Origin of the sequence: Citrobacter youngae, assembly GCF_003818115.1 — a bacterium.
Classification (GTDB): domain Bacteria; phylum Pseudomonadota; class Gammaproteobacteria; order Enterobacterales; family Enterobacteriaceae; genus Citrobacter; species Citrobacter youngae.
Genome location: NZ_RPOI01000006.1, coordinates 57,672 through 115,342, shown reverse-complemented (window position 1 = coordinate 115,342; position 57,671 = coordinate 57,672). Strand labels below are relative to the sequence as shown.

Genomic DNA, 57,671 nt, shown 5'->3' with positions numbered 1-57,671 from the left:
TTCCCCTACCTGGACAGGTACCGACTGGTTTGATGCCGGAATACAGGATGCCATTTCAGGCCATGTCGTTAAAGATAACGAGACACTTGCCGACAACTACAATGACCCGGAGGTCGATCGTGCCCAATATCTTAAGGGGTACGCCGAAGGACAAAGGAAAACCTGTCAGCAGGACTTTGTTTACGCGAGAGGATTGACCGGCAAAACCTTCCCCGCCAGTTGCGACACGGTAGACAATGTCAGCCGATTACATGAAGCATGGCAAAAAGGAGCAAACGAAGGAGCAGCCTCAACAAGGTTAAATTAAACAAGAGCTTAAATTTTATAAATTAATGAGATTTAGCTTAAATACTCAATGCACTCATTCCAGGAATAATGACGCCCTGGGAAAATAATGTTATTTTGTTGCAAACAATCTTGAATGTATATCGACGCAATACGGCAAACGCTGGTAGGTACCTATTCATGAGCTTTTCTTACCGACTCATACTTCTACTGGCACTGCTTCTGACCGGATTACCTCTGTACGCTCACAGCGTCACGGAAGAGGCAAAATCTGTGCGCTCTATGGTTTCCGGTATCGTCAGTTATACACGCTGGCCAGCACTTTCAGGGCCACCAAAACTGTGTATATTCTCTTCTTCGCGCTTTTCCAGCGTGCTGGAAGATACCCGAGCAGGAGCACTACCCTATCTTCCTGTCATCATTCATACGGAACAAGAAGTCTTAGTTGCGCAGTGTGATGGTTTTTATTTTGGAAAAGAAAGTCCTACATATCAGGCGGAACTAAAGAATAAATATCCTACTAAAGCATTGTTATTAATTGCCGAACAGAATCCCGAATGCGTTATTGGCAGCGCTTTTTGCCTCATAATTAAAGATGAAGACGTGAGATTTTCCGTAAATATGGATTCCCTGTCACGCAGCGGTGTAAGGGTAAGTCCAGACGTATTGATGCTTGCGCGGAATAAAAAGCATGAATAAGGGTCCTTCTCCCATAAAACGCCCAACGTTTAAGCGGACGCTGCGGCGTATCAGCATCGTCAGCGTACTGGTAACCATGACGCTGATTTGGCTGCTGCTTAGCATTTCGTCTGTGCTGGCTCTGAAGCAATACGCACAAAAGAATCTGGATCTCACGGCAGCAACCATGACCCGCACGCTCGAAGCAGCATTAGTCTTTTCGGATAGCGTCGCAGCGTCGGAAACGCTGGCGGCACTGGGACAGCAAGGGCAATTTTCAGTTGCAGAAGTCCGCAATCAAAAGCAGAAAGTGATCGCCACCTGGCGCTATGACGCGCAGGATACTACTGACAAAATCAGCAGTATCATCAGCCACTGGTTGTTCCCGCAACCAGTAACTCAACCCATTTTGCACAATGGCGACGTTATTGGTGAGGTGCGCCTGATTGCTCGCGACAGCGTTATTAGTCATTTCATTTATTTGTCGCTGGCGGTTCTTACCGGATGCATTTTACTGGCATCGGGTATTGCATTAATGCTTACTCGTTATTTACATAATGGTGTCGTGGACGCCCTGCAAAATATTACTGAGGTGGTACATGATGTTCGTACCAATCGTAATTTCTCACGGCGCGTATCTGAAGAACGGATTGAAGAATTTCATCTGTTTGCGCAGGACTTTAATAGCCTGCTGGATGAAATGGAAGAGTGGCAACTACGTCTCCAGGCAAAGAATGCCCAACTGTTGCGTACCGCGCTACATGACCCTTTGACTGGTCTTGCGAACCGTGCCGCATTTCGCAGCAGTATTAACGCACTGATGAACGACGACGCGGCCCACAGCAGCTCTGCGTTGTTATTCCTTGATGGCGATAATTTTAAATTTATTAATGATACCTGGGGACACGCTGCGGGCGATCGGGTCCTGATTGAAGTCGCAAAAAGGCTGGCCGAATTTGGTGGTAATCGGCATCACCCATACCGACTTGGCGGCGATGAATTTGCCATGGTGCTTTACAGCGTCCATTCTGAATACGAAGTTCAACGTATCTGCGCGGCGTTGTCGCAAGAGTTTAATCGACCTTTTGACCTGCATAACGGTCATCTGGCAAGCATGACACTCAGTATTGGTTTTGCGCTGACGTGGGAACATGCCTCTGCCGAGAAATTACAAGAACTTGCCGATCATAATATGTATCAGGCTAAAAATTTGCGCGCTGAGCGCATTATTAAAAAATAAGGAATTACACACATGCTAAGACGTTTATTATCCCCGTTTATTCTCATCATGCTGATTCTGGCAGGCTGTCAGGCACCTCAGGGGAAATTTACCCCAGAGCAAATTGCAGCTATGAAATCGTACGGATTTACTGAAGCTTCAGGAGACTGGTCTCTGGGTTTGTCTGACACCATCCTGTTTGACAAAAACGACTATAAACTCCGCCCTGAAAGTGAAAAACAAATCCAGGAAATGGCATCCAAACTGGCTGCTACCGGGTTAAACCATGCTCGTCTGGATGGTCACACCGATAACTATGGCGAGGACAGCTACAACGAAGCTCTGTCGCTCAAACGAGCCAATGTGGTTGCAGACGCCTGGGCTCGGGGTGCCAATATTCCACGAACTAACCTGACAACCCAAGGGCTCGGGAAGAAATACCCGCTTGCCAGCAACCAGACGTCAAAAGGCCGTGCCGAAAACCGCCGCGTTGCAGTCGTGATCTCGACACCGTAATCAATATCCAACTGGCTGCGCGTCGCGCAGTCATCTAACAAAAAATAAAGGTCGGAGTAAAAAAAGGGCCAGCCTTTCGGCCAGCCCTTTTCTAACAGGATGTCGCTTGCGCGAATCTTAGTTAAGACGCTCTTTGATACGAGCAGACTTACCAGTGCGCTCACGCAGGTAGTACAGTTTAGCTTTACGAACAGCACCACGACGTTTAACAGCAATGCTGTCAACTACCGGAGAGTGAGTCTGGAAGACACGCTCAACGCCTTCGCCGTTGGAAATTTTACGAACAGTGAATGCAGAGTGCAGACCGCGGTTACGAATAGCGATAACCACGCCCTCGAATGCCTGCAGACGTTTTTTGGAACCTTCAACAACCCATACTTTCACTTCCACGGTATCACCCGGACGGAAGGAAGGTACGTCCTGCTTCATCTGTTCTTGTTCAAGTTGCTTAATAATGTTGCTCATAATTTAATCTCTTATCCTGGGTAAACTGATATTGGGGGCTTACGCCTGCCCATCATGTTTATGTTGCTGTTGTGCGTGTTCCTTTTTGAACTCCGCCAGCAACCTTGCTTGCTCTTCAGTCAGAGCCAGGTTTTCCAGAAGTTCAGGTCTTCTAAGCCAGGTCCGGCCCAGCGACTGCTTCAAACGCCAGCGACGTATCTCAGCGTGGTTCCCCGACAGTAATACCGCCGGTACTTCCATCTGCTCTAACACTTCAGGTCGGGTATAGTGTGGACAGTCCAGCAACCCGTCAGCAAACGAATCTTCGATTGCCGAAGCCTCATGACCCAGAACCCCCGGAATAAACCGGGAAACGGAGTCGATCAGCGTCATTGCCGGTAACTCACCACCGCTGAGAACGTAATCGCCGATTGACCATTCTTCGTCAATTTCGGTTTGAATCACGCGCTCATCTATTCCTTCATAGCGACCGCACACCAGAATCAACTTTTGATTCGTTGCCAGTTCGCAAACGCCCGCTTGATCAAGCTTGCGTCCCTGAGGTGACAGATAAATCACCTTTGCGCCTTCACCAGCCGCAGCTTTTGCTGCATGAATGGCGTCCCGTAAAGGTTGCACCATCATTAACATCCCCGGTCCGCCGCCGTAAGGACGATCGTCCACGGTACGGTGCCGGTCATGAGTAAAGTCACGAGGACTCCAACTCTGGATGTTCAGCAGGCCATTTTTTACTGCCCGGCCAGTTACCCCGTAATCGGTAATTGCGCGGAACATTTCTGGAAACAGGCTAACGATACCTATAAACACAAGCCAATCCCCATAACGCCGACTTTTACCGTTTATCCGGTGGTTTAAAAACCAGGATCCCAATCTACTTCGATAGTACGAGTAGCGAGATCGACTTTCTTGATAACCTGCCCATCGAGGAACGGCACAAGACGTTCCTTGATACCAAACGCATCTTTCAGGTTTGCCTTGATGACGATGACGTCATTAGAACCGGTTTCCATCATATCGACGACTTTACCGAGATCGTAGCCTTCAGTGGTCACTACCTGGCAGCCCATAAGGTCTTTCCAGTAGTAGGAACCATCTTCCAGCGCTGGCAACTGCGAGGAATCCACGACAATTTCGCAATTAGTCAGTAGATTCGCCGAATCACGATCGTCAACGCCTTTCAGCTTGATGATCAGATCCTGATTGTGGTGCTTCCAGCTTTCCAGCTGTACTTGCTGCCACTGACCCGCCTTCTGGATAAACCAGGGCTGATAGTCAAAAATGCTTTCGGCGTCTTCAGTGGAAGAAAACACTCTGAGCCAACCACGGATACCGTAAGAAGACCCCATTTTCCCCAAAACGATGGGTTCTACAGGAGCCTGTGCGGCGAGTTGCTTGCTCATCATGACCACCGTGACAGATTAAGCTGCTTTGTTTGCTGCTTTGATCAGCGTAGCTACGCGATCAGAAATAGTCGCGCCCTGGCCAACCCAGTGAGCGATGCGATCCAGATCCAGGCGAGTGCCTTCTTCTTTTTCGCTAGCGATTGGGTTAAAGAAGCCAACGCGCTCGATGAAGCGACCGTTGCGTGCATTACGGCTGTCGGTAACAACAACCTGGTAGAACGGACGCTTTTTAGCGCCGTGACGAGCTAAACGAATAGTAACCATAACATCCTCTTGTGTGAATAAAACACCCAGGCCCCATCGAGGAACGGAGCCCGGGTGTCATATTAAAAGCCCGAAAATTTTACTGATTTCTGGGGAAAATGCAATCAGCAGTTGATAACTCTGCTATAAAAGGCCGTCGGCGGTGCCGTCAGTTCGGTGCCGGCGTGCGCGCAGCCACCGGAGCGTACACGCAGTACGTGAGGATGGCGAGCACACCCCGGTGCCGAAATGGCAAACAAGCCAGGCCGATTAGCGACCAGGGAATCCTGGGGGCATCATCCCTTTCATATTCCGCATCATCTTCGCCATTCCGCCCTTCTTCATTTTCTTCATCATGCGCTGCATGTCGTCGAACTGTTTCAGAAGACGGTTAACGTCCTGTACCTGCATCCCGCAGCCCAGTGCGATACGGCGTTTGCGGGAGCCTTTGATGATTTCCGGCTTAGCGCGTTCTTTCATCGTCATCGAGTTGATGATGGCTTCCATACGCACCAGCACTTTATCGTCCATCTGCGATTTCACGTTGTCAGGGATCTGCCCCATGCCCGGCAGCTTGCCCATCAGGCTGGCCATGCCGCCCATGTTTTTCATCTGCTTAAGCTGTTCAAGGAAATCGTTCAGATCGAAGCCGTCGCCTTTTTTCAGCTTGCTTGCTAATTTCTCTGCCTGTGCACGGTCAACTTTGCTTTCGATATCTTCGATCAGCGACAGCACGTCGCCCATGCCGAGAATACGTGAGGCAATTCTGTCCGGATGGAACGGCTCCAGCGCTTCCGTTTTCTCACCAACGCCGAGGAATTTAATCGGCTTACCAGTGATATGACGAATAGACAATGCCGCACCGCCACGGGCGTCACCATCGACTTTAGTCAGTACCACACCGGTCAGCGGCAGTGCTTCGTTAAACGCTTTCGCAGTATTCGCAGCATCCTGACCGGTCATGGCATCGACAACAAACAGCGTTTCTACCGGTTTGATAGAAGCGTGGACCTGTTTGATTTCGTCCATCATCGCTTCATCAACATGCAGACGACCGGCGGTATCCACCAGTAGCACGTCGTAGAATTTGAGCTTAGCTTCTTTCAGCGCGGCATTAACAATATCAATCGGCTTCTGGCCGACATCCGACGGGAAGAAGTCCACGCCGACCTGTTCGGCCAACGTTTCCAGCTGTTTGATCGCCGCCGGGCGATAGACGTCGGCAGAGACCACCAGCACTTTCTTCTTGTGCTTCTCGCGCAGGAATTTACCCAGCTTACCGACGCTGGTGGTTTTACCCGCACCCTGCAGGCCCGCCATCAGCACCACGGCCGGTGGCTGTGCCGCCAGGTTTAGCGTCTGGTTCTCTTCGCCCATCGCCGAAACCAGTTCGCTACGAACGATTTTAACGAACTCCTGACCCGGGGTCAGGCTCTTGTTAACTTCGTGACCAACCGCTTTCTCTTTTACGCGATTGATAAACTCACGCACTACCGGCAGCGCAACGTCAGCCTCCAGTAGCGCCATGCGCACTTCGCGCAGCGTCTCTTTAACGTTGTCTTCAGTAAGGCGTCCACGGCCACTGATATTGCGCAGCGTGCGCGACAAACGATCGGTTAAATTATCAAACATTGTCTCTCGCCTGGGGTGGAAACGGTCGGTCGCGACAGCGACACATCAACAGAAATTTGTCGCAGTATAACATGAAGCCGCCTTTGTTGTTATGCAACGGTTGGAGCAGCGGTCACGTAACGCTATACTGCTTTTCTTTATCCTTGGCCAACTGTCGACACCCATATGCCCGTTTTTGCTCTGTTAGCCCTTGTCGCCTATTCCGTCAGCCTTGCGCTGATCGTTCCCGCCCTGCTGCAAAAAAACAGCGGCTGGCGGCGTATGGCTATTCTTTCTGCGGTTATCGCGCTGGTCTGTCACGCGTTTGCCCTGGAAGCACGTATTCTGCCAGGTGGTGAAAGCGGACAAAACCTGAGCCTGCTGAACGTCGGTTCTCTGGTTAGCCTGATGATCTGTACTGTCATGACCATTGTGGCCTCGCGCAACCGCGGCTGGCTATTGCTACCGATCGTCTATGCGTTTGCATTAATCAATCTGGCATGCGCTACGTTTATGCCCAACGAATACATCACCCATCTCGAAGCAACTCCAGGCATGATGATTCACATCGGGTTATCGCTGTTCGCTTACGCCACGCTGATTATCGCCGCGCTCTATGCGCTGCAACTGGCATGGATTGACTACCAGTTGAAAAACAAAAAACTGGCCTTCAGCAATGAAATGCCACCGCTGATGAGCATTGAGCGGAAGATGTTTCATATCACCCAGATAGGCGTGGTTCTGCTGACGCTGACGCTGTGTACTGGCCTGTTTTATATGCACAACCTGTTCAGCACAGAAAATATTGATAAAGCCGTTCTGTCTATCGTGGCATGGTTTGTCTATATCGTTCTGCTGTGGGGACATTACCATGAAGGCTGGCGCGGACGTCGTGTCGTCTGGTTTAACGTCGCAGGCGCAGGTATTCTGACGCTGGCCTATTTCGGCAGCCGCATCCTGCAGCAGTTCGTGAGTTAAATCTTTAAGGAACCCTACGTGGAACACATCTCCACCACCACGCTTATTGTCACGCTTCTCATTATGGTGGTCATTTCCGCCTATTTTTCCGGTTCCGAAACCGGAATGATGACCCTGAACCGCTACCGTCTGCGACACCGGGCAAAACAGGGAAATCGTCAGGCAAAACGCGTTGAGAAATTACTTCGTAAGCCCGACCGTCTGATAAGCCTGGTCCTCATTGGCAACAACCTGGTGAATATTTTGGCCTCCGCACTCGGTACCATTGTCGGTATGCGTCTGTATGGCGATGCGGGCGTGGCAATCGCCACCGGGGTCCTGACCTTTGTGGTACTGGTATTTGCTGAAGTATTGCCCAAAACCATTGCCGCGCTGTATCCAGAAAAAGTGGCCTATCCCAGCAGCGTGTTGTTAGCGCCACTGCAAGTACTGATGATGCCGCTTGTCTGGTTACTGAATACCATCACGCGTCTGCTGATGCGGATGATGGGCATCAAAACGGATATCGTGGTGAGCGGTTCGCTGAGTAAAGATGAACTACGCACGCTGGTGAATGAATCGCGCTCGCAAATCTCTCGTCGTAACCAGGATATGCTGCTGTCCGTGCTGGACCTGGAAAAAGTCAGCGTCGATGACATTATGATCCCGCGTAACGAAATCATCGGTATCGATATTAACGATGACTGGAAGTCTATCGTCCGCCAACTTTCTCACTCCCCGCACGGGCGTATTGTGCTGTACCGCGACTCGCTGGACGATGCCATTAGCATGTTGCGCGTGCGTGAAGCGTGGCGACTCATGGCCGAGAAAAAGGAGTTCACCAAAGAGACCATGCTACGCGCCGCCGACGAGATCTACTTTGTCCCGGAAGGCACCCCGCTCAGCACTCAGTTGATCAAATTTCAGCGTAATAAGAAGAAGGTCGGCCTGGTGGTCAACGAATATGGCGATATTCAGGGGTTGGTCACCGTTGAAGATATTCTGGAGGAGATTGTCGGTGACTTCACCACTTCAATGTCACCAACGCTTGCCGAAGAAGTCACGCCGCAGAATGACGGTTCAGTAATTATTGATGGCAGCGCCAACGTTCGTGAAATCAATAAGGCATTTAACTGGCATTTGCCGGAAGATGATGCGCGAACGGTAAACGGTATTATCCTTGAAGCACTGGAAGAGATCCCCGTTGCCGGCACGCGAGTGCGTATTGGGCAGTACGATATCGATATTCTCGACGTGCAGGACAATATGATTAAGCAGGTGCAGGTATTGCCGGTCAAACCGCTACGAGAAAGCGTATCTGACCAATGAGGATAATCCAGACCGGGTAACGCATCAGCACTACCCGGTCTGAGGCTGATTAGCTTTTTGCTTTCGCCACAGACACCATTGCCGCGCGAATGGTACGTCCATTAAGGGTATAGCCTTTCTGCATGACCATCAGCACGTTACCGGCAGCAACTTCATCAGACTCAACCATTGCAATAGCCTGGTGTACGTTCGGGTCCATCGGCACATCGATATCCGCAACCACCTGCACGCCAAACTTCGCCACAACATCCAGCATCGACTTGCGGGTCAGTTCAATACCTTCAACCATCGCCGCCATCGCGTCATTATCTTTGTTCGCCACTTCCAGCGCGCGATCCAGGCTATCCAGCACCGGCAGCAGTTCGTTGACGAATTTTTCCAACGCAAATTTATGCGCTTTTTCTACGTCCAGTTCGGTACGACGACGCAGGTTTTCCATTTCCGCTTTGATACGCAACACGCTGTCACGCTCGCGCGTTTCAGCTTCTGCAAGCTGAGCCTCCAGATTCGCAATCTTTTCATCGCGCGGATCCACCTGCTCAGCAGAAGCGTCTGATTCTACCGCCTCAACTTCTTCGTGCTGATCCATGATAATTTCTTCCGGGGCTTGCCCCTCAGGCGTTTTCTGTTCTTTACTACTCATGAATTTCTCCGCGTTTTTTTCGCATTCATCTCGCTAACCTGGATTATTATGGGGATAAGATTCAGGGTTTCAAGGGAAGTACTCACATTGTCACTAATCTTCGTTACAAGGACCTCGAGAAAATGAACAAACATTTCAAGTGTATTGGCATTGTGGGGCATCCACGTCACCCCACTGCACTGACCACACATGAAATGCTCTACCGCTGGCTGTGCGTCAAAGGTTATGAGGTTATCGTTGAGCAACAAATCGCCCACGAGCTGCAGTTGAAAAATGTGAAAACCGGTACGCTCGCAGAAATTGGTCAGCAAGCAGACCTCGCCGTAGTCGTCGGTGGCGACGGCAATATGCTGGGGGCCGCACGCACCCTGGCACGTTATGACATCAAAGTTATCGGGATTAACCGCGGCAATCTCGGTTTTCTGACCGACCTTGACCCAGACAATGCACAACAACAGTTAGCTGACGTACTGGAAGGCCACTACATCAGCGAAAAGCGCTTTTTACTCGAAGCCCAGGTGTGCCAGCAGGATTGCCAGAAGCGTATTAGCACGGCCATCAATGAAGTTGTGCTGCACCCCGGTAAAGTGGCGCACATGATTGAATTTGAAGTCTATATCGATGAAATCTTTGCCTTCTCCCAGCGTTCAGACGGGCTAATTATCTCCACCCCGACCGGCTCTACCGCCTATTCGCTCTCTGCCGGAGGTCCCATCCTCACCCCTTCCCTGGATGCTATTACGCTGGTGCCGATGTTCCCGCATACGCTTTCCGCGCGACCGCTGGTAATCAACAGTAGCAGTACCATTCGCCTGCGCTTTTCTCATCGCCGCAACGATCTTGAGATCAGCTGTGACAGCCAGATCGCCCTGCCTATCCAGGAAGGTGAAGACGTATTGATTCGCCGCTGTGATTATCATCTGAACCTGATACACCCAAAAGATTACAGTTATTTCAATACATTAAGCACTAAATTAGGCTGGTCAAAAAAATTATTCTAATTTAACGTCAACCTCTTTACTGTATAAAAAACCAGTTTATACTGTATGTAATCACAGTTATGGTTTTTCATACAGGAAAACAACTATGTTGGCACAACTGACCATCAGCAATTTTGCTATCGTTCGTGAACTGGAGATCGATTTCCAAAGCGGAATGACCGTCATCACCGGCGAGACCGGTGCGGGTAAATCCATTGCCATTGATGCTCTCGGGTTGTGTCTGGGCGGGCGGGCAGAGGCCGACATGGTGCGTACAGATGCCACACGCGCCGATCTGTGCGCGCGCTTCTCTTTAAAAGATACCCCTGCGGCGCTACGCTGGCTGGAAGAGAACCAGCTTGAAGAAGGTCGTGAGTGTTTGTTACGCCGCGTAATCAGCAGCGACGGACGCTCCCGCGGATTTATCAATGGCACTGCCGTTCCCCTGTCACAGCTCCGTGAACTGGGCCAGTTGCTTATTCAAATCCATGGCCAGCATGCACATCAACTCCTGACAAAATCGGAACACCAAAAGTCCCTGCTTGATGGTTACGCTAATGAAGCATCCCTGATTCAGGAAATGTCCGCGCGCTACCAGCTTTGGCACCAAAGCTGCCGCGACCTAGCGCATCATCAGCAACAAAGCCAGGAGCGCGCTGCCCGGGCGGAACTGTTGCAATATCAGTTAAAAGAGCTGAACGAATTCAACCCCCAGGCAGGCGAGTTTGAGCAAATTGATGAAGAGTACAAGCGTCTGGCTAACAGCGGGCAGTTGCTCACCACCAGCCAGCAAGCGCTGGCGATCATGGCAGACGGCGAAGACGTTAATCTGCAAAGCCAGCTGTACACGGCAAAACAGTTGGTTAGTGAACTGGCAGGAATGGACGGTAAGCTCTCCGGTATTCTGGACATGCTGGAAGAGGCGACAATCCAGCTCAGCGAAGCCAGCGATGAGTTGCGCCACTATTGCGATCGTCTGGATTTAGACCCTAACCGTTTGTTCGAACTTGAGCAGCGTATTTCCAGACAAATTTCATTGGCGCGAAAGCATCATGTTGCCCCTGAAGCGCTGCCACAGTTCTATCAGTCATTGCTGGATGAACAACAGCAGCTTGACGATCAGGCTGACTCGCTCGAAACCTTAACCCTGGCGGTAAACACGCACCACCAGCAGGCGCTGGAAACGGCAAAAATGCTGCACCAACAGCGCCAGCATTATGCTCAGGAATTGGGGAAACTCATCACAGAAAGCATGCATGCTCTCTCGATGCCGCACGGTGTCTTTTGCATTGATGTGAAATTTGAGGAACACCATCTGAGCGCAGACGGTGCCGATCGTGTGGAATTCAAAGTTACCACTAACCCGGGTCAGCCGTTACAGCCGATTGCGAAAGTCGCTTCCGGTGGTGAGTTGTCGCGCATTGCGCTGGCTATTCAGGTGATTACCGCGCGTAAAATGGAAACTCCTGCGCTGATTTTCGATGAAGTCGACGTTGGTATCAGTGGTCCGACGGCAGCGGTTGTGGGTAAGCTACTGCGTCAATTGGGTGAATCAACCCAGGTGATGTGTGTGACTCACCTGCCGCAGGTTGCTGGCTGCGGTCATCAACATTTCTATGTCAGCAAAGAAACTGACGGCGCAATGACCGAAACACACATGCAGCCGCTGGATAAACGCGCTCGCCTGCAGGAATTAGCCCGCCTGCTTGGCGGTAGCGAAGTGACGCGTAATACCCTCGCAAATGCAAAAGAACTGCTGGCGGCATAAACTTTTTTACCTTGTGACGGTCTGAGTTCAACATAAAATCGCCGACCGACCCGACAGCAAAAGGTTTTAAAGTGGTGAAAGGTCTATTATCATCGGCATATTACATATGAGCCGCGTACTGCTCGGGCCCGAAAAGGAATCAAATCACTATGCGCTGTAAAACGCTGACTGCTGCTGCAGCAGTACTACTGATGTTGACTGCAGGCTGTTCCACTCTGGAGCGAGTGGTTTACCGCCCTGACATCAACCAGGGAAATTATCTGACACCTACCGATGTCGCCAAAGTGCGTACAGGTATGACGCAACAGCAAGTTGCTTATGCACTGGGTACACCAATGATGTCCGATCCTTTTGGTACTAACACCTGGTTTTATGTGTTCCGTCAGCAGCCAGGGCATGAAGGCGTTACTCAGCAAACGCTGACGCTGACCTTTAACAGCAGCGGCGTATTAACCAACATTGATAACAAACCTGCTCTGACCGACAACAAGTAGGTTTGAGAGATCAAAAAAAGGTGCTCAATGAGCACCTTTTTTATTGTCTGTTATTTTTTAGCGGATTTCTCTGCCCGCTGCCTGCGCAGTTCTTTCGGATCAGCAATCAATGGCCGATAAATTTCCACCCGATCGCCGTCATGCAAAACATCAGCAAGCTTTACCGGACGGCTGTAGATGCCCACCTTATTTTTGCTGAGATCGATATCAGTACGTAGCTCCAGCAATCCCGAAGCGCGAATCGCCTCTTCGACGGTTGCGCCCTGCTGCAACGTCACGCGCTGTAGATACTGTTTCTCGGGCAGCGCGTACGCTACTTCAACGACAATTTTAGCCGACGCTGACACTGTAAACCTCTTTCGCGCGAACCGTGAAGGCCTGCACCATATTAGAAGCCAGCTCTTTAAAGATGCGGCCAAACGCCAGTTCGATTAACTTATTGGTGAACTCAAAATCGAGATGAAACTCAATACGACACGCTTCATGACTTAGTGGCGTAAACTTCCAGCCGCCAATCAGTTTCTTGAACGGTCCATCGACCAGATGCATCAGGATGCTCTGGTTACTGGTCAGTTGATTACGCGTGGTGAACGTTTTGCTGATCCCTGCTTTCGAGACATCCACAGCGGCCGTCATTTGCCCCGGAGTCGACTCCAGGACGCGGCTTCCGGTGCAACCCGGTAAAAACTGAGGATAGGATTTAACATCATTCACTAACTGATACATCTGTTCCGCACTGTAAGGTACTAAAGCGGTCCGGCTAATCTGAGGCATAACAATTTCCATCAATATCAATCGTGCAAATAATACCATTTATCATCCGCTAAAAAAAACGCTATAGCCCAACTCGTGCTAAGATAGCGCCTTGCGCCCCGCTGGATGAAATGGGGTGTTTTTCAATTCCAGATTACCTATACTGAGCGGCATTATGACGAAGAAAAAAGCACACAAACCTGGCTCAGCCACAATCGCGCTCAACAAGCGCGCACGACACGAATACTTTATTGAAGAAGAGTTCGAAGCTGGACTCGCACTGCAAGGCTGGGAAGTCAAATCCCTGCGCGCAGGAAAGGCCAATATTGGCGATAGCTATGTCATTCTCAAAGACGGCGAAGCGTTCCTGTTTGGCGCCAACTTCACGCCGATGGCCGTTGCCTCAACGCACGTCGTGTGTGACCCTACTCGCACCCGTAAGCTTCTGTTAAACCAACGCGAACTTGACTCCTTATATGGACGCATGAATCGTGACGGTTACACCGTCGTGGCACTTTCGCTGTACTGGAAGAATGCCTGGTGCAAAGTCAAAATTGGCGTCGCAAAAGGGAAGAAACAGCACGACAAGCGTTCCGATGTAAAAGAACGTGAGTGGCAGTTGGACAAAGCTCGTATTATGAAAAATGCAGGTCGATAAATCCCCTCTCAGCGGCCAGTCTCTCATCATGAGGCTGGCTCTTATTGTTTAGTTATTGAAACCCACCCATTATATTCACCAAAATTATAGTTTTTACACCGCTGAATCGTTCAAACCTAAAATAGTCTTTTCATTATTTTATCGGGTCCATAGCTTAATAAAATAAAACTTCAAGAGCGTATCGTTTATATTTTACGCCTCACCAATAACACTATTATTACTGGTGTTTATTAGATTTGTAAAAAACCACAAAGAAGAAAAAACAACTTTATATACAGCAAGTTAGATTTCAACAACAACCAAAACACGTACTGGAAAGTATCCTTTTCAATTACCTCAATGTATTTTTAATATAGATAATTTGCGTAATACATCCTTTCTGACTATATCATCTAATACGAAAGAACTATTCAGACTCAGGGGCCCTGACGTATTCGAAAAACAAACTGATACTTGCGTGACCTAATCAATGAAACCACATGTGCAAACTCATCTATACGATGAACGGGCACCTGTCAGCTCATTCTCCCAACACGCTATTGTGGATTAATACTCTCGGCCTGCCATCAGGAGTGAATATATGCGTCTACTCGCCGTTGTATCAAAATTGACTGGTGTTTCCACAAATATTGAAGCTTCAGAAGTCACGCTCAATTCACCTTCCATCGTGAAGCTGTCTGTTTCTCGTGAAGAAATCAGTCAGCTTACCCGCGTAAATCAGGATCTGATTGTCACACTCCGCTCTGGTGAAACTATCACAATTAAAAACTTTTACGTTGGCAAAGGTGATGAACAAAGCCAGCTCGTACTTGAAGATAGCAACGGCGCACTATGGTGGGTTCAGGATACGGATGGCGCATTCCACTATCAGCATCTGGACGATCTCACCCCATTGATGGCGAGCGAAGGCAGTCATGAAGGAGGCGCAGTTTGGCCCTGGGTTCTTGGCGGGATCGCGGTCGCTGGCGGAGTTGGCCTCGCTGCAGGTGGCGGCGGTGGCGGTGGCGGTGGCGGTGGCGGTGGCGGTGGCGGTGGCGGTGGGGGGAGCGATAACAACGCCGGAAACGATAATGGTGGGAACGGCAATAGCAATGGCAACGGCAATGGCAACGGCGATGGCAACGGCGATGGTGGCGATCCGCCGACAACAACCCCTAACATGCCAGACGTGCCCGTTATTACCAGCGTGATCGATAATCAGGAGCTGATTACAGGCCCTGTCAATCAGCAGGAATCCACCAACGATAATACGCCTACTCTTCAGGGCACTGGCCCCGCAAATGCCACCTTACATATTTTTGATAACGGTGTCGAAATAGGACAGGTCACTATCGATGCCAACGGCAACTGGACGTTTACTCCATCTTCCCCGCTCGCGGAAGGCGCTCACCAGTTTACGGTCAGCGCATCAAACAATGCGGGCAGCAGCGCAATCTCAGACAGTTGGGTCATTACCGTCGATACCACCCCACCTGCCGCCGCAGTAATTTCTTCAGTGAACCTGGAAGGCACCATGGTGACGGGTAGTGCAGAGCCCGGAAGCACTGTCACCATCATTGGCAGTAACAACCAGGTTCTGGGTTCAGCAATCGTCGGTTCAGGCGGCACCTTCACTATTGGCATATCACCCTCGCAAACACATGGTGAAACGCTGACAGCAAAGATTCAGGATGAAGCAGGCAATATAGGGCCAGATACCTCATTCAGTGCCTCAAATTCCGGTTATCCAGGCGTCCCCGTGATTGTCAGCGTTATGGATGATGTCGCGCCCTCCGTTGGGTCATTGACCAACAATCAGTCCACTAATGATGCGACCCCAACGCTTTCCGGGACAGCTGACGCCAACAGTACGGTTAAAATTTACAATAACGGGGCATATATCGACAGCGTCGTCGCCGACAGCAACGGTAGTTGGGACTGGACCTCCAGCACAAACTTGCGGGACGGCTCATACGCCTTCACCGCTACGGCAACCAACCACCTGGGTACGGGGGGAATATCGACGGCATTCAATATCAATATCGATACTCAGCCGCCGTTATCACCAGACAATCTGAACGTATCTGCCGATGGTGCTGTCGTCACTGGTACGGCTGAACCCGGCAGTACCGTGACTATAACCGACAATAATAATCATTTAATCGGCAGTGGCGTTACCGGGCCAGATGGCTCGTTTACTATCACCATAAACCCACCACAAACCAATGGCGAAACCATAGCCGCTATCGCTACCGATCCAGCAGGAAACCCGAGTTTGCCAGAAACAGCACTCGCTCCCGATATCACCGCCCCGCTACCGCCCGCAAACCTGACAATCAATAACGCGGGCGATGAGGTTTCCGGCACGGCAGAGCCCAACAGTACCGTACATATTCTCAATCCTGGTGGCACTATCATTGGCACGACCACCGCTGATGCTGACGGAGATTTCACCGCCACACTGGTTCCGCCACAAACGAACGGCGAACATCTTGTCGCCAATGCAACGGATGCAGCAGGTAATACCAGTGATAACACAGCAGTCACCGCACCAGACAGCACCGCCCCTGACGCACCGACAGGGGTAATTGTCGCCGGGGATGGTGGTTCAGTCAGTGGACATGCTGAAATCGGCAGCACTATCACCGTAAAAGACAGCAACGGGAATACGATTGGCGTGGGTCAGGCAGACAGCGGCGGTCACTTTGCCGTGTCGATCACCCCGTCACAAAACAATGGTGAAACGGTAAAAGTGACCGCAACGGACAGCGCAGGCAACGAAAGTCTGCCCGCTTCCGCGCTGGCTCCGGATATTACCGCGCCAGACCAACCGATTATTATTGCCGTCTTAGATGATGTTCCCGACGTCATCGGAAAAATTGATAACAACACGCTGACAAACGACGATAAACCGGAAATTAAGGGCACCGCCGAAGCGGGCTCGCAGGTAAAAATTTATGATAATGGCACCCTGCTAACCACCGTTACCGCCGATATCAATGGTAACTGGGACTACACGCCGACCACCGCGCTGAGCCAGGGCGCACACGTGTTTACGGTTACGGCAACTGATGCCGCCAACAACACCAGTAGCGCCGCCAGTTGGAAAATCATTGTCGATAGCGTCGCGCCGACCGTCCCGGTTATTACTCTGATTAGCGATGACGTCGGAACCATCACCGGTAACATCGCGAATAACAACTGGGTAACCAACGACAACACGCCGACCCTCTCCGGGACCGGCGAGCCAGGCTCGCTGGTGAACCTGTATGATAATGGTTTGCTGATGACGGTGATGCTCATCGACAAGTCAGGTACCTGGAGCTATACCGTCCCGGACAACAAGCAGCTTGCCGATCGCGACCATCATTTTACAGTATCAGCAACAGATGCCGCCGGTAACGTCGTCACCTCCCCCGTCACTGTCACCATTACCGTTGACACCCAGCCTCCTGGGGCTCCGGTTATTTCAGCCGCCACGGATGACGTCGGGAATGCGCCAACCGATCTGCCCTCCGGTAGCCGTTCAAACGATACCCTGCCGTCACTGAAGGGGACCGGAGAAGTTGGCTCCACCATCACTATCTACGATGGTGCCACACCGATTGGAACGACCACCGTTGTGGCCGGAGGAAGCTGGAGTTTCCCGGTCACCCAGCCACTTAGTGAAGGCTCGCACACATTGTCAGCTATCGCGACAGATGCGGCGGGTAACGCCAGTACCGCCGGAAGTTTCATGCTGACTGTCGATACAACACCACCCGCGGCCCCGATCATCACCTCAGCGGAAGGGCTTATTGGCATTGAAACTAAAGCACTGAGTAATGGCGGCAGCACGAAAAGCGACAACCCTAAACTGTCCGGAACAGGTGAGCCGGGTGCGACAATTACGATTTATGAGAATGGCGGCCTCGCCGGCATCACTACCGTACAGCCAGACGGCACCTGGACATTTACCCCGACCTCACTTGCCGATGGGCCGCATAAATTCACCGCCACGGCGACCGACGCGGCGGGCAACACAGGGATCCCATCGGCGGGCTTTACGCTGACGGTGGATAATCTGCCGCCAACGCAACCGCTCCCGCCCACCATTACGGACGACGTCAATCCGATAACCGGGGTCGTGACAAACGGCATAACTAACGACACCACGCCAACGTTCAGCGGCACGGGGAGTGTCGGCGATCTCATTACCCTCTATCTTAATGGCAACTCTTCGTCGCAGGGTACCGCAACGGTTGGGGCAGACGGTAGCTGGAGCTTTACACCATCAGTGCCACTTCCCCAGGATGTTTATCAGGTGACCATTACGGCGACCGATCCGGCTGGCAACGTCAGCCCGCCATCAGATGCCATCCTCCTGGAGATCGATACAACGCCCTCTGCCTCCCCTGTTATTCTTGCCGTCAATGATAATGTCGGTGGTTTCCAGGGCGATCTTGCACCTGGCGCAATAACAGATGATACGACGCCAACTATTCGCGGAACCGGCACTGACGGCGACACGATCACGCTGTACAACGGCAGTACGATTATCGGTACCACAACGGTGGTTGGCACCACCTGGAGTATTACTCCTGGGACGGCACTGGCAAACGGGAGTTATACGCTAACGGCCATTGCAACCGATGCGGCGGGGAACGCCAGTACCCCATCAAACAGCGTAGCGTTTACGGTTAGCAGCACCGTGCTGACCCTACCGCAGGTTACAGATATTGAAGATGACGCTGGCGTCATTATCGGTTCATTGACCAACGGTAGCGTCACGGATGATACCACCCCAACAATCAGCGGGACCGGTGCGCCGGGCAGTACGGTAGTCATTTTCGATGGCGGCAATCCCATTGCCGAAACCCTCGTTGCGGCGAATGGTAGCTGGAGTATTGAGATTACGCTGACGGGCGATGGCCCGCACACGCTGACGTTCGGCGCCAGGGATCCCGCGGGTAATTCCCTGGCGGCAGGAAACCCTGTGATGTTGATACTCGATACGCAGCCTCCTGCCGAGCCAATCGTCACCTATGTTGACCCGAACGGCACGCTGGTGAGCGGGACAGCCGAGCCGGGCAGTACCGTCATCATCAGAAATGGTACCACGGTACTGGGTCAGGGCATTGCGAACAGCGTTACAGGTGTCTACACCGTCACGATATCACCCGCACAAACTACGGGGCAGAATCTGAATGCAATCACCCAGGATCAGGCGGGCAATAGCAGCGACCCTACGCCGTTTAACGCGGCCACTTCCAGTATTCCGCATCCGCCAACTCTCGAAATCATTGATGATGTCTCTCCCGTTACAGGAGTGATTGGCAACGGTAAATCCACCAATGACACCTCACCGCTGTTACAAGGAACCGCCACGGCAGGAGCAACGGTTACAATTTATCAGGATGGGAATGTAATCGCTACGGTCACCGCCGATGCCGTTTCCGGCGCATGGCGCTATCCATTATCCACTCCACTGACAAACGGCACGACCTACAATTTCACCGTATCGCAAACTGTAAACTCAGAACCCAGTGGGTTGTCGCCCAATTACGCCATCACTATCGATACTGCCGCCCCACAAGCACCCGCGATCACCAGTGTGATTGACGACGTGTTACCAGGTACAGGATCGTTAGATACCGGACAAATTACCAACGATGCACGCCCGACCTTCAATGGAACCGGCGAAGCGGGTGCGACTATCACCCTTTACGATAAAGGTATCGCGATTGGCACAACCACCGTGAGTGGCAGCGGATACTGGAGCTATACTCCGACAAATGGGTTGGGAGAAGGCGAGCATATCTTTACCGCACGCGCAACGGATGCGGCAGGCAACCAGGGCGATCTATCCAACAGCTTCCGAATTATTGTCGATACGTTAATCCCAAGCGCGCCCTCTATTGTGACGGTAACGGACGACGTCGGTACCCCGCAATCCCTTACATCCGGACAGCTAACCAACGACAACACCCCAACGCTTGCTGGCGTCACCGAGGCCGATTCAGTGGTTACCATTCGCGATAATGGCGCGGTAATTGGCACAACCACCAGCGATGAAAACGGCAACTGGAGCTTTACACCGGCTCCAGCACTTAGTGAAGGCAATCATTCGTTAACCGCAACCGTCACGGATGGCGCTGGCAATATCAGCCCGGCAAGCCCACCTTTCGTTCTGGTAGTTGATACGCTGCCGCCCGCGGCGCCGAACATTACCTCGGTGATTGACGATCAACCCGGCAACACATCGCTGACTAACGGACAATTGACTAACGATGCACAACCCACGCTGAACGGCAAAGGAGAGATCGGCGCATCTATCACCATCCGCGATAAAGGCGTTGATATTGGTACAACCCAGGTTGATGAATCCGGCAACTGGAGCTTCACGCCGGATGCCCCACTGACTCAGGGGCAACACATCTTTACCGCCGTTGCCACCGACCAGGCGGGCAATATGGGTGGGGTATCTTCGTCCTTTACCCTCGAACTGGATTCTATCGCCCCACAGCCCCCCATCATTAGCACGGTGCTGGACAATACAGCGCCCACAACAGGCGCGATAACCAATGGGCAGACGACAAACGAAACACGTCCGGCACTGAGCGGCACGGGCGAAGTGGGAGCGACCATTACCGTTCTGAGCGATGGTCAACCCATTGGCACTACCACCGTGGGTGCGGGAGGTATCTGGAACTTTACCCCAACGGATGCTCTGAGCAACGGACCACATACATTGACCGTCACCGCGACCGACAGTGCAGGTAACACCAGCCTTGCGTCGAACGGCTTTGGGCTCATCGTCGATACCATATCGCCGGGTATACCCGTCATTTCTCAGGTCGCAGATGATGTCGGCCCGCTGACGGGCAATCTGAACAACGGCCAGGCCACAAATGATGCGCAACCCACGCTCAGTGGTACGGCAGAAGCCAATTCCACGATCAAAATTTATGACAATGGCACCTATCTCGGTACCGCTCCGGTAGACGCCAATGGAGCCTGGAACTTCACGCCAACAGCCGGACTTGGAAATGGTAACCATGCGCTCACGGTGACCGCCACGGATGCAGCCGGAAACGTCAGTCAGTCATCCGCCGCATTTAACATCATTGTGGATACCGTTGCCCCGCTTGCCCCCACCATTATCCAGGCCGTCGATGATGTACAGCCCGGCACCGGGACTCTGTCCAGTGGAGCCTGGACCAATGACACCCGTCCGCTGCTCAGTGGCTCAACGGAAGCGAATGCCCGGGTCGCGATTTACGATAACGGCACGCTGCTGGGGACGGTAACAGCCACAATAGATGGGACGTGGGAATATCTGCCATCCACACTGAGCAACGGCCAACATACATTCACTGCTATCGCCACCGACGCCGCAGGCAATATCGGTGCCACCTCAAGCGGATTTATTATTAATATCGATACGACCCCACCGCCAATCCCACAACTGATCTCGGTCATAGATGACATCGCAGGGGGAGTTTTCAATACAGCGCTGAACAATGGGCAGCTAACCAACGATGCCCGCCCAACGCTCAACGGTACCGCCGAAGCCGGTAGCACTGTCAGCATCTATGACGGGAACACTCTGCTTGGTACTGCGCTGGTGCAAAGCAATAATAGCTGGACATTTACTCCGACCACGCCGCTCGCGACCGGGTCCCATACCTTCACTGTGACCGCTACCGATGCGGCAGGTAATACCAGCGGCGCAACAGCAGGTTTTACCGTGGTGGTGGACACCACAGCCCCGGCACAGCCTTCAATAAGTAGCATTATTGATGATGTTGGCCCCAACACCGGTGCGATTGGCAGCAACCAGCCCACCAATGACTCACGCCCAACCCTGAACGGATCCACAGAGGCCAACGCGCGAGTCGATATTTATGATAATGGCAGTTTTGTTATCAGCGTAACGGCTGACAGCACCGGCAACTGGAGTTACACGCCGTCCACTGCTCTGGCTCAAGGGGCTCATTCTTTTACCATCACGGCGACAGATGCGGCGGGGAATACCAGTGGATTATCGTCTGCGGCAGCCATTGTGGTCGATACCATCGCACCCGGTGTTCCAACCGGGCTGGCGGTCAACGCCAATGGTACGGCGTTAACCGGCGTGGCCGAAGCGAACAGTACGGTCATTATCACCTCTGGTAGCGGAACGGTACTCGGCACCACGACAGCGAATGCTTCCGGTAACTTCACCTTTACCCTGAATCCACCGCAAATTAGTGGACAAACGCTGCTGGTTAGCGCACAGGACGCCGCAGGCAACATCGGTACGGCGGGTAACGTGCTGGCCCCGTTTACCGGCGTACCGCCTGCGCCAGTGATCTCCAGCGTATTCGATGATGTCGGCACTATCACGGGCCTGGTCACCGCCGGGAAAACCACGAATGATACCCGCCCAACACTGAGCGGAACTGCGCAGGCAAACGCCGTTATCAACCTGTATAACAACGGCACGTTGATGGGGAGCACAACCGCAGACGGGAATGGGATCTGGAGCTTTACCCCATCCGGTGCGCTCAGCGAAGGCAACCACGCGTTTACCGCCAACGCAACAAATGCCAACGGCTCGAGCGTTTTGTCTGGCTCGTTCAGCGTCATTGTGGATACCACGCCACCGCCACCTCCTACGATTTTGATCAGCGCCGATGGCGGAACAGTGAGCGGCATTGCCGAAGCCGGCAGTACGGTGACGATATCCCTGCCTGGCGGCACCAGCGTGACAGCGGTCGCCAACAGCAGTGGCGTCTACAGTGCCGCCTTGCCTGTACGCCAGATTGAAGGTCAGTCGTTATCTGCAACGGCAACCGACGCGGCAGGTAACACGTCATCGCCTGCCAGCGTCATCGCGCCGGTACTCCCCCTGCTGGCTGAAGATAATGTCACCCGTTTGCCGCTACAGACTGACGTGACAATCAGCACTGAACATCAAAGCGATTACGGTTTCCTGCTGGTGAACGCACTGGGTAATGTCGCCAATGTGCTGGGTAACGACACGGCAAGTGTTAATTTCAGCATCCAGTCTGGCGGTAGTGGCTCCATCACCATTAACGCCGCGGCGACCGGCATTGTGCTGTCACTATTAAGCTCAATGGAGATTGTTATCCAGCGCTATGACTCCTTGCTCAACACCTGGATAACCGTGGTCGATACCTCAAAACCCAATTTTGCCAGTTTGCTGACCATCGGAGCCTCTGGAGTGACGCTCAATTATGATGGGCTGACAGGCGGGGATTATCGCGTGGTCAGCTTCAACACTAACCTGCTGGCGACTGGCGCATACACCAGCCTGGACGTTGCCGTGGTGAAAACCAACGGCGGAACCATCACTGGGGGGACCACAGAATCCGGTAACATCATCACCGATACCGATCCAACTAACGGTCAAGATAACGCCCCTTCCGGCACGCTGGTCACCGCTATCACTGACGGTAACGGCAACGTCGTGAACGTCCCGGCGGGCGGCATTGATGTGCAGGGGAAATACGGCATTCTGCATATCAATCAGAATGGTAGCTACACCTATACCCTGACCAATACGTCAATCTCAGTGTATGGCCGTTCCGAAAGTTTCACTTACACGCTAACGCATGGTAGCGATCACTCCTCGGCAAAACTGGTGGTCACGCTGGGTCAGGCCCCGACCACCAGTACGGTAACGGCGGCAGACGATGTGGCTGCGCTGACTTACGGGACGCAGGTCATCGCAGTCGACAACCATCCATCACAACAAACCGGCTTCACGCTCGCCAGTGTTGGTTTGGGACAATTGCTGGATGTCAGCCTGGTCAACGGTTTGACCAACCCGATTAAATTCAACGTTGATGACGGCGCGACCCGAACGATAACGGTTCAGGCCAGCGTACTTGGCGTAACGCTGGGCGGCTTTGATCTCTATGTCTACCGCTTCAACGAGTCTATTCAGCAGTATGAGCAGTACCGGGTACAACCGAACTGGGTAACCGCCCTACTGAGCGGCAATTCACCGGCGTATACCATTACGCTGCCGGGCGGTGACTATCTGTTCCTGCTTAACGCTTCCGGCGGCCTGACGCTGCTGACCAACTATACCCTGAATATTCAGGCCGATCACACCTACGCCGTCGACAGCCTGAGTGCGGCAACCAATGGAAATCTGCTGGCCAACGACTCGGCTCCGGCTAATACCGTTATCACCGAAGTGAACGGTGTCGCCGTTAACGCAACGGGCACTACCACCATTAACGGACAGTACGGCACGCTGACTATTGATGCAAAAGGGAACTACACCTACACGCTGAAAAGCGGACTGGGCGCAGACGGTATCAGCACACCGGACAGTTTCGTCTATACGGTCAAAGCCCCCAATGGCGATACAGGAAGCGCCTCGCTGAACATTACGGCGACCCCGCAAGCGCTGGACGCAGTAAATGACGTCAGCAGCATGATGGCGGTAAGTACCATTCAGGACTCTGCGGCATATGGAAGTGGCGCGCTGGGCACCGCGACAATTCCGACGCTGGGGAGCAAAGCAACCGGTACAGGTTCGTTTGATATCGCAACAAATGACGTACTGAAAGGCGCCACGCTCAACTTTAGCATCGGCACACTTATCACCGTCGGTACGCTGGGCGTAACCTGGACAATCACCGGTCCTGACGGATTCTCGCTTTCTGGCTCTGTACCCGCCAGCTCTATCAGCCTGTTAGGCAGTTCAATTGCCGTCTCGCTGGGTAATGCTGAGCTAGCCGCTGGTCATTACAGCATCAGCTTCACAGGAACAATGGGGGGACTGGCCGTTGGCAACGTCAGCATTACGCCAAACGTCACGGGTACGACATGGCACCTCAATACCTGGGACGTTAACACCACGACGGTGAATGGCAATATTTTTGATGGCAGTGATGCCGCTGGCGCGCACGATCAGCTCTCAACCGTCCATACCCAGCTCACTGTCACCGGTTTTAACGGCAGTACCGCCACCCTCAATCCGGCCGGCAGCGCCAGTAGCGCAACCATTCAGGGTCATTATGGTTCACTGACCATGAACCTGGATGGTTCATACATCTACACGCTGAAGCCGGGTACAACCGTAGCGTCGATAATCAGCAAAGAGACCTTTACCTATACGCTGAACGACCAAAACGGGCACACGGACACCGCTACGCTGACCATCAATATGAACCCGCAGATGGCAAGCACCGCACAGCATGACGTGATCACCGGATCGGTCTACGGCGATACGCTGATTTATCACCTACTCAATGCCAACGACGCTACCGGCGGTAACGGGTCAGCGGACAACTGGACCAACTTTTCACTGGCTCAGGGCGACAAAATCGACATCGGCGACCTGCTGGTAGGCTGGAACGGACAAAATGCCACGCTCGGCAACTACCTCACAGTGACCACCAGCGGTAACAACACCATCGTGTCCATTGATCGCGACGGTACAGGCAACACGTACCACACCACTAACCTCGTAACGCTGGAGAACGTACACACCACGCTCGATGAGCTGATCCAACAAAATCACATTGTGACCTGAAACGAACGCCATACCACTATAACGATATAACAACAGCCCCGGATGCCATGACGTCCGGGGCAATAACAATCGTCACTGCCCTATTTTGCAAGGGATAAACTATGAGAAATGTCGCCCCTGTTGCTGTACTGCTGGCATTAACGTTTTGTTCCGTTCGTGCGAATGCCGAAGATGAACCGCAAATTATTACGCCGGAAGGGCTGGCAACCAGTCAGATGCTTCCCTCTCTGGATGGTTCTGTGGCCGATCTACCGCTAAGCGTTGCCGCTCCCGGAAGCCTGACGCTTAACGACGCGGTGAGTCGCGCCGTGAGCTGGCATCCTTCTATTCGTGAATCCATTGGCAAACTGCTCTCGCAAAATGAGCAGATAGACGTGGCGAAAGCGAAATATTACCCGCAAGTTACAGCCGGAATGAACAACGGCTACAGCAATACCTACACTGACCATGGCTTCAGCCCTGCACTGGTCATTTCGGTGTCACAAATGCTGTATGACTTCGGCAAAGTCGCCAGCCAGGTGCGCGCCGAAACCGCCGGTTCAGCGCAGCAACAGGCAAACGTGTTACTCAGCATCGATACTGTCGCTCACGCTACCGCCAATGCCATCGTCCAGGTTCAGACATGGCAACAGATGGTGGATGCCGCCGAAGAGCAACTGGTCGCGCTAAACGGTATTGGTCGACTGACCAGAGAACGTAATGATGAAGGGGCGACCTCGCTGTCAGACGTAGTGCAAACCGATGCGCGTATCGAGTCCGCACGTTCTCAACTGGCGCAATATCAGGCCAATCTCGACAGTAGCAAAGCGACATTGATGAGCTATCTCGGCTGGAACTCGCTTAACGGCATCAGCAATGAGTTTCCGGTAAAACTGGACAGCAGTTGCGATGTGGTAAAACCGGAGGATAAGTTAGTTCCTGCAGTGCTGGCGGCCTGGGCGCAGGCGAACGTCGCGCAGGCCAACCTCGATTACGCCAACGCGCAGATGACGCCAACCATTTCCCTGGAGCCATCTGTTCAGCACTATCTCAACGACAAATACCCCAGCCATGAGGTGCTCGACAAAACGCAGTACTCAGCGTGGGTAAAAGTCGAAATGCCGCTGTATCAGGGAGGCGGGCTCACCGCCCGACGCAACGCCGCCAGCCACGCGGTAGAGTCCGCACAGTACTCTATTCAGCGCACCCGACTCGAAGTACGACAGAAATTACTGGAATCCCACAGCCAGGCAATGAGTCTCGCGACTGCATTGCAGATCCTGCGCCGCCAGCAGCGGCTGAGCGAACAAACGCGCGAACTGTATCAACAGCAGTATCTGGATCTCGGCTCACGCCCATTACTTGATGTTCTTAACGCCGAACAGGAGGTGTATCAGGCCCGTTTTGCCGAACTCCAGACCCAAAGCCAGCTTCGCCAGCTACAACTGAACTGCCTCTACAACACCGGATCGTTGCGCCAGGCGTTCGCCTTAAATAACCGCAGCATTCAATCGGTGGAGATCCAGCTATGAGCGACGTCGAGCCTGTTGTTGAAGATGCTATTGGCGAACCCACCCTGAGCCAGTGGGCGCAGGCAATGACGCATATTGCCAGCCACTACCGCGTTGCCTGTTCGCCTGGTGCTATTCAGGCTAACGCCCCGTGGTTTGAGGGGAAAAGCAAAACCCTTGCTTTGACGCAATTAGCGCGCCAGGCGGGACTTTCCTTTCATACGCTGGATACCGCAAAGCAGGTACTTAACCAATGGCGTTTACCGGTGGTGGCGGAACTGCACGACGGCCAAATCATGGTGATCGAACATTTTAACGGTGAAGATGCCCTGGATGTTTTTATCATCGCCGACGAGGGACAACGCAACCGGCTGGCAGTGGCTGAGCTTCTGCCAGAAATCCATACTATCACCGCACTGCGCCCGTTATCGGCATTAAAAGACGGTCGGGTTGATCGCTATATTTCGCGCTTTAGACCCGACTGGATACGCGAGCTGGTTTTACAAGATATCCGCCCTTACCTGCCGGTCATGATTGCCGCCTTTCTGATTAACGTCCTGTCGCTCGCCGGGATTATTTTTTCGATGCAGGTCTATGACCGGGTGATCCCCGCCCAGTCTTATCCAACGCTGTATGTTCTCTCTACCGGTGTTCTGGTCGCGGTGCTGTTTGGCTTTTTGCTGCGCGAAGCGCGTACCCACATCATGGACCTGCTCGGCAAACGCGCCGATATGCGCATTTCCGATCGCGTGTTTAGCCACGCATTGCGGCTACGCAACAGCGCCGTCCCCCGCTCAACGGGGAGCTTATTTCTCAACTGCGCGAGCTGGAACAGGTTCGTGAGATGATCACCTCTTCGACCATGTCGACCATTGTCGATCTGCCGTTTTTCTTTCTGTTTATCGTCGTACTGGCGTGCATTGCTCCACCGCTGGCGTGGATAGCCCCCGTCGCCGCCATTCTGATGATTCTGCCGGGTCTGTTATTACAAAAAAAACTGGCGGTGCTTGCTAACCAGGCCGCACATGAATCCACTCTGCGCAACGCGGTGCTGGTCGAGAGCGTTCAGGGACTGGAAGACATCAAGCTGATGCAGGCGGAAAACCGCTTTTTACAGCAGTGGAACAGCTATATCCGCATTACAGGAGAGTCCGGGTTACGCACACGCAAGCTTACCCAGGGGCTGATCGGCTGGGGGATGTCAGTACAAAGCCTGGTTTACGCCGCCATCATTATGTTTGGTGCGCCGATGGTTATTGAAGGCACGATGACCACCGGGGCCGTGGTGGCGGCCTCAATGCTCGGTTCCAGAATGATTGCTCCGATGGCTAATCTGTGCGGCGTGCTGGCCCGCTGGCAACAGGTCAAGGCGGCGAAGATGGGATTAGACAGCATCATGCAGCTTCCCACCGAAACGCAGTACGACGAAGACCGGGTGCATCAGGAGATTTTTCACGGCCATTATCTGTTTGAGAACGCACACTTTCGCTACCACAGCGACGATCAGCGCGTTCCGCTGCGGATCTCGCGCCTGGAGGTCATGCCCGGCGAACGGGTGGCGATCCTCGGGCGTAACGGCGCCGGGAAATCAACGCTGCTGCAGGCCATGGCGGGTGGTGTGGAGATCATCCAGGGCGATGTCCGGCTCGATAACCTGAGCCTGGCGCAGATCGATATGGCCGATTTACGTCGCAACATCGGTTTCCTCAGCCAGAATGCTCGGCTGTTTTTCGGCACTCTGCGCGAGAACCTGACCCTAGGCGCACCGCATGCCAGCGACGCACAGATCTTCGACGCGCTGGAGGTCAGCGGCGCGGCGGCTTTCGTTAAACAGCTCGCCAAAGGGCTGGCTCACCCCATTATGGAAGGCGGCAACGGTCTGTCCGGCGGTCAACGGCAGTCGATCCTGCTGGCAAGAATGCTGCTACGCTCACCCAATATTGTCCTGCTCGACGAACCCAGTGCCTCACTGGATGAACATACCGAACGGGAGTTTATTCAGCGCCTGAACCTGTGGCTGGGCAACCGCACATTGATTGTTGCAACCCATCGCGTACCGGTTCTGGAACTGGTCGAACGCGTGGTGGTGCTCAAAGAAGGTCAACTGGTCATGGATGCCCCGAAAGCGCAGGCGTTGAATGCGAGCCGGGCACCTGCCCCTACTCACAGTCGGGAGTGGAAAAATGAAAACCAATCCGCATGACGCCGCCATGGACGACCTCGATATTCGCCGCGAGCACCGTTTTTCCGGGGCCAGCCGCATTGTTCTGCTCAGCACGCTGCTGTTTGCAGTCCTGGGGATCTGGGCATATTTCGGCAAGCTGGATGAAGTCTCGACGGGCAGCGGGAAAGTGATCCCCAGCTCGCGCGAACAGGTATTGCAGTCGCTTGACGGAGGGATCCTCGCCGAACTCAGCGTGCACGAAGGAGATAAAGTTCAGGCCAACCAGATTGTCGCCCGCCTCGACCCAACGCGTTCGGAGTCCAACGTGGGTGAAAGCGCCGCCCGCTATCGCGCATCTTTAGCGTCAAGCGCCAGACTGAATGCCGAAGTCAACGATTTGCCGCTAACGTTCCCCAGCTCGCTGCAGGCCTGGCCGGATCTTATCGCCTCTGAAACGCGGCTGTATAAAAGCCGTCGCGCGCAGCTTGCTGATTCTATGGTGGAACTGCAGGATGCGCTGGTCTCGGTAAATAAAGAGCTGGCCATTACCCAACGGCTGGAGAAAAGCGGTGCCGCCAGCCACGTAGAAGTGCTGCGCCTGCAACGACAAAAAAGCGATCTTGGACTCAAAATAACCGATCTGCGCTCGCAATATTACGTGCAGGCGCGTGAAGCGCTGTCGAAGGCCAACGCCGAGGTAGATATGCTGGCGGCTATCTTAAAAGGTCGCGAAGACTCCGTCACCCGCCTGACCGTTCGCGCCCCGATGCGCGGTATCGTAAAAAACATCCAGGTCACCACGATTGGCGGCGTGATCCCTCCTAACGGCGAAATGATGGAGATTGTCCCGGTAGACGATCATTTGCTGATTGAAACCCGCCTGTCACCGCGCGATATCGCGTTTATCCACCCCGGACAGCGGGCGCTGGTGAAGATTACTGCCTATGACTACGCCATTTACGGAGGGCTGGAGGGCGTGGTCGAAACCATCTCCCCGGACACCATTCAGGACAAAGTGAAACCGGAAATTTTCTACTACCGCGTGTTTATCCGTACCCATCAGGACTTCTTGCAGAACAAGCTGGGACGCCATTTTTCTATCGTACCGGGCATGATTGCCACTGTGGATATAAAAACAGGTGAAAAAACCATCGTCGACTATTTAATCAAACCATTTAATCGTGCAAAAGAAGCACTGCGCGAGCGGTAAATCCTTGCGGTTAAAGGGTTGTGGGGGCTGGTCACGCGTGTCACAAGTCTGTTATACTTGTTCTAACACATTGGGGCTGATTCTGGATTCGACGGGATTCGCGAAACCCAAGGTGCATGCCGAGGGGCGGTTGGCCTCGTAAAAAGCCGCAAAAAAATAGTCGCAAACGACGAAAACTACGCTTTAGCAGCTTAATAACCTGCTCTGAGCCCTCTCTCCCTAGCTTCCGCTCTTAAGACGGGGATCAAAGAGAGGTCAAACCCAAAAGAGATCGCGTGGATGCCCTGCCTGGGGTTGAAGCGTTAAAACTAATCAGGCTAGTCTGGTAGTGGCGTGTCTGTCCGCAGGTGCCAGGCGAATGTAAAGACTGACTAAGCATGTAGTACCGAGGATGTAGGAATTTCGGACGCGGGTTCAACTCCCGCCAGCTCCACCAAAATTCTCCATCGGTGATTACCAGAGTCATCCGATGAAGTCCTAAGAGCCCGCACGGCGCAAGCCCTGCGGGCTTTTTTGTGCCCTCTATTTGTCCCGCGAAGTCCGAAGAGAACTAATTAAATCCGAACCTTTTAGGCCCATTGATAGGCCCAACGAAAAGCTATATTGTTTTCGTTGGGCCTAAACGCATGGAGATTCCCCATGGCAAGAAAAACCAAGCCGTTAACCGATACGGAAATCAAAGCCGCCAAACCTAAAGATGCCGATTACCAGCTGTATGATGGGGACGGGCTTACTCTATTAATCAAGTCTAGTGGTAGTAAGCTCTGGCAGTTCCGTTACTATCGACCGCTGACAAAACAGCGAACCAAACAGAGCTTCGGTGCCTACCCTGCAGTCTCCCTTTCTGATGCGCGTAAACTCAGAGCTGAATCTCGAGTTTTGTTGGCGAAAGACATTGATCCTCAGGATCATCAGAAAGAACAGGTAAGAAATTCTCAAGAGGCTAAAACCAACACTTTCCTGTTAGTTGCCGAGCGTTGGTGGAATGTGAAGAAAACCAGCGTAACAGAGGACTATGCCGAGGATATCTGGCGCTCGCTTGAGAGAGATGTTTTCCCAGCAATCGGTGATATCAGTGTCACTGAGATTAAGGCTCATACTCTGGTTAAAGCAGTGCAGCCGGTTCAGGCCAGAGGTGCATTAGAGACAGTCCGACGCCTTTGTCAGCGTATTAACGAGGTCATGATTTATGCGCAGAACACAGGCTTGATTGATGCAGTTCCCAGTGTAAATATCGGAAAAGCGTTTGAGAAACCGCAAAAGAAAAACATGCCAAGCATACGCCCGGATCAACTTCCACAGCTAATGCAGACTATGCGTACGGCAAGTATCAGCTTGTCCACAAGATGTCTATTCATGTGGCAACTTCTCACCATCACCCGTCCTGCCGAAGCTGCTGAGGCTCGATGGGATGAAATCGATTTTGATGCTAACGAATGGAAAATTCCTGCAGCCCGAATGAAGATGAACCGAGACCATACGGTTCCACTATCCGATGAGGCTCTCTCTGTACTAGAAATGATGAAGTCACTTAGTGGTGGCCGAGAATTTATTTTTCCCAGTCGCATTAATCCGACCCAGCCAATGAACAGCCAAACAGTTAATGCAGCCCTTAAGCGTGCTGGCTTAGGAGGCGTTCTCGTATCACATGGTTTACGTTCTATCGCTAGTACGGCGCTCAATGAGGAAGGATTTCCGCCTGATGTTATTGAGGCTGCACTTGCTCATGTGGATAAGAATGAGGTTCGTCGCGCTTACAATCGAAGTGACTATCTTGAGCAACGACGACCGATGATGCAGTGGTGGGCTGATTTTGTTAAAGCAGCAGATAGCGGCAGCATTGTGACTAGTAGGGTTAGGGGAATACGTCTTGTAGGATGAATCCTTTATCAGCACCCATTATGGGTGCTGATAACTCGCCTATAGGTAGTACGGAATTTTACCCTTTGGTTTTCTTTTTTCTAGTAACCGTATTATCTAAAGCCAATTTGACACTTTCAATATTTCTTGACCAGTTTTTTATAATGGTATCTGCCAACGCATCAGGGCTCATTGTTGATATCCGGTATTTTTTACTTTGATTATTAATTTCAAAATTTGACTCTTCGACAAATTTCCATAAGGGGTCAATGAGGTCATTTACCGCAGCTGCTTTACTTTTCCACCCACCTTCAGGTACGGAGCTATTGATTAAATAAACAAGCTTATCCTGAATTATTCGATACACTTCTGATTTACTGTTCCCACCTTCTTTTCCGGCCTTAGCTCTAACATGTGATAATTTTTTTTGGGTACATACAGAAACATGAAACCATGACATACCAATACATCTGTCAAATAATTCAGCTGACTTAATGAACGCTTTAATAGCAACACATTCATTCTCCGACATAACTGACTTTCCCCATTGATAAGACATTGAGGCAAAAAATAGATGTGATTTAAACACATCATTAATTAAAAAAGGATCCTGAATAAGATGACAAAATGTTTCTCTGAAAATACGTAATTTTAACTGTTTCCAGCATTCCTGAGCTGGATCATATAATTCTGTATATTCCTCTTTTAATTGCTCCACTCCGTCAACAGTAGAATATTTATACTCCTTACGTGATGGATCACTGTACAAAATCACACGAGTTCCTACCTTATCAGAATTCCAGAATTGATCTCGCATCTCGCTGAGTTCCTTTCGTATCACGGGATAACTTTCGCTGAGCACATCAACGTATATGTCCCAATCACATTCAACCATCTGCCCAGAAAGCCAAACCGCTTTTTGACTAATTTCTTCGCAAAACTCAATCGCTGTCAACATAAAAACACCAAATATCAATTAGTTAAGTGTTGTAAAAAATGTTTTTTTGGTACGCGGATTTTTTGCATTAGTACTTGCCGCTAATCTTTCTACAACCAAAATGAACTAATGAGAGGCAACCAAGCATGAACAATCCATCAACCGTTAGGATACTCCGCTTACCTGCGGTAATCCAAAAAACTGGTATGGCAAGGGCAACAATCTACGACTGGTTGAACCCCAAATCACCGCGTTACGACTCAACTTTTCCCAAAAAGCGAATGCTCGGAGTTAAATCGGTTGGATGGGTTGAAGCAGAGATTGATGAATGGTTAACACGGCGTAGCAAACTTATCTGAATATACAGATCCATGAGTACACCCTAAATGCGTACAAAACTAATAATACACTGCTATTTTTGCTATTTGTAGCAAAAATAGCAGTTAGCGATATTCCCCAAAAAAATTTAGAGGATTTAAAATTGAGCACCCATCCATTTCCTGTCCATGTTTTTCCGTCGCTAATCAGAAATGCAATTTATGAAGTAGAGCGACAAACACAAGCTCCTCTATCGTTGATATCAGCATCGGCGCTTGGAGCAATTTCATTAGTGTGCCAAAACAGAATTGACGTTTGTAGACTAAATGGTCTATGTAGCCCCGTTTCACTTTTTTTGCTGACGCTTGCTGAATCAGGAGAAAGAAAAAGTACTGTTGATAAGATTTTCATGAAACCGCTGTATCAACAGGAAAAAATTTGGTTTGAAAAACATAGCCAAGATTTACAATTATGGATGAATGACAAAGCAGCTTTTATTATCAAAACAAAAGCACTGGAGTCAAAACTAAAATCTGATACTCGTCGTAATAAAGATTGCAGTATAACGAATGAACAATTGAGGTTTCTATTTGAAAACAAACCTAAAGAACCTGTTAGATATAGGCTGATGTTTAATGATGCAACGCCAGCCGCAATTAAAGATTATCTTTGTGGAGAATGGAAGTCCGTGGGTATTATGTCGGATGAAGCAGGGACCATATTTAATGGGCATACATTGAATGAACTTCCTTTCATAAACAAGATGTGGGATGGTTCAAATTTTTCCGTTGATAGAAAAAACTCTCCTGAACGTTTAATTCATGACGCCAGAATGACATTATCTATGATGATACAACCTACAGTATTTCATAAGTATATTGAGCGTAAAGGTGATATGGCTAAAGGGATTGGTTTTTTTGCCCGTTGCTTGATTTGCCAGCCCGATTCAAGACAAGGATTCCGGCAGATTACAAGTCCAGTGATATCCAGTGAACACTTACCAGTATTCCATAGCCGACTGCTTGAGATAGTTAATGATAGTATTATAAGAAAGGGCAAAGGTGAGCGAATGATCCTACGACTCTCTCCGCAGGCAGAGCAACTATGGATCTCATTTTATAACAGAACTGAATCGGAAATGAGCGAAATTGGTTATTTATCCAACATGAAGGATTATGCTTCAAAAATGGCAGAGAATATGGCAAGGATTGCTGCATTACTCCATTATTTCGAAGGTCGTAACGAAGATATATCAATTAAAGCTGTGGAAGCTGCAATTCAGATAAGTGCCTGGTATGTTGATGAGTACAAAAGATTGTTCTCTAAAGTTTCAGAATTTACTCTTGTTAATAATGAAAGTGACGAACTATACTCCTGGATAAAAAATTATTGTGCTAGTACTTTCCCACCGCATATAAGTAAAACGAAGATTCTTCAATACGGACCTTATCGATTCAGAAATAAAATTAAAATGGATGAACTGCTTAATATCTTACTTATTAACCAAAGAATAGTAGTAACACATTTCGGTAAAATTCTCTATATACAACCAGTACAATAGGCAAATAATTGCAGAGTTGTTTTTTCATTATGAAATGATGTAACACTTGGCTTAAAGTTAATTTGAAAGTGTTTTTATGTTGGATAGGTAATATATACTAACATATACAGAATCATAACAGTGATATCACTCAGACTTATCTATACAGTTAGATGCAACTTAAAAAAACATTTCTACAACGAGTAACACATACGTGATCTATTAGTATAAACAACTCCTAAAATCATACGAGAAATAAATCATGAAATTATACAATGGTTCCCATGGTGAGCATGTAATCGCCTATAGAAAAAATATTGAAGATGTAGTCCAAAATGCTATCGGTGAATTCTCAAGAACAATGGCATTGCGTGTTGATGTGCATTACCCACCTATCCTTGACAGAGGTGATACTGTATGTTGTTTCCCAAACCTAGAGCCTGGAGTGATATCTCGATTTCGCAATTCTCTAAATGCTATATTAGATGCAAATGAAAAAATGAGAGCAACTGAAGGGAAAAGAATATATCGTAATCGAACGAGACATATATGGGTAAGGGAATTTTCTGAAGAGGGAAAATGCCACTTTCATCTCGGTCTTTTTTTTAATAAGGATGCTTATTACCATTTAGGCGATTATGAGACTGAAAGCAACTTACGGATGATGATTATACGGGCATGGTATAGCGCATTGGATCTGGAGTTGGATGATTACGCAGGACTAGTCCATTTCCCTAAAAATTGCCGCTATATATTAGATGTGAATGACTTTAACTTTGAGGATGAATACAAAAAGCTTCTTAACCGACTGGATTACTTAGCCAAATTAGATACTAAGCTATACGGTGATGGTGACAGAAATTTCGGATGCAGTCGCGGGTAATTTATTTTTTTCAGCAATGGCCTTTCTTATGGATGGAAAGGCCAGACCTTATATATCAAGACGATGGTGAGCGATAAAGTATTGTTTTCAAATAATCATCTGTTGCAGTAAACTCAGGGAGTTGGCCACTCATGGCCTGTGTTAGTGGAATAATCTTTGTCCTGACTCCCATCCCCCTGAAATCAACGTAACCATAATCACGTAAGACTTCCATGATAATCGTATTACGTGGTGAACGCTGACCTGCAACCATCTTTTCAACCGACATCGAATTATTCAGCGCCCCTGGGCTAATAACTTCAAATCGATTGCTATACAAGCCAATCTCTATCTCAACAAAGCGTGTCCAGTCACGATGAGCCAGTGCAGTCACTGCGAACTGTCGCTCAAGGCGATTCGGGATAACTATGTGTTCATGACCACCACGTTTATATCGGTGGGTAGGCTGCTGATAACTCACCAGACCCAGTTCTTTCATGAGCTTTCCGGCAAGCCAGCGTCCCATTTTGAAGCCTCTCAGGGTTGCCATAATCGCGATACTTCTTGCGCCAGCAGAACCATGACTGATGTTATGCAGCTCCAAAACCTGACTGCGTAACACAGCTCGCCTGCCATCTGGCTTTTCGAGGCTTTTTCCCCAGTATTTGTAGCTGCTACGATGAACCCCGAACACGTGGCAAAGTGTGACCACAGGATACTGCGCTCTGAGTTTCCCGATTAGCGAGAATTGTTCAGGGAGTCTGACATCAAGAGCGCGGTAGCCTTTTTTAATATGTCGTTTTCCATTTCAATGCGTTGTATTTTTTTCTTCAGCTCACGTATTTCAATCTGCTCCGGGGTTATAGGAAAGGCTTTAGGTATTTTGCCTTGTCGTTCATCCCGCAACTGCTTTACCCATCGCGTCATGGTAGAAAGGCCGACATCCATAGCACTGGCCGCAGCTGCAACGGTGTAGTTCTGATCAAGGACCAGTTGAGCGGATTCGCGTTTAAACTCTGCGCTGAAATTTCTTTTTTTCATTGAAGCACCTGTAATGTTCTGAGGTGAGCATATCACCTCTGTTCAGGTGGCCAAATTCAGTAAACCACTTCAGCCCTTCTTCTGGGTCATTCGAGAGGAGAAACGAAGAGTTTCAAAACATACAGCAAGAATGCCGCCTCCCCTGTTGAGCTACAGCAGTACATCGAATTGCTACGCTATTCAGAAATTGACAACCCATAAGAAAAGGGGCGTAAGCCCCTCGTTAACTTATCGAATAGAACATTATTACATTACTTATATAATTATGTGAATATGAACCAGTATCAAACAAAAAAACGAGCAAAAAAACAACCAGAAATACATCGCAAGACTAATATATAACATGTTGGCCGGACGGATACTGTTGAACTACGTTGTCTGGGGCAACGGAAGTGTTTCGGCCCGACTCTGGAACGCGATCCGCAGCGACGACTGGGCAATTCCGCACGTTGGCCTGAGCAGCCTCGGGGAAATCGTCGTCTGGGCGCGCCCAGACGAGTTTCCGCCAAGGAACATGCAGACAAGCAAGGGGCTGCGGGCACTCGGCTACAACGTGAGGATCGGTGTTTGATCGAGGCGCCTGTGGCACACGCAGGCTGAGGAGCCAGGCGCTGTCCATTGCCTGATCAGGCCGCCCCCCTGTGCCTTGCCTGAGCAGTTGATCTGCATCAATGGGGCGGGAGAACGCTGCACATTGACTCTTGAAGTTTTTCATAGTAGGTCTAATGTTACAAAGTATTGCAAGGATTTCCTTGGCCGGAACCGCAAAGCGACGCGATTGGAGAGGGTGAGATGAAAGCGCACCTACAGGTGATTTTCACGCTCGATGAATTGGCTGCGTACTTGAAAGTCGGCAAGCGGACGCTTTATCGGCTCGCCGCACACGGGGAAATTCCGGCTTTCAAGGTGGGCGGGACGTGGCGGCTTCGTCAAAGTGAAATCGATCAGTGCATCAATGATCAGACCCGAGCCGGAGCAAAGAAGGAGGTGATGCGCAAGCGTGAACAGCAGAAGTCATCCGAGCAGCCCGTGTCGCCTGGGCGCACTGCCCGTCGCAGCAGGCAAAGGGCTTGAGTAACTCGTTTTCCAATTTTTCTGGAGGTATGACATGGACATCGATTTCAAGAAGTTGGCTCCCTGGAACTGGTTCAAGAACGAGCAGCAAGAGCAGCAGACCGCCTCTTCCCTGCCGGTGCAGCGCAATGACCTGCCAGCGGCGAGCGGGCCAGTCAGCCCGATCCTGCAACTGCATCGGGAAATCGACCGGCTGTTCGATGACGCATTCCGGGGCTTCGGTTTTCCGGCGTTGAACATGCCGCAGTGGCCATCCGATTGGTCGGGCATGCTGAAGCCGGCCCTGGACATCCAGGAAACCGACAAGCAGTACAAGATTGCCCTGGAAGTGCCCGGTGTCGAGGAGAAGGACATCCAGATCACCCTCGACAACGACGTGCTGATGGTGCGTGGCGAGAAGCGCCAGGAACAGGAGAAGAAGGAAGGTGGCTTCCACCGTGTGGAGCGCTCCTACGGCAGCTTTCAGCGTGCCTTGAACCTGCCTGACGACGCCAACCAGGATTCGATCAAGGCATCGTTCAAGAACGGGGTGCTCACGGTCACGATCGACAAGCGCGAGGTCAGCGCGCCGAAGCAGGGACGCTCGATCCCGATCAACGGCTGACGTCGCCGGCTCGTTCGTCACAAGAAAAACCCGGCCCGAGACGAGGTGTCGCGGCTCGCGATGCCTCGTCGCCTCAACCTTTTCAACCTTCTAAGGAGCATCAGCATGGCCAGAAAACAATGCCAGGTCTGCGGCCAACCCGCCACCGTGCGGGTGGAAGCCAATCTCAACGGTCGTCACAGCACCATGCTGTTGTGCGACGACCATTACCGGCAATTAGTGCGCCAGCAAAAGCGCACCGTTTCGCCGCTGGAAGCCTTGTTCGGTTCGCGCAGCGGCCTGTTCGAGGACTTCCTCGGCAGTGACTTCTTCCGCATCGGCGACGACGCGACGCCAGTTGCCGCCGATACCGATGACGTGGTCGATGCCTCGTTTGGCGAGCCCGCCGCCGCAAGTTCGGGTGCGCCGCGCCGTCGCGGCAGTGGGCTGGCCAGCCGCATCAGCGAACAGTCGGAAGCCTTGTTGCAGGAGGCCGCCAAACACGCTGCCGAATTTGGCCGCTCCGAGGTGGATACCGAACATCTGCTGCTGGCGCTGGCCGACAGCGACGTGGTCAAGACCATCCTGGGTCAGTTCAAGATCAAGGTCGATGACCTCAAGCGGCAGATCGAGTCTGAGGCCAAGCGCGGGGACAAGCCCTTCGAGGGCGAGATCGGCGTGTCGCCGCGCGTGAAGGATGCGCTCAGCCGCGCCTTCGTGGCCTCCAATGAACTCGGCCATTCTTATGTCGGTCCAGAGCATTTCCTGATCGGTCTGGCCGAGGAAGGCGAAGGGCTGGCCGCCAACCTGCTGCGCCGCTACGGCCTGACGCCGCAGGCGCTGCGCCAACAGGTCAGCAAGGTGGTCGGCAAGGGCGCCGAGGATGGACGCGCTGAGACGCCGACCAACACGCCAGAACTCGACAAGTACTCGCGCGACCTGACCAAGATGGCGCGCGACGGCAAGCTCGACCCGGTGATCGGCCGCGCGCAGGAGATCGAAACCACCATCGAGGTGCTGGCCCGGCGCAAGAAGAACAACCCGGTGCTGATCGGCGAGCCGGGTGTGGGCAAGACCGCCATCGTCGAAGGGCTGGCGCAGCGCATGGTGGCGGGTGAAGTGCCCGAGACCTTGCGCGACAAGCGCCTGGTGGAACTCAACATCAACGCCATGGTGGCCGGCGCCAAATATCGCGGCGAGTTCGAGGAGCGCGTGCAGAAGGTGCTGAAGGAGGTGACCGAGCACCAGGGCGAGCTGATTTTGTTCATCGACGAGGTGCACACCATCGTCGGTGCCGGCCAGGGCGGTGGCGAAGGCGGGCTGGACGTGGCCAACGTGTTCAAACCGATGATGGCTCGCGGTGAACTCAACCTGATCGGCGCCACGACGCTGAACGAGTACCAGAAATACATCGAGAAGGATGCCGCACTGGAGCGGCGCTTCCAGCCGGTGACGGTGCCCGAGCCGACGGTGGCCCAGGCCATCATGATTCTGCGCGGCCTGCGCGACACCTTCGAGGCGCACCACAAGGTCAGCATCTCCGAGGACGCGATCATCGCGGCGGCCGAGTTGTCCGACCGCTATATCACGGCGCGCTTCCTGCCGGACAAGGCGATCGACCTGCTCGACCAGGCGGCCGCGCGCGTCAAGCTGTCGGCCACGGCCCGGCCGGTGGCCGTGCAGGAGCTGGAGTCCGAACTGCACCAGCTGCGGCGTGAACAGGATTACGTGGCCGCGCGCAAGCAGTACGACCAGGCCGCCGAGCTCGGCAAGCGCATCGAAGCCAAGGAGGCCGAGCTCAAGAAGCTCGTCGAGAACTGGGAGCGGGAGCGGGCCTCCGGCAGTGCCGAGGTCAAGGCGGAACACGTGGCGCAGATCGTCTCGCGCCTGACCGGCATCCCGGTCAACGAGTTGACGGTGGAAGAGCGCGAAAAGCTGCTGCACTTGGAACAACGGCTGCACGAGCGCCTGGTGGGACAAGACGAGGCGGTCCGTGCCGTGGCCGATGCCGTGCGGCTGTCCCGCGCCGGCCTGCGCGAAGGCAGCAAACCGGTGGCTACCTTCCTGTTTCTGGGCCCGACCGGGGTGGGCAAGACCGAGCTCGCCAAGGCATTGGCCGAATCGATCTACGGCGATGAGCACGCCCTGTTGCGCATCGACATGTCGGAATATGGCGAACGCCATACAGTGGCGCGGCTGGTGGGCGCGCCTCCGGGCTATGTCGGTTACGACGAAGGCGGTCAGCTCACCGAGAAGGTGCGGCGCAAGCCCTACAGCGTGCTGCTGCTCGACGAGATCGAGAAGGCACACCCTGACGTCTACAACATCCTGCTGCAAGTGTTCGACGACGGTCGCCTCACCGACGGCAAGGGCCGGGTGGTGGATTTCACCAACACCATCATCATCGCCACGTCCAACCTGGGTTCGGACATCATCCAGCGACGGCTGAAGGCGCGTGGGGCGGCCGACGAGGAGTACGAAAAGACCAAGGCCGAGGTCATGGACGTGCTGCGCGGCCACTTCCGGCCCGAGTTCCTCAACCGCATCGACGAGATCATCGTCTTCCATGCGCTGGGCAAGGAGGAGATCCGCCACATCGTCGGCCTGCAGCTCGATCGCGTGGCGCGCAGCGCCGCCAGCCAGGGCGTGACGCTCACTTTCGATCAGACGCTGATCGACCATTTCGCGGAAGAAGGCTACAAACCCGAGTTCGGTGCGCGTGAACTCAAGCGCCTGATCCGCAGCGAGCTGGAAACTGCGCTGGCGCGCGAGATGCTCGGTGGCAGCATCGGCAAGGGCGATCACGCCAGCGCACGCTGGGACGACAAGGCCGAACGCGTGGTGTTCGAACGCAAAGAGCTACCGCAGACCCCGGCCGAGCCGGAGCAGCCGGATGTCGCGAAGGCGACCGAGACGCCGCACGGCGACGCTGGCAAAGGCTCGCGCAAGAAGAAGTCGGCGAGCGACGCATCTTGATGGCGGGCGAGGCTGCCGTGTCCGACCCCATCGGCCTGGCATGGGCAGCCTCCCTGGCATCAATCGCGGTGGCGGTCGTGGCCGCGGGTCACGCGGTCGTCTACAAGCGTGATCCGCGGTCGGCCACGCCGTGGGGGCTGCTCATCAGCGGCGGCACTGCCCTCCCACTCGCTGGCCATCCGTTTGCGTGACGGTGCGGCCCGTCTGTTCACCTGATCCTCTGGCAACTCGACTTTCGAGGAACAAGGCCCATGGAAAAAAAGAATCAATGGAATACCGGCTACTGGATCGTTGCCCTCCTGCTGTTGCTGAGTTTGCAGAGCTACTGGCTGCGCGATGTGCTGTCGTGGATCCTGTCAGCGGTATCCTTCTTTGGCGTCTGGTTCTTCCTGTTCCGCCGCTTCGCCGAGAAGCAGGGCATGGGCGGGTTTCTCAACATCGGTAAGAGCCGCGTCAAGGTGTTCGTGGAAAAGAACACCGGTGTGACGTTCGCCTTTGTGGCGGGGGGGGATGAGGCCAAGGCGGAGCTGGTCGAGATCGTCGATTTCCTGAAGAATCCGCAGGACTATGACCGTCTCGGGGCGCGCATTCCCAAGGGCGTGTTGCTGGTCGGCCCACCGGGCACCGGCAAGACATTGCTGACCAAGGCTGTTGCCGGCGAGGCGGCGGTGCCCTTCTTCTCCATCTCCGGATCAGAGTTTGTCGAGATGTTCGTCGGCGTGGGTGCGGCCCGTGTGCGCGACCTGTTCGAGCAGGCCCGAGGGCAGGCGCCGGCCATCATCTTCATCGACGAGCTCGATGCGCTGGGCCGCGCGCGCGGCGTCGGCGGCCACGACGAGCGCGAGCAGACCCTCAACCAGCTGCTCACGGAGATGGACGGCTTCGACAGCTCGGTCGGGCTGATCATCCTCGCCGCCACCAACCGCCCCGAAATCCTCGACCAGGCGCTGCTGCGTGCCGGCCGCTTCGACCGCCAGGTGCTGGTGGACCGGCCCGACAAGAAGGGGCGGCTGGACATCCTGAAGGTTCATGTCAAGAAGGTGACGCTGGCCCAGGATGTAGACCTCGAACAGGTAGCCGCACTGACCACGGGCTTTTCCGGCGCGGACCTCGCCAATCTGGTCAACGAGGCGGCGCTGGCGGCGAGGAGACGCCGTGCGTCCGCCGTGGAATTGCAGGACTTCACCGCGACCATCGAGCGCATCGTGGCGGGCCTGGAAAAGAAGAGCCGCGTGCTCAATCCCAAGGAGCGGGAAACCGTGGCCCATCACGAGATGGGCCATGCGCTGGTGGCGCTGGCGCTGTCCGAAACCGACCCCGTACACAAGATCTCGATCATCCCGCGCGGCATCGGCGCGCTGGGCTACACCTTGCAGCGCCCCACCGAAGACCGCTTCCTGATGACGCGTACCGATCTCGAGCACAAGATCGTCGTACTGCTGGGCGGGCGTGCCGCCGAAAAGCTGGTGTTCGGCGAGTTGTCTACCGGGGCGGCGGACGATCTGGCGCGAGCCACCGACATCGCCCGCGACATGATCACCCGCTTTGGCATGGACGAGGGCCTGGGCTACATCGCCTTCGAGGCGCAGCGGCCCCGCTTTCTCGATACACCGGAACTGGCCCACGGCGGTTGCCGGGTGGCCGAATCGACCCAGGCGCGCATCGATCAGGCTATCCGCGACATCGTGATGGGCGTGTTCGAGCACGCCTACCGGATTCTCGACATCAACCGCGCGGTGCTGGAGCGCTGTGCGCGCGAGCTGCTGGCGCGGGAAACGCTCGACGAAAGCGATATCCGTCAATTGACTCAAGGACTTGTTCGGAACTGAAAACAGTAGTAGGTGCCATTCAGAGTAAACCGACGGCTCTGTTCAGTGCGTCATCCAATTCGTCGGCATTGTTCAAGGAGAACCGATATGTCTGCATTGACTCCGTGGGACCCCTCCCGGGAACTGGATGAATTGCAAAACCGCCTGGCGACGATGTTCGGACGAATACCCCAGCGACAGGGCGCCCGTACCGGCAACGAAGCCATGACCACGGCGGACTGGGCACCAATGGCGGACATCAGCGAGGATGAGAACGCATTCCTCCTCAAGCTGGATCTGCCGGAGGTCCCCAAGGATGCCGTGCGCGTCAGCGCGGAAAACGGTGTGCTCACCATCAGCGGCGAGCGCAAACTGGAAAAAGAGGAGCAGGGCAAGAAGTTCCACCGCATCGAACGTGCGTATGGCCGCTTTGTGCGCAGCTTTGTCTTGCCTGACAACGTTGATCCGACCAAGGTGACGGCTTCTATGAAAGACGGCGTGCTGGAAGTGCGGCTTGTCAAGGCCGAGCAAGCCAAACCGAAACAGATTGAAATCTCAGTCAACTAACTTCAACCAAGAGCCCAAGATCATGAATATCAAACAGCCACAATACACCTTCTCCGCACTTGCCCTGGCGGTCGTCGTCGGACTGAGCGGACCGGCTCTGGCCCAATCGGCGGCAGGTTCTAGCCCAGGTGCTGCAGCACCCTCTGCCGCATCCAAGGCGGCACAGCCACAGGTAGATGACAAGGCCGCCCGGGAAGCCGATAAAAAGCGTGCCGAGCTCACTCAAGACGCCATCACGGCGCTCACCAAGACCCAGGAGGCTTTGACCCTCCTTGATGCAAAGAAGACCAAGGAGGCGCTTGCTGCGCTGGAACTGGCCAGCGGAAAGCTGGAACTGGTATTGGCACGCGACGCCAAACTTGCTTTAGCGCCGGTCGATGTACGCGTCATCACCCACGATATCCACGCCAACGTGGAATCGGTAAAGAAAGCGGTCAAGTTGTCTCGGGAGTTGTTGGGTGATGGCGAGGTGCAAAAGGCCCGGCCCATCGTTGCCAATCTGGCCAGCGAAATCGTAATCCAAACCGACAACCTTCCGATGGCAACGTACCCGGCAGCGATCAAGTCGGCCGCACGGCTCATCGACAGCGGCGAGATCGACAACGCCAAAGCGGAACTCGCCCGAGCACTGAACACGCTGGTGGTGACCTCGGTCGCCTTTCCTCTGCCCGTGCTACGGGCCGAAGCCGCGATGGCAAAAGCTGAAAAGCTGGCCGAGACCGACAGGCGCGATGCCAAGCAGAACGAGGAGCTCAGCACCTTGCTGTCGTCCGTGCGCACGGAGATCGAGATGGCGCAGATCCTGGGTTATGGCAAGAAGGCGGACTTCAAACCCATCTTCGATCAGGTGAAGTCCATTGAGCAAAAGTCGGCTGGTGGCAAAAGCGGCAAGGGATGGTTCGACGAGTTGAAGACGCGCATCCAAAAGCTGTTTTGAGGTGATGAAGGGGCTGACTGCTCTGTCGGTCAGTCTCGCGATGTTCGCATTCAGCCCCAATAGATTCGCCTATTTTCACTATCTCATACGAGGCATATCACCATGAATGAGCAAACACCGAATCCCAATGCGACGAACGAAGGAATAAACGAACAGGCCGCGGTAAGCAGCCTTCCTGTCAGTCCAGAGTCCAAGCCTGAAGTCGTCACGGAGGTACAGCCTGAGGTTCAGAAAGAAACGGACTCGCAGGCGGCAGACAAACGTAAACAAGTCCTCGATGAGGCAGTCTCGGCCTTGTCGCTGACCAAATCAGCGCTGGCCGCACTTGACGGCAAGGACACTGCACGCGCATTGGCAACGCTGGCCGAAGTGACGGGAAAGCTGGAGCTGATCGTCGCGCGCGAACCCATGCTCGCCCTGGCCGGCGTTGATGTGCGCACCATCGTGCACGACTTGTTCGCCAACACGGAAACCATTGAGGCGATGACCGACGAGGCGCTGGATGCCCTCAAACATGGCGAGGTGCAACAGGCTCGCCACGTGCTGGCTTTGCTGGCCAGTGAAATCGTGATCACGGTCACCAACATCCCTTTGGCGTCCTATCCCGCAGCCGTGAAGGCAGTCGTGCCGCTGATCGATCAGGGCAAGATCGAAGAAGCCAAAGCCGCGCTGCAGTCAGCGCTCAGCACGCTGGTCGAGGAGCGCAGCGTGCTTCCGCTGCCCGTCCTGCGTGCGAAGCTGCTCCTGAAGCGCGCCGAGCCCCTGGTAGAAGATGGTCAGCGCAGCGAAGCATCCAATGAGCGCCTGGAGACATTGTTGAACGAAGCCCGGCAGCAGTTGGAAATGGCAGAACTGCTGGGCTATGGAAAAAGGAAGGACTTTGAGCCCCTGTACGCTGAACTCAAGAAAATCAAGGAAAAGACGGGAGGGGGAGGCTGCGGAAAAGGCTGGCTCGATGAAGTCAAGGCAAAACTGTCCAAGTTGTTCTGAAACCGCTGGAGAGGGGGCGCATAGCGCCCCCTCTCTTGCCCCATGAGTGTTTGATTTTTTATTTTGTATAGATCTTTAGGAGATATTGCATGAACACAGACACCATCGCCAATTCCAATGCGGATGACCCCACCAAAGCACTGTGTTCGCTGAGCCAAAATTGGTGGCTTTTTGTGCTGCGCGGTGTCTTGGCATTGATTTTTGCAGCCCTCGCGTTCTGGATGCCACAATCGGCTCTGTTGGCCATGACCATCTTGTTCGGCGCATTTTCCTTGGTCAATGGCGCGTTCAACTTGTTTGCAGCGGTGCGCCATATCCAGAAAAAAGAGCGCTGGGGCTGGCTGCTGTTCAGCGGCATTGTCGGCATACTTACGGGCGTCGTCGTCCTGGTTGCTCCTTGGGTCGCCACGATAGTCTTGGCTTCTTTTTTATGGGCTAGCGTGGGCTTCTGGGCGATTTTCACCGGTGTGCTGGAGATATCCGCCGCCGTTCGGCTGCGTCGGGAAATCAAGGGTGAAATCTGGCTTGCCCTCAGTGGACTGCTCTCGATTATCCTTGGTGCTATCGTCTTGTGGATATTTTTTACCCGTCCGGTCGAGTCATTCGTGGCCGCAGGCTGGCTGTTGGGTTTCCATGCGGCAGTCTATGGCGTCACGCTTTTGTTCTTGAGTTGGAGTCTTCGCAAAACGCGCCTGGGGTAAGAGCGTGCCAAACCAAAATCTATGGATATGAGCATCCTCGATTCATGCCTCCATAGAAATGACATCGAAGGAGTCATACATGCAGATACAATATAGCTATCGAGCTATCGACAAAGAGTTTCATGAACCTTGGCAGAGAGCTTTGGGAAATGTGATCGAGCACGCCCTCAAGCCATTGCTCGACAAACACACTAAAGATTCAGCGCGACTTCAAATCGTCCTTGATCGCGACAAGATCAAGCGGCAATTTCTGGCCAGTGGCTATATGCACCTGCCCGGCAAAAAGATTGTCAGCGTTACTGCATCACATAACGAGCTGACGCCCCTCGCGCAGATGCTCGCACAGTCGTTGTTCCGTCAGGCCAAGAAGCATTTTGACCGACTGCATGCTCAGGATCAAATCAAGCGCAAAGCACGACGCGAGCGCTTGCGCGAGCTCAAGGTGCGGATTGCCGCAAAACCCGCATCAGCCGCCCATGAGGCCGAGGTGACCCAAATGCCTCTACTGTCGAAACTTGAGGCTGTCGCAAGGCGTGAGCTGGCTTATCTGCGGGCCGTCGGCGATTTACCGTGCGATTATCCGACGCTGCGCGACGTGGTGGATGAAGCGATTGTCCGAGCTAAGGTGGAATGGCAATCCGTGCCGGGGGAAAAAGAGGCTTACACCGGTCTTTTGAAGCATCTGTTCGCCGTCCTGGATAACGAAGTGGCAAGCAGCCGGCAATTTGGCGAATCCGTTTCTCTGGACGCGCCGGTCGAACCGGATGCCCAAGACGTGGCCGAGGCCATGGTGGAAGAGGAAATCTTCGAATTTTATCAGCACGATGACACACTCAAGCTGGCCGATATTTTCGCTGGCAGTCAGCATCCCGATGTCGCAACGATCGCGGAACAGGAGGAGCTGATTGATCGGTCGAGCGAGTTCGCTTTTGCATTTGACCTGCTGAAGGACATGCCGCGTTTGTGGCGGCGCATTTTTCTGCTTATCCGTGTGGACGGGCTGAATGCCAGCAGCGTCTCTGAAATCCTGCTGATTCCTAGTAAGGAAGATGCTGTCCGAAGGTGGCTCATGCAGGCCGAAGCATTCATCGCTGCTCATCTGGAAGAGGCCGGTGTAAGCAAAAACGGGAACGATTGGCTCCAAGGCGTTGATTGGTCGGCATTGTCTGTGACCCGAAACGAGGCAGCCTCACTGTGGTCCAAGGAGGCGAACCATGAAGAATGATCTTCACCTTGTCTGCCCGCATTGCCAGTCCATCAACCGCGTACCGACTGCGAAGCTATCGGAACATCCCAACTGTGGCCGCTGCCAGCAGCCCTTGTTCACGGGCGAGCCCATCGAGTTGACTACGGCGACGTTCTCGCGCCACGTGGAGCGCAGCGATCTGCCGCTGCTGGTCGATTTCTGGGCGCCATGGTGCGGGCCGTGCAAGATGATGGCGCCACAGTTCCAGCAAGCGGCGCACCAGCTCGAACCGAGGATCCGGCTGGCGAAGGTGAATACCGAGGCTGAGCCCCACCTGGCCACGCAGTTCGGTATCCGCAGCATCCCGACGCTCGCCCTGTTCCAGGGTGGGCGGGAGATCGCCCGTCAGGCCGGCGTGATGGGCGCGCAGGACATCGTGCGCTGGACGTCGACGCAAGTGGGACGCTGACCGATGCAGGGCTTGCTCGGCACTACACTAATCCTGCTGGCGGCTTGCAGCCTGGCGGCGATGGCGACGGCGGCGTTCAGAGTGCCCGCCTTGCTGGGGTATCTCTCTGTCGGCGTTGTACTGGGCCCCTCAGTCATCGGCGTGATCGCGCCGGGGGAGACGCTGAGCTTTCTGTCCGAGCTGGGCGTGGCGCTGCTGTTGTTCATGGTCGGACTGGAATTCTCCCTCGGAGACTTCTGGCTCGCCCGCAGGACGGTGCTGATGGCGGGCGCTCTGCAGATGATCGCCGTGGCCCCGCCGCTGATCCTGCTATTGATGTGGCTGGGGCAGCCCGGCCAGAGCGCCGCGCTGCTCGGCACTGCGGCGGCCATGTCGTCCACGGCGCTGGTCAGCCGACAACTGGCCGACCAAGGCGAGCTCACCACCCGCCACGGACGCAGTGCCATCGCCGTGCTGGTCTTTCAGGACCTGGCCAGCGTGCCCCTGCTGGCCTTGCTGGCGATCTGGGCGCGCGGCGAGTCGCCGAAGATCGAGCATGTGCTGCTCGAAGTATTCGGTGTGCTGCTGCTGTTCGCGGCAGCGGCCCTCGCCTCGCGCCGTCTGTTGCATGGCCTGCTGGGCTGGGTGGCGCGGCGGGGCCACGAGGAATCGTTCGTGCTCGTCTCCTTGTGCGTGGTGGTGGCTGCCGCCGCCGCTGCGCACGCGGTCGGCGTATCCGCCGCCCTGGGGGCCTTCCTCGCCGGGATGGTGCTGGGCGAGAGCGACTTCCGGCACCACATGGAAAGCCACCTCAGGCCGTTTCGCGATGTGTTGTCGGGCGTGTTCTTCGTGACCATCGGCCTGCAACTGGACGCAGCACAGATTCTTTCGGCACCGCTGGCGGTGCTGGCGTGGCTGGTGGTGCTGGTACCGGTCAAGATCCTGCTCAATACGCTGGCCTTGCGGGCGACGCGCCTGTCCGCCCTCGATGCCTGGCGCACGGGCATAGCGTTGGGGCACGGCGGCGAGTTCGCCCTGCTGTTGTTGGGCACGGTCTTGCAGCAGCATCTGATCCCCGCGACCGTCGTCCAACCCATGCTGGTCGCGCTGGTGCTCAGCATGGCCCTGGCACCGCTACTGATCCGCCATCACGATGTACTTGCCCGGTTCTTGAGCCGCACCGGCGGCGTCATTCAGCCACCCCAGGCTGAAGAAGTCGAGATCGCCGCGCAGACGACGCGATATCGAGACCATGTCATCGTTTGCGGCGCGGGCGAGCTTGGCCTGACAGTCAGCGAGATTCTTCGCCACGCCGGCGTGGCGCATCTGCTGCTGGAGGCGGACGCGCAGAAGGTCGAGGCCGCGCGTGCCGCCGGCGCGCCGGTGTTCCATGGCGATGCCAGTCGGCCCGATACCTTGCTGGCTGCCGGCTTGACGCATGCGCACTTGGTGGTGCTGACGTTCGCCCATGCCCAGCAAGCGTTGCGCATCGCCCAGGCGATTGCCGAGCGCCGTCCGGCGCTGACCTTGTGGGTGTCATGCAGAAGTACGACCGCGGCCGATGCATTTCGCGCCATGCCCAACGTGCGCGTGTATCAGCAATCCTTTGCCGCAGCTATTGGGCTGGCGGAACAGGTGATGTCGACGCTTGGCATGTCGACCGAGCTGATTGAAGGACACATCAGCGCAATGCGCCGCCGTCTCGACAGCAGCCGTTTTCCAGGGAGTTCATCGTCATGAAATCAACACGCCTTAACCCATTTCAGGTCTTACGTGACCAATTGGCCATCATGAGTTTTTACGAGCGCTTCGAGCAGGTCGTCGCGCTCGTGCTGTCGGCGGTGATCGCCGTCATCATCGTGGTGTCGCTGTTCCAGCTCATCTCCATCGTCTTCACGCTGCTGGTTCTAGATGCCTTCAATCCCCTGGACCACGAGGTATTCCAGAGCGTGTTCGGCATGATCATGACGCTCTTGATCGCGATGGAGTTCAAGCATTCCATCGTGCGCGTGGCGCTGCGTCGGGACAGCATCATCCAGGTCAAGACGGTGGTCCTGATCGCGCTGATCGCACTCTCCCGCAAGTTCGTGATCCTCGACTCCGACGCGAGCCCCGCAAAGATAGCCGCGCTGGCAAGCGCCACGCTGGCTCTGGGTGCGACCTACTGGCTGCTGCGCAAGCGCGGCGACCGCGCCGCCGAGACCTCTGAGCATGACCCGTCATCATCCCAGTGATCCGCGCACGGCGCTCCTGCAACACCGCTGGCTCAACCGCCTGCAGACCGGGCTGTTGGTCCTGACCATGGTCGGGATCGCAGCCGCAGCAGGGAGACTGCCGTTTGGGGAAGGCTGCCTGTGGCTAGCGCTGTTTGCCGTTGCAGGTGCGTTGCTGCTGGAACCGGTAGCCGCGTCGGCGCTGAGCTTGCGCCTGTACCGCGTACGGGCCTTGCACCCGCAAGAAGCCCACAAGATGTAGGCCCTGTTGCGCGAGCTGCCCGCCCGTGCCGGTTTGCCCGCCACGCCGGTGCCGCACTATGTGCCCAGTGCCGTCGTCAACGCCTTCGCCACCGGATCGAAGCAGGAGGCATCGATCGCCCTCACCGATGGCCTGCCTGCTGCGCAGCCTGAGCCCACGCGAGCTGGCGGGTGTGCTCGTGCACGAGGTCGCGCACATCGCTAATGAGGATCTGCGTGTCATGGGGCTGGCGGATTCCGACAGTCGCCTCACGAGCCTACTGGCCCTGATGGGGCAGATCGCGATCCTGCTCAGCCTGCCCGCGCAGCTGGTTGGCGCGGCGGAGGTCTATTGGCCTGGTCTATTGTTATTGGCCGCATCGCCCCAGCTGGCCCTGCTCGCACAGCTCGGCTTGTCTCGCGTGCGTGAGTTCGACGCTGACCGCCTTGCGGCGGAACTGACTGGCGACCCGCAGGGGCTGGCGTCCGCGCTGGCGAAAATCGAGCGGGTCAGCCGCTCCTGGCGTGCCTGGCTATGGCCGGGATGGGGCAATCCCGAGCCCTCCTGCTTGCGCACGCGTCCGGCAACGCAAGAGCGCATCGCACGCCTGCTGACGCTGGCGCCTGGGCCAGCATCAGCGTTGCCACTCCGCGCGCCCCATTTTTTGCCGGAATCCGCTTTGGCGACGCGCCCACCGCGCTGGCGCCCGAGCGGGCTGTGGCGCTGATTGCCCATCAACAGGAGACGTCTCATGGCCTATCTCGACCCGTACCAACGCCCCGCGCCGGACCGCTTCGTCCGGCGCGGGCTCTTCATCACCGCCTGCATTGCCGCACTCATGCTGCTGTGGCAATTTCTGCCCGCCATCGAGGCATGGTTCAGTCCGCGCGAGGCAGCAGAACGCACCGTGATGGCGCGTGGCGATCTGGCGGCGGACGAGAAAACCACCATCGAACTGTTCGAAAAATCGCGCGCCTCGGTGGTCTACATCACCACCGCGCAATTAGTACGCGATGTCTGGACGCGCAACGTGTTCTCCGTGCCGCGCGGCACTGGCTCGGGCTTCATCTGGGACGACGCCGGCCACGTCGTCACCAACTTCCACGTCATCCAGGGCGCGTCCGAAGCCACCGTCAAACTGGCCGACGGCCGCGACTACCAGGCCGCGCTGGTGGGGACGAGCCCCGCGCACGACATCGCCGTGCTCAAGATCGGCGTCGGTTTCAAGCGCCCGCCGGCCGTGCCGGTCGGCACCAGTGCCGACCTCAAGGTGGGTCAGAAGGTGTTCGCTATCGGCAACCCCTTCGGCCTGGACTGGACGCTCACCACTGGTATCGTCTCCGCGCTCGACCGCTCGTTGCCGGGAGAAGCGGGCGGCCCGGCCATCGATCACCTGATCCAGACCGACGCCGCCATCAACCCCGGCAATTCCGGTGGCCCGCTGCTCGATTCGGCTGGGCGGCTGATCGGAATCAATACCGCCATCTACAGTCCGTCTGGCGCCTCGGCCGGCATAGGCTTTGCGGTGCCGGTCGATACCGTCATGCGCGTGGTGCCGCAACTCATAAAGACCGGCAAGTACATCCGTCCGGCGCTGGGCATCGAGGTGGATGAGCAGCTCAACGCGCGTCTGCAGGCGCTGACCGGCAGTAAGGGCGTATTCGTATTGCGCGTGACGCCGGGCTCGGCGGCGCACAGGGCCGGGCTCGTCGGCGTCGAGGTCACCGCAGGCGGCATCGTGCCCGGCGATCGCGTTATCAGCATCGACGGTATCGCCGTCGACGACGTCACCACATTACAGGCCCGGCTAGACGACAAGAACGTTGGAGATGTTGTGGTCTTGTTAGTGGAGCGGGCCGGCAAGACTCGCGAGATGCTTGTGGAACTACAACCGGGAGTTTGATGGAAAGTGGGTCATGGATCTGCACAGCGAAGCAGCCAAGCGACTTCAGCCTTGCGCCGAACTACGAGCCCTAGTTAGGGATGGTCTGAAGTAGCCCTGTATTTCCGGCTGACTTCAGCCACTGCTGATTTTGAAAGCGGTGAACCGATCAAAAACGATCGGATCACCCGCTCATTTCGGTGCTTTCAGCCGTCGCGAGCACCTTGCGACGGCCATTTTCCGCATTACAGGCGCACCTCTCCTGCGCTTGCCAGCAAATGTCGGCGGGCCATCCATAGGTTCGACAGGGCAAACAGCGTCACCAGTTGTGCAGTGTTCCTCACCAGCCCTCGGAAACGTACCTTGGTGTAGCCGAACTGCCGCTTGATCACGCGAAACGGGGGCTCTACCTTCGCTCGCACTTGCGCCTTGGCCTTCTCGATCTTGCGCTTGGCTTTGTACAGGGCGCTGCGTTTATCGAGCATCTTGTAGGTGCTGCGGCGTGCTGCGACCTGCCAGATCACTTCTCGGTCGGCATGCTCGGAGCGCTTTTCGACGCCGGTGTAGCCGGCATCGGCACAGACGACGTTCTCGTCGCCGTGCAGCAGCTTGTCGACCTGGGTGACATCCGCCACGGTGGCTACCGTGCCCACCACGCTGTGTACCAGCCCCGATTCATCATCAACGCCGATGTGCGCCTTCATGCCAAAGTAATACTGGTTCCCCTTCTTGGTCTGGTGCATTTCCGGGTCGCGCTTGCCGTCCTGGTTCTTGGTTGAACTGGGCGCGTGGATCAGCGTGGCATCGACGATAGTGCCCTGGCGCAGCGACAGACCGCGATCCCCCAGGTAGCCATTGATCACGCAGAGGATGCCGGCTGCCAGCTCATGTTTCTCCAGCAGACGACGGAAGTTGAGGATGGTGGTTTCGTCAGGAATACGCTCCATGCTCAGCCCGGCTAACTGACGTAGGATGGTCGTCTCGTACAGCGCTTCTTCCATGGCCGGATCGCTGTAGCCGAACCAGTTCTGCATCAGATGGATACGCAGCATCGCCATCAAGGGATACGCCGGGCGACCACCTTCGCCTTTCGGATAATGCGGTTCGATCAGGGCAATCAGCCCTTTCCACGGCACCACCTGATCCATCTCGATCAAGAACAGTTCCTTGCGGGTCTGCTTGCCCTTGCCGGCATATCGGCGTCGGCGAAGGTCATCTGCTTCATGGAAGAACTCGGGTGGCGGGATCAGCGTATTTTGAATCGCCACGGATAATTTAGACACTTCCGAGCCGTTGATAATACTGGTTTTCATATTCTGTCGGTGACATCTGATCGCTGGAACCATGCCGACGCTTACTGTTATAAAACATTTCGATGTAATCAAAAATATCGCTGCGGGCTTCTTCCCGCGTTCCGTAGATCTTTTTCTTTATCCGTTCGCGTTTCAACAACTGGAAAAAGCTTTCTGCAACCGCATTATCATGGCAATTACCGCGACGGCTCATGCTGCCCTCCAGGCCGTGTGATTTCAGGAACGACTGCCATTCATGGCTTGTGTACTGACTGCCCTGATCCGAATGAACCAGCACCTGTTTTTGGGGATTACGCCGCCATACAGCCATCAGCAGTGCGTTCAGGACAATGTCTTTTGTCATCCGGGATTGCATGGACCAGCCGATAATTTTGCGTGAGAACAGATCAACAACCACGGCAAGATACAGCCAGCCTTCGTGGGTCCTGATGTAGGTTATGTCCGTTACCTAACGCTCATCCGGAGCATCCGGATTGAACTGTCGCTGAAGCCTGTTGGGCGACACGATACTGGCCTCGCCTTTACGAGCCCGCGGGCTCCGGTATCCGACCTGAGCCTTTATCCCGACACGTTTCATCAGTCGCCAGACTCTGTTCACTCCGTACTGTTGCCCGCTGTCCCGCAGATCCAAATGGATTTTGCGATAACCATAGACGCATCCCGATTCCAGCCAGAACTGTTTAATCTGTCCTGTCAGTCTCAGGTCTGCCTGATGGCGTTGTGAATGCGGCTGCTGAAGCCAGGCGTAAAAACCACTGGGATGAACATCCAGCACCCGACAGAGCAGGCGAACAGGCCAGCAACAGGTGTTGTCACGGATAAAGGCGTACCTCAGCCGGACAGCTTTGCGAAGTACGCCGCGGCTTTTTTTAATATGTCCCGTTCGTCGGTAACCCGCTTCAGCTCTTTCTGGAGACGGCGGAGCTCGGCCTGAGCATCTGACTGTTCTTTATTAGTGGAAGAATCCGGACCGTACTTCTTTATCCAGGAGTAAAGGCTGTGGGTGGTGATATCGAGACGTGTTGCAACGCTGGCAACAGAATAACCGCGATCAACAACCTGTTTGACTGCTTCAATTTTAAACTCTTCGGGATAACGCTTACCGCTCATGGGCACCTCTCTTTAAGTCATCTTAAATGACTCTGAGGTGTCTGTTAAACCTGTGGCGATTCACGTCGCTTACCTTAATTCAAATTATTTTCAGATAGATATCATTCTTCTGAACATACCCGATTAACGGCAGAATCTCACGATTCTGCCGTTTTTGTAAAATTTTTTAGAGGAGTAGCTAATGAACAATTCTGAAGGTTTGAAGTCGTTTCAGCAATCGCTTGCTGGCCTGCCACAGTGGGTGTCTGAACGTATATTGCAGCAGATAAATCAGTTAACCCATTACGAGCCAGTAATCGGCATTATGGGTAAGAGCGGTGCCGGTAAATCCTCACTCTGCAATGCCCTGTTTGCCAGTGAGGTATCACCGGTCAGCGATGTCGCGGCCTGTACACGTGAGCCACTGCGCTTTCGACTGCAGGTTGGCGACCGCTATATGACGCTGATGGATCTACCCGGCGTGGGCGAAAGTGGCACTCGCGATACCGAGTATGCTGCGCTGTACCGAGAGCAGCTTTCTCGCCTCAACCTGGTGCTGTGGCTGATTAAGGCTGATGACCGGGCACTGGCAGTGGATGAGCACTTTTATCATCAGGTGATTGGGGAGGCATACCGGCATAAAGTGCTGTTTGTTATAAGCCAGTCGGACAAGGCCGAACCCACCAGCGGTGGGGGACCGTTGTCCACCGCGCAGAAGCAGAATATCAGCCGCAAAATCTGCCTGCTGCATGAGCTGTTCCAGCCCGTACATCCGGTGTGTGCTGTGTCGGTCCGTCTACAATGGGGGCTTAGGGTGATGGCCGAGCGGATGATTAAGTGCCTGCCACGTGAGGCCACCAGCCCGGTGGTGTCGCAACTCCAGCCTTCCTTTCGCACGACGGTAGTCCGGGAACAGGCTCGAAGCGATTTTGGTGAAACCGTCGGTGCTCTACTCGATAGCATCAGTGCCTTTCCTCTGATACCCACACCTGTGCGGGCCGTCATTCAGGCCGTGCGCACCACCGTGGTCTCTGTGGCCCGCGCCATCTGGGATTTCTTCTTCTGAGTATTTAATCCATCCCTGTTATTTCCCTGACCCTGTCGCCGATGCGACGGGGATCCCCTTTATTTGTTTTCCCGTTATGAGGAGTCTGCTTATGACCCGTCTGGCTTCGCGCTTTGGCGCTGCAAATCTTATTCGTCGTGACCGTCCCTTAACCCGTGAAGAGCTGTTACGGGTGGTGCCCAGCGTATTCAGCGAGGACAAACACGAGTCTCGTAGTGAACGCTACACGTATATACCCACCATTTCCCTGCTGGACAGCCTGCAGCGGGAAGGCTTCCAGCCGTTCTTTGCCTGTCAGACCCTTGTACGTGACCCAGGTCGTCGCGAACACACAAAGCACATGCTGCGTCTGCGACGTGAGGGGCAGATTAATGGAAAACAGGTACCAGAAATAATCCTGCTCAACTCTCACGATGGCAGCAGTTCGTACCAGATGCTGCCGGGACTATTTCGTGCGGTTTGTCAGAACGGCCTTGTCTGTGGCGAGTCGTTTGGCGAAGTACGGGTGCCGCACAAGGGGGACGTGGTGAGTCAGGTGATTGAAGGCGCGTATGAGGTACTGGGGATTTTTGACCGGGTGGAGGAGAAACGGGATGCCATGCAGTCGTTGCTGTTGCCGCCTCCGGCACAGCAGGCACTGGCAAAAGCCGCTCTCACATACCGCTTTGGTGAAGACCACCAGCCGGTTACTGAATCGCAGATACTCTCCCCGCGCCGCTGGCAGGATGAGAGCAATGACCTTTGGACCACGTACCAGCGTGTGCAGGAAAACCTGATTAAGGGCGGACTCAGCGGGCGTAATGCTAAAGGCGGACGGACGCATACCCGTGCCGTGCGTGGCATTGACGGGGACGTGAAGCTTAACCGTGCGCTGTGGGTGATGGCTGAAACACTGCTCACACAACTGCAGTAGACGTTTTATGTTGCCACATTGTTATTATCGGACACCACCTGTCCGAATTGCTACGTGCTCGTGTGCCTCAATCTCCCGGTAATAGCCTGTAACCCCCGTTACATCTGGCTTTTGCAGAAATAAAAAATAGTTTCTGCGTTGTCCATACCCTGTCCGCCCCCCTGTTTAAAGTAATCACATCATTTTCAGTCAGTTAACTTTCCTGGAGAACCTCTCATGACACAGGCAGAACGCCGCCATGACCGGCTGGCTGTCAGGCTGTCACTGATAATCAGCCGTCTGGTGGCGGGTGAAACGTTGAGTGTGCGCAAACTGGCCGCTGAGTTTGGCGTGTCAGTGCGCACGCTGCGGCGTGATTTTCGTGAGCGACTGATGTATCTGGACCTGGAGTATCAGTCCGGATACTGCCGCTTACGCACTGCTGGCAGCGAGATGCAGATGGTGCCCGACGTGCTTATCTTTGCCCACCGCAGCGGGCTGGCCGGACTTTTTCCCGGCCTTGACCGCCGTCTGGTGAACGCTCTGCTGATGTGCGATGAGTCTCCCTGTGTGATAGCACCAGCCAATCCGGTTCCTTCGTCTTCAGGAGCATTGTCTTTCTGGAGACTGATTCAGGCCATTACCGGGCGCAGGCGGGTGACGCTGATTGCCGAGGGGCAGCGCTGTGAGCGGCTGGCTCCCTGCCGGTTACTCATCCACCAGCAGGCCTGGTGTCTGGTGGCGGAACACGACGGACATATCGCCG

At 54.2% G+C, this 57,671-nt stretch carries 45 protein-coding genes, 1 other RNA gene and 6 pseudogenes (2 of these 52 cut by a window edge); 39 read left to right on the top strand and 13 right to left on the bottom strand.

Translation table 11 applies throughout. The features are described 5' to 3' along the window. The 4 genes from EHN13_RS06025 to EHN13_RS06010 form a co-directional block, all read left to right on the top strand. On the top strand, positions 1–307 hold the 3' portion of the coding sequence (locus EHN13_RS06025; RefSeq protein WP_048212935.1) for a DUF2799 domain-containing protein. It extends 68 nt beyond the left edge of the window; the window shows 307 of its 375 coding nt (coding positions 69–375); its start codon lies beyond the left edge, outside the window; its stop codon occupies positions 305–307. Positions 308–465: 158 nt separating this feature from the next. Further along, positions 466–984: a regulatory sequestration protein YfiR gene (gene yfiR, locus EHN13_RS06020; protein ID WP_040234078.1), complete on the top strand. Its 519-nt coding sequence runs from the start codon at positions 466–468 to the stop codon at positions 982–984. Beyond that, positions 977–2,203, top strand: a complete 1,227-nt coding sequence (gene dgcN / locus EHN13_RS06015; RefSeq protein WP_048212936.1) for a diguanylate cyclase DgcN/YfiN — start codon at positions 977–979, stop codon at positions 2,201–2,203. Before yfiR ends, dgcN begins: the two co-directional genes overlap by 8 nt. Before the next feature lie 12 nt (positions 2,204–2,215). Beyond that, a complete protein-coding gene (locus EHN13_RS06010) occupies positions 2,216–2,698 on the top strand; it encodes an OmpA family protein (protein ID WP_048212937.1) in 483 nt (160 codons plus the stop codon). Positions 2,699–2,815: 117 nt separating this feature from the next. On the opposite strand, the gene rplS is transcribed toward EHN13_RS06010, so the two are convergent. The 5 genes from rplS to ffh all read right to left on the bottom strand — a co-directional run bounded on the left by rplS (position 2,816) and on the right by ffh (position 6,441). Then, on the bottom strand, positions 2,816–3,163 hold the full coding sequence (gene rplS / locus EHN13_RS06005) for a 50S ribosomal protein L19 (protein WP_002914145.1): 348 nt from the start codon (positions 3,161–3,163) through the stop codon (positions 2,816–2,818). A 39-nt stretch (positions 3,164–3,202) separates the two neighbouring features. Further along, a complete protein-coding gene (gene trmD, locus EHN13_RS06000) occupies positions 3,203–3,970 on the bottom strand; it encodes a tRNA (guanosine(37)-N1)-methyltransferase TrmD (RefSeq protein ID WP_061068379.1) in 768 nt (255 codons plus the stop codon). A 44-nt stretch (positions 3,971–4,014) separates the two neighbouring features. Next, positions 4,015–4,563, bottom strand: a complete 549-nt coding sequence (rimM, locus tag EHN13_RS05995; protein WP_003031230.1) for a ribosome maturation factor RimM — start codon at positions 4,561–4,563, stop codon at positions 4,015–4,017. Positions 4,564–4,581: 18 nt separating this feature from the next. Next, positions 4,582–4,830 (bottom strand): 30S ribosomal protein S16, encoded by a 249-nt coding sequence (gene rpsP, locus EHN13_RS05990; RefSeq protein ID WP_003031228.1) that lies wholly within the window; start codon positions 4,828–4,830, stop codon positions 4,582–4,584. 249 nt (positions 4,831–5,079) lie between these two features. After that, positions 5,080–6,441, bottom strand: a complete 1,362-nt coding sequence (ffh, locus tag EHN13_RS05985; protein ID WP_116360775.1) for a signal recognition particle protein — start codon at positions 6,439–6,441, stop codon at positions 5,080–5,082. Positions 6,442–6,606: 165 nt separating this feature from the next. Here ffh and EHN13_RS05975 point away from each other — a divergent pair, with 165 nt between their 5' ends. Then, positions 6,607–7,398, top strand: coding sequence for a cytochrome C assembly family protein (locus EHN13_RS05975; RefSeq protein ID WP_048212939.1), 792 nt, complete (start codon positions 6,607–6,609; stop codon positions 7,396–7,398). Positions 7,399–7,416: 18 nt separating this feature from the next. Next, positions 7,417–8,706 (top strand): HlyC/CorC family transporter, encoded by a 1,290-nt coding sequence (locus EHN13_RS05970; protein WP_101742785.1) that lies wholly within the window; start codon positions 7,417–7,419, stop codon positions 8,704–8,706. Positions 8,707–8,755: 49 nt separating this feature from the next. On the opposite strand, the gene grpE is transcribed toward EHN13_RS05970, so the two are convergent. Then, positions 8,756–9,349: a nucleotide exchange factor GrpE gene (gene grpE / locus EHN13_RS05965; protein WP_048212941.1), complete on the bottom strand. Its 594-nt coding sequence runs from the start codon at positions 9,347–9,349 to the stop codon at positions 8,756–8,758. A 122-nt stretch (positions 9,350–9,471) separates the two neighbouring features. Here grpE and nadK point away from each other — a divergent pair, with 122 nt between their 5' ends. From nadK to bamE, 3 genes are all read left to right on the top strand, one after another. Beyond that, positions 9,472–10,350: an NAD(+) kinase gene (gene nadK / locus EHN13_RS05955; RefSeq protein WP_005130436.1), complete on the top strand. Its 879-nt coding sequence runs from the start codon at positions 9,472–9,474 to the stop codon at positions 10,348–10,350. Positions 10,351–10,435: 85 nt separating this feature from the next. Further along, on the top strand, positions 10,436–12,097 hold the full coding sequence (recN, locus tag EHN13_RS05950; RefSeq protein ID WP_115601632.1) for a DNA repair protein RecN: 1,662 nt from the start codon (positions 10,436–10,438) through the stop codon (positions 12,095–12,097). A gap of 149 nt (positions 12,098–12,246) precedes the next feature. Then, positions 12,247–12,591, top strand: coding sequence for an outer membrane protein assembly factor BamE (gene bamE / locus EHN13_RS05945; RefSeq protein WP_003826401.1), 345 nt, complete (start codon positions 12,247–12,249; stop codon positions 12,589–12,591). Between the two features lie 50 nt (positions 12,592–12,641). Here bamE and EHN13_RS05940 read toward each other — a convergent pair whose 3' ends face one another. Then, positions 12,642–12,938, bottom strand: a complete 297-nt coding sequence (locus EHN13_RS05940; protein WP_003839823.1) for an RnfH family protein — start codon at positions 12,936–12,938, stop codon at positions 12,642–12,644. Continuing rightward, positions 12,922–13,365, bottom strand: a complete 444-nt coding sequence (gene ratA / locus EHN13_RS05935) for a type II toxin-antitoxin system toxin RatA (protein ID WP_003031213.1) — start codon at positions 13,363–13,365, stop codon at positions 12,922–12,924. The genes EHN13_RS05940 and ratA overlap by 17 nt, the downstream gene beginning before the upstream one ends. Positions 13,366–13,519: 154 nt before the next feature. On the opposite strand from ratA, the gene smpB reads away from it, so the two are divergent. The 7 genes and pseudogenes from smpB to EHN13_RS05900 all read left to right on the top strand — a co-directional run bounded on the left by smpB (position 13,520) and on the right by EHN13_RS05900 (position 32,262). Beyond that, entirely contained in the window at positions 13,520–14,002 is a 483-nt protein-coding gene (smpB, locus tag EHN13_RS05930) for an SsrA-binding protein SmpB (protein ID WP_003031211.1), read from the top strand. A 580-nt stretch (positions 14,003–14,582) separates the two neighbouring features. Further along, positions 14,583–25,517, top strand: a complete 10,935-nt coding sequence (locus tag EHN13_RS05925) for a BapA/Bap/LapF family large adhesin (protein WP_124021040.1) — start codon at positions 14,583–14,585, stop codon at positions 25,515–25,517. A gap of 101 nt (positions 25,518–25,618) precedes the next feature. After that, the gene (locus tag EHN13_RS05920) at positions 25,619–27,028 is read left to right on the top strand and encodes a TolC family outer membrane protein (protein WP_124021039.1); all 1,410 of its coding nucleotides are present in this window, start codon (positions 25,619–25,621) and stop codon (positions 27,026–27,028) included. Then, positions 27,025–29,210 (top strand): annotated as a pseudogene (locus EHN13_RS24460) (type I secretion system permease/ATPase). The gene EHN13_RS05920 and the pseudogene EHN13_RS24460 overlap by 4 nt, the downstream one beginning before the upstream one ends. A 7-nt stretch (positions 29,211–29,217) precedes the next feature. Beyond that, the gene (locus tag EHN13_RS05910; protein WP_124021043.1) at positions 29,218–30,381 is read left to right on the top strand and encodes a beta-barrel domain-containing protein; all 1,164 of its coding nucleotides are present in this window, start codon (positions 29,218–29,220) and stop codon (positions 30,379–30,381) included. Positions 30,382–30,453: 72 nt separating this feature from the next. Further along, positions 30,454–30,817, top strand: a transfer-messenger RNA (tmRNA) gene (ssrA, locus tag EHN13_RS05905). Between the two features lie 203 nt (positions 30,818–31,020). After that, entirely contained in the window at positions 31,021–32,262 is a 1,242-nt protein-coding gene (locus EHN13_RS05900; RefSeq protein ID WP_124021038.1) for an integrase, read from the top strand. A gap of 58 nt (positions 32,263–32,320) precedes the next feature. On the opposite strand, the gene EHN13_RS05895 is transcribed toward EHN13_RS05900, so the two are convergent. Continuing rightward, positions 32,321–33,199 (bottom strand): hypothetical protein, encoded by an 879-nt coding sequence (locus EHN13_RS05895; RefSeq protein WP_001549566.1) that lies wholly within the window; start codon positions 33,197–33,199, stop codon positions 32,321–32,323. A gap of 125 nt (positions 33,200–33,324) precedes the next feature. Here EHN13_RS05895 and EHN13_RS05890 point away from each other — a divergent pair, with 125 nt between their 5' ends. The 3 genes from EHN13_RS05890 (at position 33,325) to EHN13_RS05880 (ending at position 35,919) form a co-directional block, all read left to right on the top strand. After that, on the top strand, positions 33,325–33,537 hold the full coding sequence (locus EHN13_RS05890; protein WP_001549567.1) for an AlpA family transcriptional regulator: 213 nt from the start codon (positions 33,325–33,327) through the stop codon (positions 33,535–33,537). A gap of 122 nt (positions 33,538–33,659) precedes the next feature. Then, on the top strand, positions 33,660–35,057 hold the full coding sequence (locus EHN13_RS05885) for a YfjI family protein (RefSeq protein ID WP_024194836.1): 1,398 nt from the start codon (positions 33,660–33,662) through the stop codon (positions 35,055–35,057). A gap of 241 nt (positions 35,058–35,298) precedes the next feature. Continuing rightward, positions 35,299–35,919: an inovirus Gp2 family protein gene (locus tag EHN13_RS05880; protein WP_057064095.1), complete on the top strand. Its 621-nt coding sequence runs from the start codon at positions 35,299–35,301 to the stop codon at positions 35,917–35,919. A gap of 55 nt (positions 35,920–35,974) precedes the next feature. Here EHN13_RS05880 and EHN13_RS24100 read toward each other — a convergent pair whose 3' ends face one another. Both EHN13_RS24100 and EHN13_RS05875 read right to left on the bottom strand, forming a co-directional pair. Continuing rightward, entirely contained in the window at positions 35,975–36,292 is a 318-nt protein-coding gene (locus tag EHN13_RS24100; protein ID WP_223861969.1) for an ATP-binding protein, read from the bottom strand. Then, positions 36,287–36,939 (bottom strand): annotated as a pseudogene (locus EHN13_RS05875) (transposase); the annotation flags it as partial. The gene EHN13_RS24100 and the pseudogene EHN13_RS05875, both read right to left, overlap by 6 nt. A 72-nt stretch (positions 36,940–37,011) precedes the next feature. Here EHN13_RS05875 and EHN13_RS24095 point away from each other — a divergent pair. The 17 genes and pseudogenes from EHN13_RS24095 to EHN13_RS05790 form a co-directional block, all read left to right on the top strand. Next, a pseudogene (locus EHN13_RS24095) lies at positions 37,012–37,140 on the top strand (integrase); the annotation flags it as partial. Between the two features lie 142 nt (positions 37,141–37,282). Continuing rightward, positions 37,283–37,510: a hypothetical protein gene (locus EHN13_RS05865; protein WP_047363791.1), complete on the top strand. Its 228-nt coding sequence runs from the start codon at positions 37,283–37,285 to the stop codon at positions 37,508–37,510. A 221-nt stretch (positions 37,511–37,731) separates the two neighbouring features. Then, entirely contained in the window at positions 37,732–38,013 is a 282-nt protein-coding gene (locus tag EHN13_RS05860) for a helix-turn-helix domain-containing protein (protein ID WP_000643630.1), read from the top strand. A gap of 34 nt (positions 38,014–38,047) precedes the next feature. After that, entirely contained in the window at positions 38,048–38,617 is a 570-nt protein-coding gene (hsp20, locus tag EHN13_RS05855) for a small heat shock protein sHSP20 (RefSeq protein ID WP_000350435.1), read from the top strand. A 105-nt stretch (positions 38,618–38,722) separates the two neighbouring features. Then, on the top strand, positions 38,723–41,572 hold the full coding sequence (gene clpK, locus EHN13_RS05850) for a heat shock survival AAA family ATPase ClpK (protein ID WP_047363789.1): 2,850 nt from the start codon (positions 38,723–38,725) through the stop codon (positions 41,570–41,572). Then, positions 41,572–41,763 carry a hypothetical protein gene (locus EHN13_RS05845; protein ID WP_001446316.1) on the top strand — a complete coding sequence of 64 codons (192 nt, stop codon included), beginning with the start codon at positions 41,572–41,574 and terminating at the stop codon, positions 41,761–41,763. The genes clpK and EHN13_RS05845 overlap by 1 nt, the downstream gene beginning before the upstream one ends. 60 nt (positions 41,764–41,823) lie before the next feature. Further along, a complete protein-coding gene (gene ftsH / locus EHN13_RS05840) occupies positions 41,824–43,401 on the top strand; it encodes an ATP-dependent zinc metalloprotease FtsH (protein ID WP_124021037.1) in 1,578 nt (525 codons plus the stop codon). A gap of 87 nt (positions 43,402–43,488) precedes the next feature. Then, positions 43,489–43,947 (top strand): small heat shock protein sHSP20-GI, encoded by a 459-nt coding sequence (gene hsp20-GI / locus EHN13_RS05835; RefSeq protein ID WP_124021036.1) that lies wholly within the window; start codon positions 43,489–43,491, stop codon positions 43,945–43,947. 22 nt (positions 43,948–43,969) lie between these two features. Next, entirely contained in the window at positions 43,970–44,884 is a 915-nt protein-coding gene (yfdX1, locus tag EHN13_RS05830; RefSeq protein WP_057064085.1) for a heat resistance protein YfdX1, read from the top strand. Between the two features lie 102 nt (positions 44,885–44,986). Further along, positions 44,987–45,874, top strand: a complete 888-nt coding sequence (yfdX2, locus tag EHN13_RS05825) for a heat resistance protein YfdX2 (RefSeq protein WP_047363781.1) — start codon at positions 44,987–44,989, stop codon at positions 45,872–45,874. 89 nt (positions 45,875–45,963) lie between these two features. After that, positions 45,964–46,575 (top strand): heat resistance membrane protein HdeD-GI, encoded by a 612-nt coding sequence (gene hdeD-GI, locus EHN13_RS05820; protein WP_047363779.1) that lies wholly within the window; start codon positions 45,964–45,966, stop codon positions 46,573–46,575. 79 nt (positions 46,576–46,654) lie between these two features. Beyond that, positions 46,655–47,800: an RNA polymerase sigma factor gene (locus tag EHN13_RS05815; RefSeq protein WP_023304019.1), complete on the top strand. Its 1,146-nt coding sequence runs from the start codon at positions 46,655–46,657 to the stop codon at positions 47,798–47,800. Next, positions 47,790–48,230, top strand: coding sequence for a heat resistance system thioredoxin Trx-GI (gene trx-GI, locus EHN13_RS05810; protein WP_000786816.1), 441 nt, complete (start codon positions 47,790–47,792; stop codon positions 48,228–48,230). The genes EHN13_RS05815 and trx-GI overlap by 11 nt, the downstream gene beginning before the upstream one ends. 3 nt (positions 48,231–48,233) lie before the next feature. After that, on the top strand, positions 48,234–49,949 hold the full coding sequence (gene kefB-GI / locus EHN13_RS05805) for a heat resistance system K+/H+ antiporter KefB-GI (RefSeq protein ID WP_039185889.1): 1,716 nt from the start codon (positions 48,234–48,236) through the stop codon (positions 49,947–49,949). Continuing rightward, on the top strand, positions 49,946–50,443 hold the full coding sequence (gene psiE-GI, locus EHN13_RS05800) for a heat resistance protein PsiE-GI (RefSeq protein WP_016154556.1): 498 nt from the start codon (positions 49,946–49,948) through the stop codon (positions 50,441–50,443). The genes kefB-GI and psiE-GI overlap by 4 nt, the downstream gene beginning before the upstream one ends. Next, positions 50,421–51,390: pseudogene (locus tag EHN13_RS05795) on the top strand (zinc metalloprotease HtpX). Before psiE-GI ends, EHN13_RS05795 begins: the two are co-directional and overlap by 23 nt. Before the next feature lie 24 nt (positions 51,391–51,414). Next, positions 51,415–52,566 (top strand): S1C family serine protease, encoded by a 1,152-nt coding sequence (locus tag EHN13_RS05790; protein WP_003847784.1) that lies wholly within the window; start codon positions 51,415–51,417, stop codon positions 52,564–52,566. A 224-nt stretch (positions 52,567–52,790) separates the two neighbouring features. Here EHN13_RS05790 and EHN13_RS05785 read toward each other — a convergent pair. Together EHN13_RS05785 and EHN13_RS05780 are read right to left on the bottom strand one after the other, a co-directional pair. Further along, positions 52,791–53,770, bottom strand: a pseudogene (locus tag EHN13_RS05785) (IS5 family transposase). Between the two features lie 50 nt (positions 53,771–53,820). Then, positions 53,821–54,968 (bottom strand): annotated as a pseudogene (locus EHN13_RS05780) (IS3 family transposase). 181 nt (positions 54,969–55,149) lie between these two features. On the opposite strand from EHN13_RS05780, the gene EHN13_RS05775 reads away from it, so the two are divergent. From EHN13_RS05775 to EHN13_RS05765, 3 genes are all read left to right on the top strand, one after another. Continuing rightward, a complete protein-coding gene (locus EHN13_RS05775; protein ID WP_124021035.1) occupies positions 55,150–56,013 on the top strand; it encodes a GTPase family protein in 864 nt (287 codons plus the stop codon). 91 nt (positions 56,014–56,104) lie between these two features. Next, the gene (locus tag EHN13_RS05770) at positions 56,105–56,926 is read left to right on the top strand and encodes a DUF932 domain-containing protein (RefSeq protein ID WP_124021034.1); all 822 of its coding nucleotides are present in this window, start codon (positions 56,105–56,107) and stop codon (positions 56,924–56,926) included. 216 nt (positions 56,927–57,142) lie between these two features. Further along, positions 57,143–57,671 carry the 5' portion of a DeoR family transcriptional regulator gene (locus EHN13_RS05765; RefSeq protein ID WP_124021033.1) on the top strand. 173 nt of this gene lie beyond the right edge of the window, so the window shows 529 of its 702 coding nt (coding positions 1–529); its start codon is at positions 57,143–57,145; its stop codon lies off the right edge, out of view.

Excerpts from the sequence above, each read along its gene's own strand:
- yfiR (WP_040234078.1), top strand. The coding sequence starts at position 466 with ATGAGCTTTTCTTACCGACTCATACTTCTACTGGCACTGCTTCTGACC.
- dgcN (WP_048212936.1), top strand. The coding sequence starts at position 977 with ATGAATAAGGGTCCTTCTCCCATAAAACGCCCAACGTTTAAGCGGACG.
- EHN13_RS06010 (WP_048212937.1), top strand. The coding sequence starts at position 2,216 with ATGCTAAGACGTTTATTATCCCCGTTTATTCTCATCATGCTGATTCTG.
- rplS (WP_002914145.1), bottom strand. The coding sequence starts at position 3,163 with ATGAGCAACATTATTAAGCAACTTGAACAAGAACAGATGAAGCAGGAC.
- rimM (WP_003031230.1), bottom strand. The coding sequence starts at position 4,563 with ATGAGCAAGCAACTCGCCGCACAGGCTCCTGTAGAACCCATCGTTTTG.
- rpsP (WP_003031228.1), bottom strand. The coding sequence starts at position 4,830 with ATGGTTACTATTCGTTTAGCTCGTCACGGCGCTAAAAAGCGTCCGTTC.
- ffh (WP_116360775.1), bottom strand. The coding sequence starts at position 6,441 with ATGTTTGATAATTTAACCGATCGTTTGTCGCGCACGCTGCGCAATATC.
- EHN13_RS05975 (WP_048212939.1), top strand. The coding sequence starts at position 6,607 with ATGCCCGTTTTTGCTCTGTTAGCCCTTGTCGCCTATTCCGTCAGCCTT.
- grpE (WP_048212941.1), bottom strand. The coding sequence starts at position 9,349 with ATGAGTAGTAAAGAACAGAAAACGCCTGAGGGGCAAGCCCCGGAAGAA.
- nadK (WP_005130436.1), top strand. The coding sequence starts at position 9,472 with ATGAACAAACATTTCAAGTGTATTGGCATTGTGGGGCATCCACGTCAC.
- recN (WP_115601632.1), top strand. The coding sequence starts at position 10,436 with ATGTTGGCACAACTGACCATCAGCAATTTTGCTATCGTTCGTGAACTG.
- bamE (WP_003826401.1), top strand. The coding sequence starts at position 12,247 with ATGCGCTGTAAAACGCTGACTGCTGCTGCAGCAGTACTACTGATGTTG.
- ratA (WP_003031213.1), bottom strand. The coding sequence starts at position 13,365 with ATGCCTCAGATTAGCCGGACCGCTTTAGTACCTTACAGTGCGGAACAG.
- smpB (WP_003031211.1), top strand. The coding sequence starts at position 13,520 with ATGACGAAGAAAAAAGCACACAAACCTGGCTCAGCCACAATCGCGCTC.
- EHN13_RS05925 (WP_124021040.1), top strand. The coding sequence starts at position 14,583 with ATGCGTCTACTCGCCGTTGTATCAAAATTGACTGGTGTTTCCACAAAT.
- EHN13_RS05920 (WP_124021039.1), top strand. The coding sequence starts at position 25,619 with ATGAGAAATGTCGCCCCTGTTGCTGTACTGCTGGCATTAACGTTTTGT.
- EHN13_RS05910 (WP_124021043.1), top strand. The coding sequence starts at position 29,218 with ATGGACGACCTCGATATTCGCCGCGAGCACCGTTTTTCCGGGGCCAGC.
- EHN13_RS05900 (WP_124021038.1), top strand. The coding sequence starts at position 31,021 with ATGGCAAGAAAAACCAAGCCGTTAACCGATACGGAAATCAAAGCCGCC.
- EHN13_RS05895 (WP_001549566.1), bottom strand. The coding sequence starts at position 33,199 with ATGTTGACAGCGATTGAGTTTTGCGAAGAAATTAGTCAAAAAGCGGTT.
- EHN13_RS05890 (WP_001549567.1), top strand. The coding sequence starts at position 33,325 with ATGAACAATCCATCAACCGTTAGGATACTCCGCTTACCTGCGGTAATC.
- EHN13_RS05880 (WP_057064095.1), top strand. The coding sequence starts at position 35,299 with ATGAAATTATACAATGGTTCCCATGGTGAGCATGTAATCGCCTATAGA.
- EHN13_RS05865 (WP_047363791.1), top strand. The coding sequence starts at position 37,283 with ATGTTGGCCGGACGGATACTGTTGAACTACGTTGTCTGGGGCAACGGA.
- EHN13_RS05860 (WP_000643630.1), top strand. The coding sequence starts at position 37,732 with ATGAAAGCGCACCTACAGGTGATTTTCACGCTCGATGAATTGGCTGCG.
- hsp20 (WP_000350435.1), top strand. The coding sequence starts at position 38,048 with ATGGACATCGATTTCAAGAAGTTGGCTCCCTGGAACTGGTTCAAGAAC.
- clpK (WP_047363789.1), top strand. The coding sequence starts at position 38,723 with ATGGCCAGAAAACAATGCCAGGTCTGCGGCCAACCCGCCACCGTGCGG.
- EHN13_RS05845 (WP_001446316.1), top strand. The coding sequence starts at position 41,572 with ATGGCGGGCGAGGCTGCCGTGTCCGACCCCATCGGCCTGGCATGGGCA.
- ftsH (WP_124021037.1), top strand. The coding sequence starts at position 41,824 with ATGGAAAAAAAGAATCAATGGAATACCGGCTACTGGATCGTTGCCCTC.
- hsp20-GI (WP_124021036.1), top strand. The coding sequence starts at position 43,489 with ATGTCTGCATTGACTCCGTGGGACCCCTCCCGGGAACTGGATGAATTG.
- yfdX1 (WP_057064085.1), top strand. The coding sequence starts at position 43,970 with ATGAATATCAAACAGCCACAATACACCTTCTCCGCACTTGCCCTGGCG.
- yfdX2 (WP_047363781.1), top strand. The coding sequence starts at position 44,987 with ATGAATGAGCAAACACCGAATCCCAATGCGACGAACGAAGGAATAAAC.
- hdeD-GI (WP_047363779.1), top strand. The coding sequence starts at position 45,964 with ATGAACACAGACACCATCGCCAATTCCAATGCGGATGACCCCACCAAA.
- EHN13_RS05815 (WP_023304019.1), top strand. The coding sequence starts at position 46,655 with ATGCAGATACAATATAGCTATCGAGCTATCGACAAAGAGTTTCATGAA.
- trx-GI (WP_000786816.1), top strand. The coding sequence starts at position 47,790 with ATGAAGAATGATCTTCACCTTGTCTGCCCGCATTGCCAGTCCATCAAC.
- kefB-GI (WP_039185889.1), top strand. The coding sequence starts at position 48,234 with ATGCAGGGCTTGCTCGGCACTACACTAATCCTGCTGGCGGCTTGCAGC.
- psiE-GI (WP_016154556.1), top strand. The coding sequence starts at position 49,946 with ATGAAATCAACACGCCTTAACCCATTTCAGGTCTTACGTGACCAATTG.
- EHN13_RS05790 (WP_003847784.1), top strand. The coding sequence starts at position 51,415 with ATGGCCTATCTCGACCCGTACCAACGCCCCGCGCCGGACCGCTTCGTC.
- EHN13_RS05775 (WP_124021035.1), top strand. The coding sequence starts at position 55,150 with ATGAACAATTCTGAAGGTTTGAAGTCGTTTCAGCAATCGCTTGCTGGC.
- EHN13_RS05770 (WP_124021034.1), top strand. The coding sequence starts at position 56,105 with ATGACCCGTCTGGCTTCGCGCTTTGGCGCTGCAAATCTTATTCGTCGT.